The sequence below is a fragment of the Streptomyces sp. HSS9-12 genome, from assembly GCF_054963655.1.
The window spans coordinates 57672-112830 of the sequence record NZ_JBUEGC010000014.1 but is presented as its reverse complement, the minus strand read 5'-3'; the positions used below and the strand labels follow the sequence as shown (position 1 = coordinate 112830).

56 protein-coding genes, 2 tRNA genes and 2 pseudogenes (1 of these 60 running past the window's edge) are annotated in these 55159 nt (G+C 68.6%); 20 read left to right on the top strand and 40 right to left on the bottom strand.

All coding sequences use genetic code 11. The features are described from left to right. The 6 genes from sepX to galU form a co-directional block, all read right to left on the bottom strand. Positions 1-408, bottom strand: partial view of a divisome protein SepX/GlpR gene (gene sepX, locus ACY34J_RS10345; RefSeq protein ID WP_462726086.1) — the 5' portion only. The gene continues 819 nt to the left of window position 1, outside the view; 408 of the gene's 1227 nt are visible here — the first part of the coding sequence; the start codon lies at positions 406-408; the stop codon falls past the left edge of the window. Positions 409-559: 151 nt separating this feature from the next. Further along, complete coding sequence (locus ACY34J_RS10340; protein ID WP_462726181.1) at positions 560-1183, bottom strand: GNAT family N-acetyltransferase; 624 nt, start codon at positions 1181-1183, stop codon at positions 560-562. Beyond that, on the bottom strand, positions 1180-1683 hold the full coding sequence (locus tag ACY34J_RS10335; RefSeq protein WP_462726087.1) for a MogA/MoaB family molybdenum cofactor biosynthesis protein: 504 nt from the start codon (positions 1681-1683) through the stop codon (positions 1180-1182). Before ACY34J_RS10335 ends, ACY34J_RS10340 begins: the two co-directional genes overlap by 4 nt. Next, positions 1680-2162 carry a cyclic pyranopterin monophosphate synthase MoaC gene (moaC, locus tag ACY34J_RS10330; RefSeq protein WP_462726088.1) on the bottom strand — a complete coding sequence of 161 codons (483 nt, stop codon included), beginning with the start codon at positions 2160-2162 and terminating at the stop codon, positions 1680-1682. The genes ACY34J_RS10335 and moaC overlap by 4 nt, the downstream gene beginning before the upstream one ends. A 127-nt stretch (positions 2163-2289) precedes the next feature. After that, positions 2290-3585, bottom strand: a complete 1296-nt coding sequence (gene glp / locus ACY34J_RS10325; RefSeq protein ID WP_462726182.1) for a molybdotransferase-like divisome protein Glp — start codon at positions 3583-3585, stop codon at positions 2290-2292. Between the two features lie 118 nt (positions 3586-3703). Then, the gene (gene galU, locus ACY34J_RS10320; protein WP_462726089.1) at positions 3704-4606 is read right to left on the bottom strand and encodes a UTP--glucose-1-phosphate uridylyltransferase GalU; all 903 of its coding nucleotides are present in this window, start codon (positions 4604-4606) and stop codon (positions 3704-3706) included. Positions 4607-4687: 81 nt separating this feature from the next. Here galU and ACY34J_RS10315 point away from each other — a divergent pair, with 81 nt between their 5' ends. Beyond that, positions 4688-5290, top strand: coding sequence for a 5-formyltetrahydrofolate cyclo-ligase (locus ACY34J_RS10315; RefSeq protein WP_462726090.1), 603 nt, complete (start codon positions 4688-4690; stop codon positions 5288-5290). A gap of 319 nt (positions 5291-5609) precedes the next feature. Here ACY34J_RS10315 and ACY34J_RS10310 read toward each other — a convergent pair whose 3' ends face one another. Then, positions 5610-8336, bottom strand: coding sequence for a penicillin acylase family protein (locus tag ACY34J_RS10310; RefSeq protein WP_462726091.1), 2727 nt, complete (start codon positions 8334-8336; stop codon positions 5610-5612). 172 nt (positions 8337-8508) lie between these two features. Between ACY34J_RS10310 and ACY34J_RS10305 the strand changes: the two genes are divergently transcribed. The 6 genes from ACY34J_RS10305 to mscL all read left to right on the top strand — a co-directional run bounded on the left by ACY34J_RS10305 (position 8509) and on the right by mscL (position 14008). Further along, on the top strand, positions 8509-10041 hold the full coding sequence (locus tag ACY34J_RS10305) for a potassium/proton antiporter (protein ID WP_462726183.1): 1533 nt from the start codon (positions 8509-8511) through the stop codon (positions 10039-10041). A gap of 349 nt (positions 10042-10390) precedes the next feature. Then, positions 10391-11617, top strand: coding sequence for an MFS transporter (locus tag ACY34J_RS10300; protein ID WP_462726184.1), 1227 nt, complete (start codon positions 10391-10393; stop codon positions 11615-11617). 66 nt (positions 11618-11683) lie between these two features. Further along, on the top strand, positions 11684-12040 hold the full coding sequence (locus tag ACY34J_RS10295) for an FmdB family zinc ribbon protein (RefSeq protein WP_462726092.1): 357 nt from the start codon (positions 11684-11686) through the stop codon (positions 12038-12040). Between the two features lie 95 nt (positions 12041-12135). Further along, entirely contained in the window at positions 12136-12999 is an 864-nt protein-coding gene (locus ACY34J_RS10290) for an S-methyl-5'-thioadenosine phosphorylase (RefSeq protein ID WP_462726093.1), read from the top strand. Between the two features lie 256 nt (positions 13000-13255). Next, entirely contained in the window at positions 13256-13414 is a 159-nt protein-coding gene (locus ACY34J_RS10285) for a hypothetical protein (RefSeq protein WP_462726094.1), read from the top strand. A 105-nt stretch (positions 13415-13519) separates the two neighbouring features. Next, positions 13520-14008, top strand: a complete 489-nt coding sequence (mscL, locus tag ACY34J_RS10280; RefSeq protein ID WP_462726095.1) for a large conductance mechanosensitive channel protein MscL — start codon at positions 13520-13522, stop codon at positions 14006-14008. Positions 14009-14024: 16 nt separating this feature from the next. On the opposite strand, the gene ACY34J_RS10275 is transcribed toward mscL, so the two are convergent. Continuing rightward, on the bottom strand, positions 14025-14204 hold the full coding sequence (locus tag ACY34J_RS10275) for a hypothetical protein (protein WP_462726096.1): 180 nt from the start codon (positions 14202-14204) through the stop codon (positions 14025-14027). Positions 14205-14379: 175 nt separating this feature from the next. Between ACY34J_RS10275 and ACY34J_RS10270 the strand changes: the two genes are divergently transcribed. Both ACY34J_RS10270 and ACY34J_RS10265 read left to right on the top strand, forming a co-directional pair. Next, positions 14380-15603: a CaiB/BaiF CoA transferase family protein gene (locus tag ACY34J_RS10270; protein ID WP_462726097.1), complete on the top strand. Its 1224-nt coding sequence runs from the start codon at positions 14380-14382 to the stop codon at positions 15601-15603. After that, complete coding sequence (locus ACY34J_RS10265; protein WP_462726098.1) at positions 15600-16775, top strand: acyl-CoA dehydrogenase family protein; 1176 nt, start codon at positions 15600-15602, stop codon at positions 16773-16775. Before ACY34J_RS10270 ends, ACY34J_RS10265 begins: the two co-directional genes overlap by 4 nt. Before the next feature lie 230 nt (positions 16776-17005). Here ACY34J_RS10265 and ptsP read toward each other — a convergent pair whose 3' ends face one another. The 6 genes from ptsP to ACY34J_RS10235 form a co-directional block, all read right to left on the bottom strand. Continuing rightward, on the bottom strand, positions 17006-18652 hold the full coding sequence (gene ptsP, locus ACY34J_RS10260) for a phosphoenolpyruvate--protein phosphotransferase (protein WP_462726185.1): 1647 nt from the start codon (positions 18650-18652) through the stop codon (positions 17006-17008). 8 nt (positions 18653-18660) lie between these two features. Further along, on the bottom strand, positions 18661-18939 hold the full coding sequence (locus tag ACY34J_RS10255; RefSeq protein WP_462726099.1) for an HPr family phosphocarrier protein: 279 nt from the start codon (positions 18937-18939) through the stop codon (positions 18661-18663). A gap of 358 nt (positions 18940-19297) precedes the next feature. After that, positions 19298-21418, bottom strand: coding sequence for a PTS fructose transporter subunit IIABC (locus tag ACY34J_RS10250; RefSeq protein WP_462726100.1), 2121 nt, complete (start codon positions 21416-21418; stop codon positions 19298-19300). A gap of 80 nt (positions 21419-21498) precedes the next feature. Continuing rightward, on the bottom strand, positions 21499-22446 hold the full coding sequence (gene pfkB / locus ACY34J_RS10245; RefSeq protein WP_462726101.1) for a 1-phosphofructokinase: 948 nt from the start codon (positions 22444-22446) through the stop codon (positions 21499-21501). Then, positions 22443-23204: a DeoR/GlpR family DNA-binding transcription regulator gene (locus ACY34J_RS10240; protein ID WP_462726186.1), complete on the bottom strand. Its 762-nt coding sequence runs from the start codon at positions 23202-23204 to the stop codon at positions 22443-22445. Before ACY34J_RS10240 ends, pfkB begins: the two co-directional genes overlap by 4 nt. Before the next feature lie 221 nt (positions 23205-23425). Next, positions 23426-24424 (bottom strand): sigma-70 family RNA polymerase sigma factor, encoded by a 999-nt coding sequence (locus tag ACY34J_RS10235; protein WP_462726102.1) that lies wholly within the window; start codon positions 24422-24424, stop codon positions 23426-23428. A 167-nt stretch (positions 24425-24591) separates the two neighbouring features. Here ACY34J_RS10235 and ACY34J_RS10230 point away from each other — a divergent pair, with 167 nt between their 5' ends. Then, positions 24592-25110, top strand: coding sequence for an N-acetyltransferase family protein (locus tag ACY34J_RS10230; RefSeq protein ID WP_462726103.1), 519 nt, complete (start codon positions 24592-24594; stop codon positions 25108-25110). A 21-nt stretch (positions 25111-25131) separates the two neighbouring features. Here the strand turns inward: ACY34J_RS10230 and ACY34J_RS10225 are convergent, their stop codons facing one another. Then, entirely contained in the window at positions 25132-25926 is a 795-nt protein-coding gene (locus ACY34J_RS10225; protein ID WP_462726104.1) for a dioxygenase family protein, read from the bottom strand. A gap of 95 nt (positions 25927-26021) precedes the next feature. Here ACY34J_RS10225 and ACY34J_RS10220 point away from each other — a divergent pair, with 95 nt between their 5' ends. Beyond that, entirely contained in the window at positions 26022-26516 is a 495-nt protein-coding gene (locus tag ACY34J_RS10220) for a MarR family winged helix-turn-helix transcriptional regulator (RefSeq protein WP_462726105.1), read from the top strand. Between the two features lie 87 nt (positions 26517-26603). Here the strand turns inward: ACY34J_RS10220 and ACY34J_RS10215 are convergent, their stop codons facing one another. Together ACY34J_RS10215 and ACY34J_RS10210 are read right to left on the bottom strand one after the other, a co-directional pair. Next, on the bottom strand, positions 26604-28118 hold the full coding sequence (locus ACY34J_RS10215; RefSeq protein WP_462726106.1) for an MFS transporter: 1515 nt from the start codon (positions 28116-28118) through the stop codon (positions 26604-26606). Between the two features lie 95 nt (positions 28119-28213). After that, positions 28214-28876 carry a TetR/AcrR family transcriptional regulator gene (locus tag ACY34J_RS10210; protein ID WP_462726107.1) on the bottom strand — a complete coding sequence of 221 codons (663 nt, stop codon included), beginning with the start codon at positions 28874-28876 and terminating at the stop codon, positions 28214-28216. 358 nt (positions 28877-29234) lie between these two features. On the opposite strand from ACY34J_RS10210, the gene ACY34J_RS10205 reads away from it, so the two are divergent. Both ACY34J_RS10205 and ACY34J_RS10200 read left to right on the top strand, forming a co-directional pair. After that, the gene (locus ACY34J_RS10205; protein ID WP_462726108.1) at positions 29235-30575 is read left to right on the top strand and encodes a M6 family metalloprotease domain-containing protein; all 1341 of its coding nucleotides are present in this window, start codon (positions 29235-29237) and stop codon (positions 30573-30575) included. A 280-nt stretch (positions 30576-30855) separates the two neighbouring features. Next, positions 30856-30928 (top strand) — tRNA-Arg (locus ACY34J_RS10200). 81 nt (positions 30929-31009) lie between these two features. Here ACY34J_RS10200 and ACY34J_RS10195 read toward each other — a convergent pair. The 11 genes from ACY34J_RS10195 to ACY34J_RS10145 all read right to left on the bottom strand — a co-directional run bounded on the left by ACY34J_RS10195 (position 31010) and on the right by ACY34J_RS10145 (position 38215). Next, a complete protein-coding gene (locus ACY34J_RS10195) occupies positions 31010-32167 on the bottom strand; it encodes a tyrosine-type recombinase/integrase (RefSeq protein WP_462726109.1) in 1158 nt (385 codons plus the stop codon). Continuing rightward, a complete protein-coding gene (locus ACY34J_RS10190; protein ID WP_462726110.1) occupies positions 32167-32379 on the bottom strand; it encodes an excisionase family DNA-binding protein in 213 nt (70 codons plus the stop codon). The genes ACY34J_RS10195 and ACY34J_RS10190 overlap by 1 nt, the downstream gene beginning before the upstream one ends. After that, the gene (locus tag ACY34J_RS10185) at positions 32372-33709 is read right to left on the bottom strand and encodes a replication initiator (protein ID WP_462726111.1); all 1338 of its coding nucleotides are present in this window, start codon (positions 33707-33709) and stop codon (positions 32372-32374) included. The genes ACY34J_RS10190 and ACY34J_RS10185 overlap by 8 nt, the downstream gene beginning before the upstream one ends. 116 nt (positions 33710-33825) lie before the next feature. Next, positions 33826-34125: a hypothetical protein gene (locus ACY34J_RS10180; protein WP_462726112.1), complete on the bottom strand. Its 300-nt coding sequence runs from the start codon at positions 34123-34125 to the stop codon at positions 33826-33828. Between the two features lie 25 nt (positions 34126-34150). Then, the gene (locus ACY34J_RS10175) at positions 34151-34345 is read right to left on the bottom strand and encodes a hypothetical protein (protein ID WP_462726113.1); all 195 of its coding nucleotides are present in this window, start codon (positions 34343-34345) and stop codon (positions 34151-34153) included. A gap of 14 nt (positions 34346-34359) precedes the next feature. Beyond that, positions 34360-34551 carry a mobile element transfer protein gene (locus ACY34J_RS10170; protein ID WP_462726114.1) on the bottom strand — a complete coding sequence of 64 codons (192 nt, stop codon included), beginning with the start codon at positions 34549-34551 and terminating at the stop codon, positions 34360-34362. Further along, entirely contained in the window at positions 34551-34736 is a 186-nt protein-coding gene (locus tag ACY34J_RS10165; protein ID WP_462726115.1) for a hypothetical protein, read from the bottom strand. The genes ACY34J_RS10170 and ACY34J_RS10165 overlap by 1 nt, the downstream gene beginning before the upstream one ends. Before the next feature lie 18 nt (positions 34737-34754). After that, positions 34755-35420 (bottom strand): DUF2637 domain-containing protein, encoded by a 666-nt coding sequence (locus tag ACY34J_RS10160; protein WP_462726116.1) that lies wholly within the window; start codon positions 35418-35420, stop codon positions 34755-34757. 85 nt (positions 35421-35505) lie between these two features. After that, positions 35506-36882, bottom strand: a complete 1377-nt coding sequence (locus ACY34J_RS10155; protein ID WP_462726117.1) for an FtsK/SpoIIIE domain-containing protein — start codon at positions 36880-36882, stop codon at positions 35506-35508. A 5-nt stretch (positions 36883-36887) separates the two neighbouring features. After that, positions 36888-37235: an SCO3933 family regulatory protein gene (locus ACY34J_RS10150; RefSeq protein ID WP_462726118.1), complete on the bottom strand. Its 348-nt coding sequence runs from the start codon at positions 37233-37235 to the stop codon at positions 36888-36890. Positions 37236-37426: 191 nt separating this feature from the next. Beyond that, a complete protein-coding gene (locus tag ACY34J_RS10145; protein WP_462726119.1) occupies positions 37427-38215 on the bottom strand; it encodes a GntR family transcriptional regulator in 789 nt (262 codons plus the stop codon). A 110-nt stretch (positions 38216-38325) separates the two neighbouring features. Here ACY34J_RS10145 and ACY34J_RS10140 point away from each other — a divergent pair, with 110 nt between their 5' ends. Genes ACY34J_RS10140 through ACY34J_RS10130 form a run of 3 tightly spaced genes read left to right on the top strand, consistent with a single transcriptional unit; the run spans position 38326 to position 39519 of the window. Next, positions 38326-38733 carry an NUDIX hydrolase gene (locus ACY34J_RS10140; protein ID WP_462726187.1) on the top strand — a complete coding sequence of 136 codons (408 nt, stop codon included), beginning with the start codon at positions 38326-38328 and terminating at the stop codon, positions 38731-38733. A gap of 46 nt (positions 38734-38779) precedes the next feature. Then, positions 38780-39223, top strand: a complete 444-nt coding sequence (locus tag ACY34J_RS10135; RefSeq protein ID WP_462726120.1) for an ATP-binding protein — start codon at positions 38780-38782, stop codon at positions 39221-39223. After that, complete coding sequence (locus ACY34J_RS10130; protein ID WP_462726121.1) at positions 39214-39519, top strand: hypothetical protein; 306 nt, start codon at positions 39214-39216, stop codon at positions 39517-39519. Before ACY34J_RS10135 ends, ACY34J_RS10130 begins: the two co-directional genes overlap by 10 nt. Positions 39520-39909: 390 nt before the next feature. Here ACY34J_RS10130 and ACY34J_RS10125 read toward each other — a convergent pair whose 3' ends face one another. The 3 genes from ACY34J_RS10125 to ACY34J_RS10115 form a co-directional block, all read right to left on the bottom strand. Beyond that, positions 39910-40968: a phosphotransferase gene (locus ACY34J_RS10125; protein ID WP_462726122.1), complete on the bottom strand. Its 1059-nt coding sequence runs from the start codon at positions 40966-40968 to the stop codon at positions 39910-39912. A 467-nt stretch (positions 40969-41435) separates the two neighbouring features. After that, the gene (locus ACY34J_RS10120) at positions 41436-41984 is read right to left on the bottom strand and encodes a hypothetical protein (protein ID WP_462726123.1); all 549 of its coding nucleotides are present in this window, start codon (positions 41982-41984) and stop codon (positions 41436-41438) included. Positions 41985-42551: 567 nt separating this feature from the next. After that, the gene (locus ACY34J_RS10115; protein ID WP_462726124.1) at positions 42552-44120 is read right to left on the bottom strand and encodes an ApeA N-terminal domain 1-containing protein; all 1569 of its coding nucleotides are present in this window, start codon (positions 44118-44120) and stop codon (positions 42552-42554) included. Between the two features lie 643 nt (positions 44121-44763). Here ACY34J_RS10115 and ACY34J_RS10110 point away from each other — a divergent pair. Then, the gene (locus tag ACY34J_RS10110; protein WP_462726125.1) at positions 44764-45528 is read left to right on the top strand and encodes a restriction endonuclease; all 765 of its coding nucleotides are present in this window, start codon (positions 44764-44766) and stop codon (positions 45526-45528) included. 10 nt (positions 45529-45538) lie between these two features. On the opposite strand, the gene ACY34J_RS10105 is transcribed toward ACY34J_RS10110, so the two are convergent. The 3 genes from ACY34J_RS10105 to ACY34J_RS10095 all read right to left on the bottom strand — a co-directional run bounded on the left by ACY34J_RS10105 (position 45539) and on the right by ACY34J_RS10095 (position 49018). After that, positions 45539-46918, bottom strand: a complete 1380-nt coding sequence (locus tag ACY34J_RS10105) for a hypothetical protein (RefSeq protein ID WP_462726126.1) — start codon at positions 46916-46918, stop codon at positions 45539-45541. Between the two features lie 469 nt (positions 46919-47387). Continuing rightward, positions 47388-48548, bottom strand: coding sequence for a hypothetical protein (locus ACY34J_RS10100; protein ID WP_462726127.1), 1161 nt, complete (start codon positions 48546-48548; stop codon positions 47388-47390). Continuing rightward, a complete protein-coding gene (locus ACY34J_RS10095) occupies positions 48524-49018 on the bottom strand; it encodes a DUF4365 domain-containing protein (protein ID WP_462726128.1) in 495 nt (164 codons plus the stop codon). Before ACY34J_RS10095 ends, ACY34J_RS10100 begins: the two co-directional genes overlap by 25 nt. A gap of 261 nt (positions 49019-49279) precedes the next feature. Between ACY34J_RS10095 and ACY34J_RS10090 the strand changes: the two genes are divergently transcribed. After that, positions 49280-49365 (top strand) — tRNA-OTHER (locus ACY34J_RS10090). Between the two features lie 68 nt (positions 49366-49433). On the opposite strand, the pseudogene ACY34J_RS10085 reads toward ACY34J_RS10090, so the two are convergent. The 4 genes and pseudogenes from ACY34J_RS10085 to ACY34J_RS10070 all read right to left on the bottom strand — a co-directional run. Then, a pseudogene (locus ACY34J_RS10085) lies at positions 49434-49706 on the bottom strand (tyrosine-type recombinase/integrase); the annotation flags it as partial. A gap of 300 nt (positions 49707-50006) precedes the next feature. Continuing rightward, positions 50007-50222 (bottom strand): annotated as a pseudogene (locus tag ACY34J_RS10080) (transposase); the annotation flags it as partial. 83 nt (positions 50223-50305) lie between these two features. Continuing rightward, positions 50306-51556: a hypothetical protein gene (locus tag ACY34J_RS10075; protein ID WP_462726129.1), complete on the bottom strand. Its 1251-nt coding sequence runs from the start codon at positions 51554-51556 to the stop codon at positions 50306-50308. After that, positions 51553-52668, bottom strand: coding sequence for a hypothetical protein (locus ACY34J_RS10070; protein ID WP_462726130.1), 1116 nt, complete (start codon positions 52666-52668; stop codon positions 51553-51555). Before ACY34J_RS10070 ends, ACY34J_RS10075 begins: the two co-directional genes overlap by 4 nt. A 660-nt stretch (positions 52669-53328) precedes the next feature. Here ACY34J_RS10070 and ACY34J_RS10065 point away from each other — a divergent pair. Further along, positions 53329-53694, top strand: coding sequence for a hypothetical protein (locus ACY34J_RS10065; protein WP_462726131.1), 366 nt, complete (start codon positions 53329-53331; stop codon positions 53692-53694). Between the two features lie 124 nt (positions 53695-53818). On the opposite strand, the gene ACY34J_RS10060 is transcribed toward ACY34J_RS10065, so the two are convergent. Together ACY34J_RS10060 and tmk are read right to left on the bottom strand one after the other, a co-directional pair. Next, on the bottom strand, positions 53819-54136 hold the full coding sequence (locus tag ACY34J_RS10060; protein WP_462726132.1) for a MazG-like family protein: 318 nt from the start codon (positions 54134-54136) through the stop codon (positions 53819-53821). A 5-nt stretch (positions 54137-54141) separates the two neighbouring features. Beyond that, a complete protein-coding gene (tmk, locus tag ACY34J_RS10055; RefSeq protein ID WP_462726133.1) occupies positions 54142-54783 on the bottom strand; it encodes a dTMP kinase in 642 nt (213 codons plus the stop codon). Here tmk and ACY34J_RS10050 point away from each other — a divergent pair. Then, complete coding sequence (locus ACY34J_RS10050) at positions 54782-54916, top strand: hypothetical protein (protein ID WP_462726134.1); 135 nt, start codon at positions 54782-54784, stop codon at positions 54914-54916. The genes tmk and ACY34J_RS10050 overlap by 2 nt on opposite strands. Positions 54917-55159: the final 243 nt, after the last annotated feature.

Here is a 55159-nt window from a genome sequence, read left to right as displayed (position 1 = left end):
GCGCTCCGGCTGCTCGGGCGGCTGGGGCTGCTCGGGCGGCTCGGGCGGCTCGGGCTGCGAGTGACCGTTGCCCGTCTCGTCGACGCGGACGGTCGCGGCATGGGACGCGGATACGGCAAAGGCCCGGACGTCGACCGTGTCGGTCACAGCGTCCGGGTCGGCCACGCCCAGCTCCGGTTCGGCGGTGGCGGATACGTCGCCGCCCACGTCGTCGGAGTTGCGCTCCTCCAGGTCCTTGGCGTAACGGCGCTCCATTCCCGCCCGTCCGGACAGAAGCCGGATGGCGGTGCTGAAGCGTTCCGTCGGACGGGCTTCATTGAGCTCGTCCTGCCTACGGAGCCACATCGGCACCAAGTAGGCGGCCCAGGCCCCGACGATGACTGCATAGATGAGGCCGCTGCTGCTCACGCCTCACACGGTAGAGGGGTTTGCGTGAGGCCATCTGCCAATTGGCGCGGTGTGTCGCACGATCTGGCTGATATCTCGATCCTTTTCTGTGATTGATGAGATCGCCAGCCTGCAAATACGGTCAATTCCCCGGCATTTTCGAACACTTATTTTATTTACGTGCAGTGCCAGGCCTAACCTGATGCCAACGGTTCACCAGGCCTTCGGGGACCTCCTCGGCCGTCAGCGCGTAGACCAGGTGGTCACGCCAGGCGCCGTCGATGTGGAGATAGCGCAGCCGCAGTCCTTCTTCGCGGAATCCGAGTTTCTCCACGACCCGGCGGCTGGGCGCGTTCTCCGGCCGGATGCACACCTCGATGCGGTGCAGTCCGATCGTCCGGAAGCAATGGTCGACCGCCAGTGCGACGGCGGTCGGCATGACGCCGCGGCCCGCGACGGCCTCGTCGATCCAGTAGCCGATATGGGCCGAGCACATCGAGCCCCAGGTGATTCCGGCGACGGTCAACTGCCCGGCCAGTTCGCCCTGGTACTCGATGAGGAACGGCAGCATCCGGCCGGCACTCGCCTCCGCCCGCAGGTGACGCACCATTTGCCGGTAGGTGGGCCGCTGGGTGAGGGGTCCGCCGGGCGTCGGCGGCGGGATGGTCGCTTCCCAGGGCCGCAGCCAGTCGCGGTTGCGCCGGTTGACCTCTCGCCAGGCCCGCTGGTCGCGCAGCTTGATGGGGCGGAGAACGGTGTCGCCATCCGCAAGCTCGACCGGCCAGGGTGCGTTCAGTGGGTACTCCCCGCGGGTCTGGGGTGATCGCCGCCGCGGATCTGATCGACGGCGTGGACGAGCAGGCGCTGCAGGACGGCGAGGCCGTCGCGGACACCGCCGGTGGAGCCGGGGAGGTTGACGATCAACGTCGTTCCGGCGACTCCGGCCACGCCCCGGGAGAGCGCCGCGGTGGGGACCTTGGCCAGGCCCTCGGCCCGGATGGCCTCCGGGATGCCGGGGACCTCGTAGTCGAGGACGCGGCGGGTCATGTCGGGGGTGCGGTCGGTCGGCGAGATTCCGGTGCCGCCGGTGGTGACCACCACGTCGTATGCGTCGGCGACGGCCTCCCGCAGCGCCTTCTCGACCGGCTCGCCGTCGGGGACCACGTGCGGCCCGTCGACCTCGAAGCCCATGCCGGTCAGGCCCTCGACCAGCAGCGGGCCACCCTTGTCGGCGTACACACCGGCCGCCGCCCGGTTGGAGGCGGTGACGACACAGGCGCGGTAGGCGGCGGTCACGACGTACGGCTCCAGTCCCCGGACTTGCCTCCGGTCTTCTCCTCCACCCGGACGTCCGTGATGACCGCGGCCTTGTCGACGGCCTTCACCATGTCGATCACGGTGAGGGCGGCGACGGTGACGGCCGTCAGCGCCTCCATCTCGACGCCCGTACGGTCGGTGGTCTTGACGGTGGCCAGGATCTCCACGGCGTCGTCGGCCACCGACAGATCGACCTTCACGCCGGATACGGCGAGCGGGTGGCACAGCGGGATCAGGTCCGGGGTGCGCTTGGCTCCCATGATGCCCGCGATCCGGGCGGTGGCGAGGGCGTCGCCCTTGGGAACGCCCTCGCCGCGCAGCAGCTCGACGACGCGCGGGGAGACCAGGACCCGCCCGCTCGCCCGGGCCGTGCGCGTCGTGACGTTCTTCTCCGATACGTCGACCATGCGGGCGGCACCCGCCTCGTCGAGGTGCGTGAAGTCGCGCTCCGTGTTCATGGCCGAAAAGTACTCCCGGTGGATCTGCGTGGGCAGACACGGTACCGGCATCGCGGCAGGTCGGCAGCCCGGGGCCGGTCAGCGGGAGCTCAGCGGCCCTCGGCAGGCGCTCGGCGGAGGCGGATGCTCAGCCGAGCAGCACGACGTCCAGCTCGGTGCCGGGCTCGACCGCCGTGGTGTCCTCGGGGATCACGATCAGCGCGTTGGCGCGGGCGAGGGCGGCGACCAGGTGGGACCCGGCTCCGCCGACCGGGATGATACGGCCGGCCTTCTCGTCCGGCCCGGACGGCTGGTAGCTGCCGCGCAGGAACTGCCGCTTGCCGGACGGCGAGGCGAGCGCCTCGTCGGCGTCGAGCCGGGCCCGTACCACCCTGCGCTCCTGCGGCTCGAGCCCCATGAGCGCCCGGATCGCGGGACGGACGAACAGCTCGAAGGAGACATAGGAGCTGACCGGGTTGCCGGGCAGGGCCAGCAGCGGGGTACGGTCGCCGCCGATGAGTCCGAAGCCCTGCGGTTTGCCGGGCTGCATGGCGAGCTTGCGGAACTCCACGCGGCCCGCGCCCTCGTCGAACTGGGACAGCGTTTCCTTCACCACGTCGTACGCACCGACGCTCACGCCGCCGCTGGTGACGACGAGGTCGGCGCGGACCAGCTGGTCCTCGAGGGCGGCGCGCAGCGTCTCGGCGTCGTCGGAGACGGCTCCGACGCGGTAGGCGATGGCTCCGGCGTCGCGGGCCGCCGCGGTGATCGCGAAGCTGTTGGAGTCGTAGATGCGGCCGGGGGTCAGTTCCTCGCCGGGCTGTACGAGCTCGCTGCCGGTGGACATGACGACCACGCGCGGGCGCGGGCGGACCTTGACGGTGCTGCGTCCGATGGCCGCGAGCAGGCCGATCTGCGGCGGGCCGAGGACCGTACCGGCCGGCAGGGCGAGGTCTCCGGCCCGCACATCGCTGCCGCGGGCGCGCACATGCTGCCCGGCCTGGGCCCCGCGGTAGATCCGGACCTCCCCGCCGGCGCCCTCGGGAGCGGCAGCGTGGGCGCGCATGGTGGCGGCGGGGCCCTCGCCCGTGCCGCCGTCGGTCCACTCCACGGGGACCACGGCCTGCGCGCCGGGCGGCATGGCAGCGCCGGTCATGATGCGGGCGGCCTCGCCGGGGCCGACGGTCGGCAGCTCGCCGCTGCCCGCCGCGATGTCCCCGATGACGGTGAGGACGACCGGGTTCTCCTCGGACGCGCCCTGGACATCGGCGGTACGGACCGCGTAGCCGTCCATGGAGCTGTTGTCGAAGGGCGGCAGCGCGCCGGGGACGGTGACGTCCTCGGCGAGGACGCAGCCCTGGGCATCGAGGAGTTGCAGCTCTATGGGCTCCAGCGGGCAGATGTGCCGCAGGATGTCCTCGAGGTGCTCGTCCACCGACCAGATCCGCCCCTCGGCCCCGGCCGCTGACGTACCGGCGTGGTCGGCCGCGCCTACCGCCGCGCCGTGGCTCGCATAGCCGAGCCCGGCGGACGCGGCGGCCTGTTCGGTACTGCTCAAAGTGCTACATCTCCTCGGTGACATAACTGCGAAGCCAGGTCCGGAACTCCGGTCCCAGATCTTCACGCTCGCACGCGAGTCTGACAATGGCACGCAGGTAATCACTGCGGTCCCCGGTGTCGTAGCGGCGGCCCTTGAAGACCACGCCATGCACGGGGCCGCCGAGGCTCGGGGTCTCGGCGAGGGTACGGAGGGCGTCGGTCAGCTGGATCTCGCCGCCGCGGCCGGGCCGGGTTTTGCGGAGCACATCGAAGATGGCGGGGTCGAGGACGTAGCGGCCGATGATGGCGTAGTTGCTGGGCGCCTCGGCGGGGTCGGGCTTCTCGACGAGGTTGGTGACCTGCACCACGTCCGCGTCGTTGGTGGCCTCGACGGCGGCGCAGCCGTAGAGGTGGATCTGCTCGGGGTCGACCTCCAGCAGCGCGATGACGGTGCCACCGCGCTCCTCCTGGACCTCGATCATGCGGGAGAGCAGCGGGTCGCGGGGGTCGATCAGGTCGTCGCCGAGCAGGACCGCGAAGGGCTGATCGCCGACGTGCGGAGCGGCGCACAGGACGGCGTGCCCGAGGCCCTTGGGGTCGCCCTGGCGGACGTAGTGGATGGTCGCGAGGTCGCTGGACTCCTGGACACGGGCGAGGCGCGAATCGTCGCCCTTGCGGCGCAGAGCCTCTTCGAGCTCGTAGTTGCGGTCGAAGTGGTCCTCCAGGGGGCGCTTGTTGCGGCCCGTGACCATGAGGACGTCGGGGAGACCGGCGGTGACGGCTTCCTCCACCACGTACTGAATCGCTGGTTTGTCCACCACCGGCAGCATTTCCTTCGGTGTGGCCTTGGTGGCCGGGAGGAATCGGGTGCCGAGTCCGGCGGCTGGGATGACAGCCTTGCTAATCCTGGAGCGCGATTCAGTCATGCGGAGAACCATAACCGCTACCTATGAGTGGAACGTGAAGGTCCAGTTAATAAGGTCGCATAGGAGAGGTTTGTACGCACCATGAGCGGCATTGAGACTACGAAACGCGAGTTGCGGCGAGATCTCCTCGCAGTGAGGGCCGGGTTGACAGCGGATGACATCCGCGAGACGGAGCCTGTTCTCGTTCGGCGCGCCCTGGAGCTGCCGGAGCTCGCGGAGGCGCGCACGGTGGCGGCGTATGTGTCGGTGGGGCGCGAGCCGGGAACGCGCGCGCTGCTCGACGCATTGCGCGCGCGGGGGGTGCGGGTGCTGCTGCCGGTGCTGCTGGAGGACAACGACCTCGACTGGGCCGTATACGAGGGCGCCGACCGGCTCATACGGGCCGCCAAGGGGCTGCGGGAGCCGGATGGGCAGCGGCTGGGGCCGGACGCGATCACCAGGGCGGACGCGGTCCTGCTGCCCGGTCTTGCGGTCGACGAGCGGGGCATGCGGCTGGGGCGCGGCGGCGGCAGCTACGACCGGGTCCTGGCGCGGCTGGCCGCCTCCAGCGCGGATCCGGCGCTGGTGGTGCTGCTCCACGACAACGAGCTGCTCGCGGAGGTGCCGGCCGAGGAGCACGACCGCCCCGTACACGCGGCGGTAACCCCCTCGGCGGTCCGCCGGTTCGCCCCGACCCTGGGATAACCGCTTTCCTCGCCCGGACATGCCACCGCCCGCTCCAGTCCCCGACCCTGGGATAACCGCTTTCCGCGCCCGGACATGCCACCGCCCGCCCCGGTCCTGGGGCGGGCGGGCGGAAAACCCTCCGGCACGCAGTGCCGTGCACCTCTGCGAAGGCCACGGGCTGTGAAGCTTGCGCCGCGCAGGCACATCCCGGCACTCGGCAACGCAGGCTTGCCGCTCAGAAAGGGGCCCGCCCGCCCGCCCCTGAACCTGGGGCGGGCGGGCGGGCGGGGAAACGCCTCGGCGCGCAGCGCTGGGTGTGGACCCCCAGCGGGAGGCGCTACGGCGTCAGGGCCAGCGTGTCCTCCGTCCCCGCCTGGACCTTCCCGTCACTGAACGCCCACGGCAACAGCTCGCCCTTCGTCCACTTCTCCGTCTGGTCGCTGTAGTGCGCGTTGTAGGCGTGTCCCGACGCACCGGTGAGGTTTATCCAGCGCGACTTGTCGAGGTTCCCGAGGTTGACGATCATCCTCATCGACGGCACCCAGATCACCTCGTAGCCGCCCGCCGCGTTCCAGCCGGTGGCGTTCACGGCCGCCTCGCCGCCGCCCAGGTTCCACGGCCCGCGGTTGAACACCCCCTGCAGAAACCCGGGGCCGTCGGTGCCCAGGGTCTGGTTCTTCAGGGTCAGCCGGTGCAGCCGGCCCCAGCTCCAGGTGTCGATGTCCTTGCCGAGCTTGGCGGTCAGCTCCCAGCGGGCGTCCTTCATGGCGTGTGCGAGCAGCTCGTCACGGTTGCGGTCACCGGGGGTGCGGGAGGTCCCGGAGGTCTTCCACCACTCGTTGTTCTCGTCGTCCAGGATGCTGCGGACGACCTCGTACCAGCGGTCGCCGCCGTCCGGCTGAGCCTGGTCGGGCGCGCGCTCGCCGCACTCCCGTGCCAGCCGGGCGTTGCCGTTCAGGTCTTCCAGTGGGGCGGAGTCGTCGGCCGGCCGCACCCACAGGCACTGGCCCTCCACCCGCAGCTCCTTGGGCAGCTTGTTGCCGAAGGAGAGCTTGAGGATGTTGCGCCAGACCGCGTTGAAGTAGGCGGCCGGGGCCGAGTCGGCGTCCTGGGTGTAGTCCCAGCCCTCGAGCGCCTTCTGCGCCTCGCGGACGTACGGGTCCTTGATGTCGATCTTGAGCAGCAGCGGGGTCAGCAGCTCGGCGATCTCACTGCTGTTGTCCATCTGCATAGCCGTCATGTCGTCCGTCGAGATCTTGCCGCCGTCCTTGATCTTCGACTGGATGAGATCGTTGATCCGCTGGCTGCGCGCGCCGTAGCCCCAGTCGTCGGTGAGCAGGTAGGGGTACTTCCGCTGGTCGATCACGGCCTGGTTGGCGGTGACGATGTAGCCGCGCTTGGGGTTGTACTCATACGGCAGCGCGGACTGCGGGATGTAGCCCTTCCACCGGTAATGCGAGTCCCAGCCGGGCGCCGGGTAGCGGCCGTCGCCCTTGCCGCGGATCGGAATCTGGCCGGGCGCCTGGTAGCCGATGTTGCCCTTGGTGTCGGCGTAGATGAGGTTCTGCGAGGGGACGGCGAAGTCGCGCGCCCCGGCCCGGAACTCGGCGAAGTTCTTCGCGGTGTTCAGCGTGAAGAGGCCGTCCATGGTCTTGCCGGGAGTGAGGGCCGTCCAGCGCAGGGAGACGGCGTAGCCGCTGCCGCGGTCCGGGGCCACGGCGCCGACCGGCGCCTGCTTGCCGACCTTGCCCAGTTCCTCGCTGCGGTCGGAGACGATCGGCCCGTTGTCGGTGGAGCGGACGGTGATGTCGCGGTCGGAGCCGCCCGCGACCTTGATGGTCTCCTTGCGGGTCCTGAAGGGGACCTGCCTGCCGTCCTGGAGGTAGCCGGCGCTGGTGATCTTCTCGAGGTAGAGGTCGGAGACGTCGGCTCCGAGGTTGGTCATGCCCCAGGCGATGTCCTGGTTGTGGCCGATTATCACGCCCGGCATGCCGGAGAAGGTGAAGCCTGCCACGTCAAAGCGGCAGGCGGCGCTGACGTTACGGCAGTGCAGGCCCATCTGGTACCAGAGCGAGGGCATCTGGGGCGCCAGGTGCGGGTCGTTGGCCAGCAGCGGCTTACCGGTCGCGGTGTGCTGCCCGGAGACGACCCAGGAGTTGGAGCCGATGCCGTTGCCGTGCGGGCCGAGCAGCGCCGGGATCTTGTCGAGCGTGGCGGAGAGCGAGGACAGCTGGGTCTGCACGCCCCGGGCCGCGCCGGCGAGGCCCGCCTGGGTGCCCGTTCCGCTGCCGGTGGCGCCGCCCTCGGGGTCAAAGACCTTGCCGTGCACCGTACCGCCGTCCACGATCGGCTCGTTCCGGTCGTACGGGTAGCGGGGGTAGAGCTCCTCGATCTGCTCGGGCGTGAGGCGGCTGGACATCAGCGAACGGTCGATCTCCTCCTGCATGTTGCCGCGCAGGTCCCACGCCATGGCCTTGAGCCAGGCGACCGAGTCGACCGGGGTCCACTTCTGCGGCATGTAGTCGTTCGTGAAGCCCAGGGCCGCGTACTCGGCCGACAGTGCCCCGTCTTCGTGGTCCTTCAAGTAGGCGTTGACACCGTCGGCGTAAGCCCGGAGGTACTTCTTCGTCCGCGGTGACAGCAGGTGGTCGTACTCCTGCTGCGCGACCCTGCGCCAGCCGAGCGTGCGCAGAAACGCATCGGTCTCGACCTGTCCCGGGCCGAACATCTCGGAGAGCCGGCCCGCGGTCAGGTGCCGGCGGACATCCATCTCCCAGAAGCGGTCCTGGGCCTGGACGAAGCCTTGGGCGCGGAAGAGGTCCTCGTCGGTGTCCGCGTACACCTGCGGGATGCCGTAGCCATCGCGCTTGACCTGAACCGGTCCGGACAGCCCTTTGAGCTTGATCGAGCCGGTGGTCTCCGGGAAAGAAGCGCGCACGGTGCTGGCGCTCCAGTACGAGCCGTAGCCGAACCCCGCCACGAGCAGCAGCACGACTGCGAGGACGAGGAGGCGGGCGCGTCGACCCTTCTTCTTGCCGGAAGAGCCGGTTTTGTTGGCGGGCATCGCTGTCCTTAAAGGGGCAGGGTGATCCTGGGAGTGCTGGAGCAACGATAGGACGCAGCACCTGACGGGCCCCTACGGGGAGTCGTGCTCGCGCAGCGCAGCGCGCGAACCGGCGTCAAGAACCCGTAAAATATTAGGTAGGGCAACGAAGTTCCGGTCGGCCAGAAGGGATATTTCCGGTCGATCCGCAAGAAAGGGCCAGCCGCTGACTGTTCACCACCTCAATCAACTCCTGCTGATCTGCTCGCTGGTCCTCCTCTTCGCAGTGGCCGCGGTCCGGCTCTCCTCGCGCAGCGGGCTGCCCAGCCTGCTCATTTATCTGGGCATTGGTGTCGCCATAGGGCAGGACGGCATCGGAGTGGCGTTCAACAACGCCGAGTTGACTCAATTGATCGGTTATGCGGCACTGGTGGTGATTCTTGCCGAGGGTGGTCTCGGCACGAAGTGGCGGGAGATAAAGCCGGCGCTGCCGGAGGCGGCGGTGCTCTCGACGGTCGGCGTGGCCATCAGCGTGGGGATCACCGCGGCGGCGGCGCACCACCTGGTGGGCCTGCCCTGGCGGCAGGCACTGATCATCGGTGCGGTGGTGTCCTCCACGGACGCGGCGGCGGTCTTCTCCGTACTGCGGCGGGTGCCACTTCCCCCGCGTCTCACGGGTGTTCTGGAAGCCGAGTCCGGCTTCAACGACGCCCCGGTGGTGATCCTGGTCGTCGCCTTCTCCGCACCCGGGCCCATCCAGCCCTGGTACGTGCTTCTCGGCACGATCGTGCTGGAGCTGGCCATCGGCGCGGCGATCGGCCTGGCGGTGGGCTGGGCGGGCGCGTACACGCTGCGACGCGTGGCACTGCCGGCGTCCGGCCTGTATCCGATCGCGGTGATGGCCATCGCGGTGGTGGCATACGCCGGGGGCGCACTGGCGCACGGCAGCGGCTTCCTCGCCGTCTACCTCGCCGCGCTGGTCCTGGGCAACGCGAAGCTCCCGCACTGGCCGGCGACCCGCGGGTTCGCCGAGGGCCTGGGCTGGATCGCCCAGATCGGAATGTTCGTCCTGCTCGGCCTGCTGGTGACCCCGCATGAGCTGGGCAACGACGTCGTGCCGGCGATCATCGTCGGACTGGTGCTGACGCTGCTGGCGCGGCCGGTTTCGGTGCTGGTGAGCACGGCGCCGTTCCGTACGCCCTGGCCGGAGCGGATCCTGCTGTCCTGGGCCGGGCTGCGCGGCGCGGTCCCGATTGTGCTGGCGACGATCCCGGTGGTCGCCCAGGTTCCCGGCAGCCGGCGGATCTTCAACATGGTCTTCGTGCTCGTGATCGTCTACACCCTGGTGCAGGGGCCGACGCTGCCCTGGCTCGCGCGGCGGCTGCACCTGGGGGACCGCGAGACGGCGGCGGACCTGGGCATCGAGGCCGCACCGCTGGAGCGGCTGCGCGGGCATCTGCTGTCGGTCACGATCCCGCGCTCCTCCCGGATGCACGGGGTGGAGGTCGGCGAGCTGCGGCTGCCGCCCGGGGCCGCGGTCACCCTGGTGGTGCGGGACGGAAAGAGCTTTGTGCCATCGCCGTCGACCGCGCTGCGGCGCGGGGACGAGCTGCTGGTCGTCGCGACGGACCAAGTGCGAGATACCACGGAGAAGCGGCTGCGAGCGGTCGCCAGGGGCGGCAAGCTCGCCGGGTGGCTCGGAACGGACAGCCCAGCCCCCCGTTGATCACAGGCGAACCCTCAGGATGGCGGCCTACATCACAGGCATTCGCAAACAAAGGCCTGTACAATCAAGCCCGCAACAACCAACACCACTCTGCCTGATGCAGAGCTGGCGCGACCGCACGGCGGCCGCGGTCCCCTGCCACCTGGGTGCCCCCATGGTGCGGACCCGGTATCTACCCCGGTTCTGCGCGAGAGGACAGCTCTCGGCGCGCCCCGAGCCCCGGGGCGTTGCTACCAGGCGGCAGAAAGGCACGGCCGTGGCATCCACGGTCACCGACGTCAGCAAGGTCACCAATCCTGCCAAGGCCGCTGAGCCCACCGGCGCCACCACGCGCCCCGGTTACGGACAGCTGCTGCGCACCCCCGGCGCATGGACGTTCCTGCTGCCCGGCTTCGCCGCCCGGCAGCCCTTCGCGATGCTCACCATCAGCATCGTGCTGCTGGTCCAGCACACCTCCGACTCGTACGGTTCGGCGGGCGCCGTCGCCGCCGTCACCGGCATCTCGATGGCCCTCTTCGCACCGCAGAGCGGCAAGCTCGCGGACCGCTTCGGGCAGCGCGCGGTCCTGGTGCCCGGCGTGGTCCTGCACGCGGCGGCCATCGGGCTGCTGACGGCGCTCGCACTGGCGCACGCGCCCCTGTGGGCGCTGTTCGCTTCGGCCGTCCCGGCCGGCGCCTCGGTGCCACAGATCGGGCCGATGGTGCGAGCCCGCTGGGCGGCGCAGCTGGACGGCACCCCGCTGATGTCCACCGCGGCGGCCTTCGAGTCCGTCACGGACGAGCTCACCTTCGTCATCGGGCCGGTACTGGCGACCGCGCTGTGCACGGGGGTGCATCCGGCGGCGGGCCTGATCGCGGAGGGCGCGCTGACCCTGGCCGGCGGGCTGATGTTCGCGGCCCAGCGCCGTACCGCGCCGCCCACGAGCCGGGTCGCGGGCGCCGGGCGTCACAAGCCCGCCTCGGCACTCACCGTGCCGGGCGTACGGGTGCTGGCCGTGGCCTTCCTCGGCATCGGCTCCGTCTTCGGCGGGATGCAGGTCTCGCTGACCGCCTTCGCCGAGGAGCTGGGGCAGCCGGGCATGAACGGCCTGCTGTACGGGATCTTCGCGGCCGGCAACATGCTCGCCGGGGTGGCCTGCGGTGCTATCGCCTGGCGCAGTTCGCCGCAGCGCCGGCTGCTGGCCGGATACGCGGCGCTGGCGCTGGCGTCCTCGGTGCTGTGGGCGGCGCACTCGCCGCTGCTGCTGGGCGCGCTGGGGCTGCTGGTCGGTCTGTGCATCGCGCCGTCGCTGATCACCGGCTACACGCTGGTGGAGGCGCTGGTTCCGGCCACGGCCCGCACCGAGGCGTTCACCTGGCTGACGGGCTCGGTGGCGCTGGGCCAGGCCGCGGCCGTGACGGTCGCCGGGCGGCTCGCGGACGGCTTCGGCTCGAGCGCCGGATTCACCGTGCCACTGGCCGGAACAGGGCTGGCGCTGCTGACGGTGGCGGCGCTGCGCAGCCGGCTTGTGCCACGGCGCGCGGCGCGGGGCGCCGCGCGTGGGGTCGGTCACCGTGCGCCCGCTGCAGTGGACTGATCCAGCGGAATACTGCACTATGGATCGTCGTTAGCACTCACCAGGTAAGAGTGCCAGGAGGAGCAAGTGCCGACCTATCAGTACCAGTGCACCGAGTGCGGCGAGGGCCTCGAGGCGGTGCAGAAGTTCACCGACGAGGCGCTCACTGAGTGCCCCAGCTGCGAGGGCCGCCTGCGCAAGGTGTTCTCGGCGGTCGGTGTCGTCTTCAAGGGCTCCGGTTTCTACCGGACCGACAGCCGGAGCACGTCGTCCAGCAGCAGCCAGGCGAAGGCGGCCGCCTCGACGAAGAGCGACAGCTCGTCCTCGGGCAGTGGCTCGGACTCCTCGTCCGGCTCGTCCTCGGGCAGTGGCTCGGACTCCTCGTCCGGCTCGTCCGCCGCCGGCTCGTCGTCGACGGCTTCCTCGTCCTCGTCGGCTGCCTGACGACCACACATGACCTGCGGACCCCGCCGCCTCGCCTCGAGGCGGCGGGGTCCGGTCGTGCTCCGGCTCGCCACGTCGGGCTCTAAGGTGTCCGCATGGTCGAGACGAGCGCGCACGCGGACAGCGTCCCTCAGGCGGAAATAGGGGTCATCGGCGGATCGGGGTTCTACTCCTTCCTCGACGACGTGACCGAAATCACAGTGGAGACTCCCTACGGGTCGCCGAGCGACTCACTGTTCCTCGGCGAGGTGGCGGGCCGCCGGGTGGCGTTCCTGCCGCGGCACGGCCGCAAGCACCACCTTCCGCCGCACCGCATCAACTACCGCGCCAACCTGTGGGCGCTGCGCTCGCTTGGCGTGCGGCAGGTGCTGGGACCGTGCGCGGTGGGCGGGCTGCAGCCGGAGTACGGCCCGGGGACGCTGCTGGTGCCTGACCAGCTGGTGGACCGCACGAAGGCACGTACGCAGACGTACTACGACGGAGAGCCCCTGCCTGACGGCAGCATGCCGAACGTGGTGCATATGGCCTTCGCCGACCCGTACTGCCCGGCGGGGCGCACGGCTGCGGTCGCAGCGGCGCGCGGGCGCGGCTGGGAGCCTGTGGACGGCGGGACGCTGGTGGTGATCGAGGGGCCGCGTTTCTCGACCCGGGCGGAGTCGTGGTGGCACGCGGCGCAGGGCTGGGCGGTGGTCGGGATGACCGGGCATCCGGAGGCGGTGCTGGCTCGGGAGCTGGAGCTCTGCTACACGTCGCTGACGCTGGTCACGGACCTGGACGCGGGGGCCGAGACGGGCGAGGGCGTCTCGCAGGAGGAGGTGTTCCGGGTGTTCGCCGAGAACGTGGGGCGGCTGCGCGAGGTGCTTTTCGACGCGGTGGCAGCGCTGCCGGCGACGGACGAGCGGGACTGCCTGTGCACGCGGGCGCTGGAGGGCATGGACACCGGCCTCCAGCTGCCGTAGTCATTCCTCGGAGTGACCAGGTTGTCCACAACCTGGGGGTAGTCCACAGGCCCAAGCGGGGGCCGGGAAAGCCGTGCATCGTGGGGAGCGTTCCGAGCTAGCCTCATCCCGGCAGGCGGTGGTTGCCATGTCCCCTACGTCCTTGGATCCCTCTCACCGAGCATCCGGCGGTTCCCCTCACCGGATGTTCCCCGGCCGTTCGCACCGGTCGCTTCCGGAGCTTCCGGCGGCCCGGCCCGTTCCTCCGCTGTGCGGGGTGCCGGAGTTCGCTCCGCTGCGGCCCGGGGGCGGCCGGTACCGGCTCCTGCGAGCCGTACGCCGCCGGCGGCGGTCGATGGCGGCCGCGGGCCTGGTACTGGCGGCCGCATTTGTGTCGGCGGCCGCGCCCGGTGTCGAATCCGTTCTGGGGCACTGATGACTTACCGGTTGGCGGAGGGGGAGTGGACAGGGCCGTCCCGGCCTCAACTACATTGCGGAGCTGGCTGTTCCATCCGTCGAGCTCGCAGAGAAAGGCTCCCTGGTGAGCGAGGAGAACAAGGGCGTCCTGGCCGGCTTCAAGCAGTTTCTGATGCGCGGGAACGTGGTCGAACTGGCAGTTGCCGTGGTCATCGGCGCTGCGTTCACCAACATCGTGAACGCCGTGGTGAAGGGCGTCATCAACCCGGTCGTCGGGGCCTTCGGCACCCAGAACCTCGACCACTACACCCTCTGCCTGGGCACCTGCACCAAGAACAAGGCCGGCCAGGTCACCGACGGCGTGCACATCCTGTGGGGCTCGGTCCTCAGCGCGTCGCTGACCTTCCTGATCACCGCGGCGGTGGTCTACTTCCTCATGATCCTGCCGATGAACCGCTACAAGGAGCGTCAGGCTGCGAAGGCCGTACCGGTCGATGCCGGGCCCGCCGAGCTGACCGAGATCGAGCTGCTGACCGAGATCCGCGACGCGCTGGTCGCCGAGCGCGGCGGCTACGAGGGGGGCCGCGTCCCCGCGCAGAAAGAGCAGCGGTAGCGCCGGGGCCGTCGCCCTACAGGTGGTGCGGCGGCTTCTCGTCGAGGAATCGGGCCAGGTCGGCGGTGGTGTCGTCGCCGGTCGGCCGCTCGCCCCAGCCCCGGTCGGTGTCGTCGGTGGACTGCTGGCCAAGAGGGTCGTCAAAGATGATCGCGGCGGCCGGATCGCGAGGTTCGGGCGTAGGGGCAGAGCTCATGGTTCCAGGGTACGGGGGCAGTGCCTTTCTCACGTGCGCTCGCCGTCGCAGCCCATTGGCCAGGGCGGCACATTCGGCCCTGGGGCCTTGGACGCGCAGGCCGATTCCCGAAGGCCAAGATCGTCGAGGAGCATGGCCCGCAGAGCATCCGCTTCCGCGACGAAGGAGAGCGCCTGTGCCGACCGAGCCCGTACCGCACGGGGCCTCGCGCCCGCTTGACGGCGTTCTGGTCGCCGACTTCAGCCGCGTCCTGGCCGGTCCGCTGGCCGCCGCGACCCTGGCCGACCTCGGCGCCGATGTGATCAAGGTGGAACGGCCGGGAACCGGGGACGACACCAGGGCCTGGGGCCCGCCGTTCGCGGCCGACGGCACCGCGGCGTACTTCGACAGCGCCAACCGCGGCAAGCGCGGCCTCGCTCTGGACCTGTCCGATCCGGACGACGCGGCGGCTGCCCGCGAGCTCGCCCGACGGGCGGACGTCCTGATCGAGAACTTCCGTCCCGGAGCGCTGGCCAAGTACGGCCTCGACCATGAGTCGGCGCTCGCCGCCAACCCCGGGCTCGTCTACTGCTCCATCAGCGGTTTCGGCTCAGGCGAGGGAGCTCATCTGCCCGGCTATGACTTCGTCGTCCAAGCAGTCGGCGGCCTGATGAGCATCACGGGTGAGCCAGACGGCCCGCCGCTGAAGGCCGGAGTCGCGCTCGTCGACGTACTCACCGCCAAGGACGCGACCACCGCCGTGCTCGCCGCGCTGCGCCACCGCGACCGTACGGGCGAGGGACAGCTCGTCGAGGTCAATCTGCTCTCCTCGCTGCTGGCCTCGCTCGTCAACCAGGCGTCCGGACACCTCGCCACGGGGCGCAGCCCGGTCCCGCTCGGCAACCGGCACCCCAGCATCGCCCCGTACGAGACCCTGGCCTGCCGTGGCGGGCTGCTCGCTGTCGCCGTCGGCAACGACCGCCAATTCCGGGCGCTGGCCGAAGTGCTGGGCATACCGGAGCTGGCCGACGATCCGCGCTTCGCTCGCAATCCCGACCGGGTACGGCACCGCGACGAGCTGACCGCCGCCCTGGAGGCGCGGCTGGCCGCCGACACCCCCTCCGGCTGGACCGAGCGGCTGACCGCCGCCTCTGTGCCCTGCGGCCCGGTCAACGACCTGGCCGAGGCGCTGGCACTGGCCGAACGGCTCGGCCTCGATCCCGTGGTCGCGGTCGGCCCCGGCCGGGTCCCGCAGGTGCGCAGCCCCCTGCGGCTGTCGGCCACCCCGGTCGTCGAACCGATCGCTCCGCCCCGGCTCGACGAGCACGGGGCTGACCTGCGAGCGTGGCTGTCCGGCCCACCCGACTGCCCCCTGCCCTCCCCCTCCCTGTCCCCGTCCTCATCAGGAGCTGAAGCATGAACGCCTTCGACCCCAACGACCCGCTCGGCATCGACGACCTGCTGGACGAGGACGAACGGGCCGTCCGCGACACCGTGCGCCGCTGGTGTACGGACCGGATCGCGCCGTACATCGCGGACTGGTACGAGCGCGGTGAACTGCCTCAGGTGCGTGAACTCGCCCGGGAACTCGGCTCGTTGGGTGCGCTCGGCATGCATCTGGAGGGGTACGGGTGCGCGGGGGCGAGCGCGGTGCAGTACGGCCTGGCCTGCCTGGAGCTGGAGGCCGCGGACTCGGGCATCCGCTCGCTGGTGTCCGTCCAGGGCTCCCTCGCCATGTACGCCATCCACCGCTGGGGTTCGGAGGAGCAGAAGCAGCAGTGGCTGCCGCCGATGGCCTCCGGCGAGGTCATCGGCTGCTTCGGGCTGACCGAGCCGGACCACGGCTCGGACCCGGCCTCGATGCGTACGCGGGCCAAGCGGGACGCGGGCGGCGACTGGGTGCTGGACGGCCGCAAGATGTGGATCACAAACGGAACGGTGGCCGGCGTCGCGGTGGTATGGGCGCAGACCGACGAGGGCATCCGCGGCTTCGTCGTCCCCACCGACACCCCCGGCTTCTCGGCCCCTGAGATCAAGCACAAGGCGTCGCTGCGGGCGTCGGTGACCAGTGAGCTGGTGCTCGACGGCGTACGGCTGCCCGCTTCGGCCGCACTGCCGGAGGTCACCGGGCTGCGCGGCCCGCTCAGCTGCCTCAACCAGGCCCGGTACGGGATCGTGTGGGGATCGGTCGGCGCGGGGCGCAGCTGCCTGGAGGCGGCGCTGGACTACGCCCGTACCCGCGAGCAGTTCGGCCGCCCGATCGGCGGTTTCCAGCTCACGCAGGCGAAGCTCGCGGACATGTCGCTGGAGCTGAACAAGGCACTGCTGCTGGCCCTGCACCTGGGCCGGCGGATGGACGCGGGCCGTCTGCGGCCGGAGCAGGTCAGTTACGGCAAGCTCAACAATGTGCGGGAGGCGATCGAGGTGGCGCGCACGGCCCGCACGATCCTGGGCGCGAACGGGATCTCGCTGGAGTACCCGGTGATGCGGCACGCCGCCAACCTGGAGTCGGTGCTGACGTACGAAGGCACCGTGGAGATGCACCAGTTGGTCATCGGCAAGGCGCTGACCGGCCAGGACGCCTTCCGCTGACCGGACCGACCCGGTTCCGCGGATCTCCCGCACCGGCCCCGTGCACGGGGCCGGTGCGGGAGAACTCGGGGCGCGAAGCGCCGGGCAAGCGCAGTGCCAACGCGCCTCGCCAGGCGGCCATGCCGTGGCCGAGCATCGGCCACGGCGCCCATCGCGCGACGTCGTCTTCCACACCTCCGGTGCATGGTGAAGGCACCAGCAGCGCACCTGCACTGGCGTCTGACGTAACGTCAGACGAGCGCCTCGCGCACCGCGGCGCGAGCGCCGGCCGCATCGGGGGCCGCGAGGGCGAGTTCGGCGAGGCGGCGGCAGCCGTCGAGGGTGCGGGCTGCCAGGGCGGCTCGGACGTCGCCCAGGCAACCCGGCGCGGCCGACAGGCTGGTCACGCCGAGGCCGACCAGGACCAGAGCCAGCGCGGGGTCGGCCGCGGCCTCGCCGCACACCCCGACCGGGCGGCCGTGCCGCGCGCCCGCCTCGGCCGCCATACGCACCAGGTCGAGCAGGGCCGGCTGCCAGGGATCCAGCAGCTCGGCCAGGCTGCCCAGCATCCTGTCGGCGGCGAAGGTGTACTGGGCCAGGTCGTTGGTTCCGATACTCAGAAAGTCGCAGGTCTGCGCCATCGCCCCGGCGCGCAGCGCAGCAGCCGGCACCTCCACCATGGCGCCCGCAACCGGCAGTCCGTGGGCGCGTACCCGCTCGGCGAAACCGGCGGCTTCCTGCGGCACCGAGACCATGGGAGCCATCACCCACACCTCGGCCCCACTGCCCTCGGCTGCCTTGGCGACGGCGGCCAGCTGAGTCTCCAGCAGCTCCGGGTCGCGGCCGGCGGTGCGCAGACCGCGTACGCCGAGGGCCGGGTTCTCCTCGTCGGCCGGGGTGACGAACGGCAGCGGCTTGTCAGCGCCGGCGTCCAGGGTGCGTACGACAACACGCCGCCCGGCGAAGGCTGTGAAGACCTCCCGATAGGCGGCGGTCTGCTCATCCAGGGAGGGCGCCTCGGCGCGGTCGAGGTAGAGGAACTCCGTGCGGAACAGGCCCACCCCCTCGCTGTCGGCTGCTGCCGCCGCCGACAGCTCGTGCAGCGCGCCAAGGTTGACCAGCAGCTTCACCGGGTGACCGTCCGCCGTACGGCCGGGACCACTGGTCTGGGCGGCCTGCTCACGCCGCCGCTGCTCACGCGCGGCCGCCGCGGCGACCGTTTCCGGCAGCGGGTCGAGCTCCACCGTCCCTGCGGCACCGTCCACAAGCACCGGCTTGCCGTCGGTCAGCGTGCCCGCGTCGGCGCAGCCGACCACGGCGGGCAGCCCGAGGATCTTGGCCAGGATGGCGGTGTGGCTGGTGGGGCCGCCTCGCTCGGTGACCAGGGCGAGGACCTGCGCCGGGTCGAGCAGGGCGGTGTCGGCGGGCGCAAGGTCGTCGGCGACCAGGACGTAAGGGCGCCCCGGGTCCGGCAGCCCCGGCATGGGCAGGCCCAGGAGCCGGGCCACGGAGCGGTCCCGTAGGTCGTCGAGGTCGGCGACCCGCTCGGCGAAGTATCCGCCTGCCGCTTCGAGGGCGGCGCGGAACTCGCCGAAGGCGGCGGCAAGCGCGTGTGCTCCGTCGGTGCCGTCCCGTACCAGAGCCTCGGCCCGGTCGCCCAGCGCCGGGTCGGCGACCATCAGGGCTTGCGCGGACAGCACCTCGGCCGCGGTGCCCGCGGCAGCGGCCGCGCGCTGTTCCAGATCGGCGGCCACCTGCCGCAGCGCTTCCCACACCGCGGCAGCTTCGGCCGGCGCGTCCGCCTCCGCCACAGTGCGCGGCGTCGGCAGGGCGGGTGGGGGCGCCATGCGGGCGACGGGGCCGACCGCGCTGCCGCCGCCGACCCCGATGCCGGTCATCACAGCCGTCACCGCTGCTCCTTGGCGTCGAGGTCGAGGGCGACCAGCGTGGCCAGCTCCTCGATCGCCGCCTCCGCGCCGTCGCCCTCGGCGGCCAGCACCAGCGGTTCGCCGTGCTGGACTCCCAGGGCCAGTACGGAGAGCAGGCTGCGGGCGTCCACCGGGTCCTGGCCGTCCCGGGCGACGGTCACCTTGACCGGCTGGCGGGCGGCAGCTTGGACGAACAGCGAGGCGGGACGGGCGTGCAGCCCGGTGCGGGAACCTACGACGACAGTGCGCTGGGGCATGGGATCACACTCCTGTGGGGCGGATGGGGCCGGTGGCTCGGAAGTCCGGCCGCGTGGAAGGCCCAGCGCTGGGCCTCCCGGGGGAACGGGTGATGGAGATGCGCCCGGCCGCGGCCGCCGTCCAGGGCCACACCGGCATCAACGCGGCGGGAGGCCCACGGCCAACGAGCCGTTCGGCGTGGCGGGTTGGTGGGGTGCCCGGCCCCGCGGTCGGGGCCACGGGGCCGGGCAGCTCGGGCCGGGCAGCTCGGGCCGGGCGGCCAAGGCTGGACGGCTCGGGCCGGGCGGCCAAGGCTGGACGGCTCGAGCCGGGCGGCCAAGGCTGGACGGCCAAGGCTGGACGGCTCGGGTCGATGGCTCAGGCCGCCACCGGCACCTTGGAGTCGGCCTTCGTCGCAGCGGCGGGGGTCGCGACCTCGGCCTGGGCCGCCCGGCGGCTGCCCTTGAGGAGGACGACCAGCCCGGTGGTCACCGCCGTACCGGCCGCGATGGCCAGCAGATACAGCAGCGGCTGCCCGATCAGCGGCACCACGAAGATGCCGCCGTGCGGCGCCCGGAGAGTGCAGCCGAAGGCCATCGACAGGGCGCCGGTGACCGCACCGCCCGCCATCGCCGACGGGATCACCCGCAGCGGGTCGGCCGCCGCGAACGGAATGGCGCCCTCGCTGATGAAGGAAGCACCCAGCACCCAGGCGGCCTTGCCGTTCTCCCGTTCGGCCTTGGTGAACAGCTTTCCGCGTACGGTCGTCGCGAGGGCCATCCCCAGCGGCGGGACCATGCCGGCCGCCATCACCGCGGCCATCACCTTGAGGCTGCCGTCGGTCGGGTTGGCCAGGCCGCCGACCGCGAAGGCATACGCCACCTTGTTGACCGGGCCGCCCAGGTCGAAGCACATCATCAGGCCGAGAAGAACACCGAGCATGATCGCGTTGCTGCCCGAGAGCCCACTCAGCCAGTCGGTCATGGCCTTCTGCAGCGAGGCGATCGGCTTGCCGACGACGACGAACATCAGGAAGCCCACGACCGCGGACGAGATCAGCGGGATGACGACCACCGGCATGATGCCGCGCAGCATGGCCGGTACGCGCACCCGCTGGACCGCCATCACCACCGCGCCCGCGATCAGACCGGCGACAAGGCCGCCGAGGAAGCCCGCGTTGATGGTGACCGCGATGGCACCGCCGACGATTCCGGGTACCAGGCCGGGCCGGTCGACCATGCCGTAGGCGATGTATCCGGCGAGGACCGGGATAAGGAACCCGAAGGCGGCGCCGCCGATCTGGAACATCAGCGCGGCCCAGCTCACGGCCTCGGTCCACACGAAGTGCTCGGCGACCGAGGGCGCCTTGTTGATCTCGTAGCCGCCGATGGCGAAGGCGAGCGCGATCAGCAGACCGCCCGCGGCGACGAACGGCACCATGTAACTGACGCCGGTCATCAGCCACTTGCGCAGCCGCGTGCCGAAGTGCTCGCCGCGTTCGCCGTCAGCGTCCATGGGAGCGGTCGCCGCCGGGGCGCTGACCTCTCCTCGCTCGGCCTTGGCCCGTACCTCGCCGATGAGTTCGGCGGGGCGGTTGATGGCGGCCTTGACCCCGACGTCCACCGTGGGCTTCCCGGCGAACCGGGCCTTGTCCCGCACCTCCACGTCATGCGCGAGGATCACGCCGTCGGCGGCCGCGATCAGAGCGGGGTCCAGCTTGGTGAATCCGGCGGATCCCTGCGTCTCCACGACCAGTTCGACGCCCGCGGCCTCGGCTGCCTTCTCGAGGGACTCGGCGGCCATATAGGTGTGGGCGATCCCGGTGGGGCACGAAGTGACGGCGACGATCCGGAACGGTACGGGTCTGCTCGCCGCAGTGGCACCGCTACCGCCTTCAGAGGCACTGGCAGTGGCATCCGCGGTGTCAGAGGCTGTCACGGGTGCGGCGGACCCGGCTCCGTCAGCCGAAGCCGCCCGCCCGCCGGCCACGGCGGCCGGCTCCTCCCCCGCCGCTGGAGTCGCGGTCGGCTCCTCCCCCGCCGCCGGAGTCGCGGTCGGCTCCTCACCGCGTATCAGGGCGGCGGCCACGGCCGGGTCCTGTTCCGCGCGGAGCGCCGAGGTGAAGTCCCCGTCCATGAGGCGACGGGCCAGGCTCGACAGGATCGTCAGATGGCCGTCGTCGGCTCCGGCCGGCGCGGCGATCAGAAAGATCAGGTCGGCTGGGCCGTCCGCAGCGCCGAAGTCGATGCCGCGCTCGCTGCGCCCGAAGGCCAGCGCCGGCGCGGTGACGTGTTCGCTGCGGCAGTGAGGTATGCCGATGCCGCCGTCCAGTCCGGTCGGCATCTGCGCCTCGCGGGCCGCGACATCGGCGAGGAAGCCGTCCAGGTCGGTTACGCGGCCGGCAGCGACCATCCGTTCGGCGAGCGAGCGGGCAGCGGCTTCCTTCGTCTCGGCGGACAGGTCGAGGTCGACCAGTTCCGCGGTGATCAACTCACTCATCACGCGGCTCCTTGCTCGCGGCCCGCTCTGCGGGCGGGTTGGGGGACGTGTGGGTGCGAGGCCTCATGACGTCGGCTCCGTCATGACGTGGGCTCCGTCAGCGCGCGGTCCAGCGGGACGTCCGCCGTCGTCGTAACCGCCGACAGGTCGAGATCGGCCGGGGTCGGCATGGCACTGCCGGGCAGTTGCACGGCAGCCGCGCCGTGGGCGACCGCCGCGGCGAGCGCGGCCGGGCCCGTGCCGCCCTCGGCGAGGAAGCCCGCCAGCGACGCGTCACCCGCACCGACGTTGCTGCGGACCGTGCCCACCTGTGCGCTGCCCAAGTACGTTCCGCTGCCGTCGACCAGCAGCTGTCCGTCGGCTCCCAGGCTGGCCAGGACCGTCTGGGCACCGCGGTCGCGCAGCTCCTCCGCCGCCTTCACCGCGTCGCCGACCGTTGCGAGCGGGCGACCGACGGCCTCGGCGAGCTCCTGCGCGTTGGGCTTGACCACATCGGGCCGCTCCCGAAGCGCGGCGGTCAGCGCGGCACCTGAGGTGTCGAGGGCGATCCGTGCACCGGCCCGGTGGGTACGGGCGACCAGCTCCGCATACCACTCGGGCGGCAGCCCGCGGGGCAGGCTGCCGCAGCAGGCGATCCAGTCGGCGTCCGCCGACCGCGCCCGTACGGTCTCCAGCAGCGCTTCCGCCTCCACCGCCGTGATCTCGGGCCCGGCCGCGTTGACCTTGGTGAGGGTGCCGTCGGGTTCGACGAGCGTGATGTTGATGCGGCTGCTGCCGGCGACCGGCACCCCGGCCGCCTCGATGCCCAACTCACCGAGCAGCCGCGCGAGCAGTGCGCCCTCCGGTCCGCCCAGCGGCAGCACGGCGACCGTACGGTGCCCGGCCGCGGCGACCGCGCGGGAGACGTTGACGCCCTTGCCGCCGGGGTCGACCCGGTCCGCCGTGGCCCGCAGCACGGCGCCGCGGTCCAGCACCGGGAGTTCATACGTCCGGTCCAGGCTCGGGTTGGGAGTGACGGTGAGGATCATGCGCGCACTACTTCCGTGCCCTGCCGTTCGATGGCGAGGGCGTCGTCAGGGCTGAGCCCGGTGTCGGTGATGATCAGGTCGACCTGGGGGAGGTCGCCGAACCGGGCGAAGTGCTCCTTGCCGAACTTCCCGGAGTCGGCGAGCAGGACGACCCGGCGGGCAGCCGAGATGATGGCGCGCTTGACGGCGGCCTCGGCGAGGTCGGGGGTGGTCAGGCCGCCCCGCAGCGAAAAGCCGTTGGTGGCGACGAAGACCACATCGGCGTTGATCTCGCTGTAGGCGCGCAACGCCCAGGCGTCCACGGCGGCTCGGGTGCGATGCCGTACCCGGCCGCCGACGAGGTGCAGGTCGATTCCGGGATGGTCGGCGAGCCGGGCGGCGACGGGCAGCGCGTGGGTGACGACGGTGAGAGCGGACTCCACCGGGAGGGCCGCGGCGAGCCGGGCGGAGGTCGTGCCGGCATCGAGGATCACACTGCCGTCGGCGGGGAGTTCGGCGAGCGCGGCCTGTGCGATGCGGTCCTTCTCGGCGGCGGCGACGGTGTCGCGCTCGGCGAGGTCGGGCTCGAAGTCCAGACGGCCGGCGGGGATGGCGCCGCCGTGCACGCGGCGGACCAGCCCGGCGCGGTCGAGGGCCTTCAGATCACGCCGTACGGTCTCGGCGGTGACCTGGAACTCCTCGGCCAGGGACAGCACATCGACCCTGCCGCTCTCGCGGGCGATGCGGAGGATCTCCTGCTGTCGCTCCGGTGCGTACATGTGGTTTCGCATCCGTTCCATGCCCGAACCTGTGGTTTCGCCAGCACATTACGTCCTCGCTGCAGCGATGTAAACAGAGTCAGACAGAGAAACAGACACAATCGGGCCTCGACGAGCAACGGGCCGCTGAGCTGGGCAGCAAAGAGCCCCGGCCGCCCTGGGGGGGTGGGCAACCGGGGCTCGTCAGGCCGGCGGCGGTCAGGTCTTCTCATGACCGGACATCACGCCGCCTCGTCGAAGCCCGTGTCACGGGCCATCCGCTTCAGCTCCAGGAGTGCGTGCTTCTCGATCTGCCGGATCCGCTCGCGCGTCAGGCCGTGCTGCTTGCCGACCTCGGTCAGCGTCCGCTCCCGGCCGTCCTCGATGCCGTACCGCATCTTGATGATCGACGCGGTGCGGTGGTCGAGCCGGCCGATCAGCTCGTCCAGGCTCTCGCGGCGCAGCATCACCATCACCGACTGCTCGGGCGTGGCCGCCGAGGTGTCCTCGAGCAGGTCGCCGAACTGGGTCTCACCCTCGTCGTCCACCGACATGTTCAGGCTCACCGGGTCGCGCGCCCAGTCCAGCACGTCACCGATGCGCTCCGCGCTCGTGCCGAGCTCCTCGGCGATCTCCTCGTGCTCGGGCTCCCGCCCGTGCTCCCGGTTGAACTCGCGCTGCACCCGCCGGATCCGGCCAAGCTCTTCGACCAGATGGACGGGCAGCCGGATCGTACGGGACTGGTCCGCGATGGAGCGGGTGATGGCCTGCCGGATCCACCACGTCGCGTACGTGGAGAACTTGAAGCCCTTGGTGTAGTCGAACTTCTCGACCGCACGCACCAGACCGGCGTTCCCCTCCTGAATCAGGTCAAGCAGAGGCAGCCCACTGCGCGGGTAGCGGCGCGCCACGGCGACGACGAGACGCAGGTTGGACTTGATGAAGATGTCCTTGGCGCGCTGACCTTCGGCGGCGATCGCCTCCAGCTCCTCGCGGGTCGCCCCGCCGGCGTCGGAGTCGACCTCCTTGTCGAGGATCTTCTGGGCGTAGACCCCGGCCTCGATGGTCTTGGCCAGCTCGACTTCCTTGGCAGCGTCGAGCAGGGGTGTGCGCGCTATCTCGTCGAGGTACATGCCGACCAGGTCGCGGTCGGCGACCTCGCCGCCTCCAGCGCGAACACTGTGGGCCCGGTCGGTCTCGACGGCGTCGGACTGACGACGGGCGACGGCACGGGTTGCCATGCGTGCTCCCTTGCAATGAGTTAGGTCGCTGTGTGGGGCGTACACCCGATCGGGTGCCCGTTCCCGCTGGGAACAACGACTGGAATCGGGACAGAATTCCCAAGCCGCCCGACGTTTTTTGTGATCATGCAGTATCCTGTGCCGCCACAACGAGGGAGGGCCGACCCATGCGGGGCCATGCGAACGTGCAGGTCAGACCAGGGCATGAGGGCGACCTGCAGGCGCTGACGGCGATCTACAACCACTACGTCCGCGAGACGGCGATCACATTCGACACCGAGCCTTTCACTCCACAGCAACGGCGCCCATGGCTGCATTCCCATCCTGAAGACGGCCCGCACCGGCTGCTGGTTGCCCAGGAGAGCCGTGGGGGCCGGATTCTCGGCTATACGACCAGCAGCCCGTTCCGGCCCAAGCCCGCATACCGGACATCGGTGGAGATGACGGTCTACTGCGCGCCGGACGCGGTCGGCCGCGGCATCGGCTCGCTGCTCTACACGGCGCTTCTCCAGGCCCTTGCGGACGAGGATGTGCACCGCGCGTACGCGGGCATCGCCCAGCCGAACGAGGTCTCGCACCGGCTGCATGTCCGGCTGGGCTTCCAGCCCGTCGGGGTGTACCGGGAGGTGGGCCGGAAGTTCGGCCGGTACTGGGACGTGACCTGGTACGAGAAGGCCCTGGGCTGACCCCAGGGTCACCCCCGCATCTCAGCCGAACTGCACCGAGCGCTTCGCCAGCCCCATCCAGAAGCCGTCGATCACGCTGCGCCCACTGCTCAGTTCACCTGCGGCGTCGGCGGCGCCCAGCGTGACGAACAGCGGCGCGAAGTGCTCCGTGCGCGGGTGCGCCAGCTGCCCGGCCGGGGACTTGCGCTCGAAGTCCAGCAGCGCGTCGATGTCCTGGGCCTCCAGGGCCCGCCGCCCCCAGTCGTCGAACTCCGCCGACCAGCTGGGCACCCCGGCATGCCGCAGGGCGCTGAGGTTGTGGGTGAAGAAGCCGCTGCCGACGATCAGCACGCCCTCGTCGCGCAGCGGTGCGAGCCGGCGTCCGATCTCCAGCAGCCGCCGCGGGTCGAGGGTGGGCATCGACACCTGCAGTACGGGGACGTCGGCGGCCGGGAACATCTCGACGAGCGGGACGTACGCGCCATGGTCGAGCCCGCGGCCGGGGATGTCCTGGACGGGGGTGCCGGCCGTACGCAGCAGCTTGCGGACCTGCTCGGCCAGCTGCGGGGCGCCGGGCGCGGCGTAGCGCACGCGGTAGTAGTGCTCGGGGAAACCCCAGAAGTCGTACACAAGCGGGACGGTCTCGGTCGCACCGATGGCCAGCGGTGCCTCTTCCCAGTGGGCGGAGATCACCAGAATCGCCGTGGGGCGGGGCAGGCCGGCGGACCAGGCGGCGAGCTCACCCGGCCATACGGGGTCGTCGGCGAGCGGCGGGGCGCCGTGGCTGAGGTAGAGGGCGGGCATGCGCCCGCCGGTCGGGGTGGCGGTGGCGGACATGAGCGGCCCCAGCTTCCTTTAAGTTTCAACCTCCACAGAAGCCACCCTACGCCAATCAAGTTTAAATTTCAAGCAATGCGCCGTACAGTGCATGCATGACGCAGGGACCCGAGCCGCGCTGGCTCAGCGACGATGAACAGCGCACCTGGCAGGCCTATCTGCACGCCACGGCGCTCCTGGAGGACCATCTCGACCGCCAGCTGCAGCGCGACGCCGGTATGCCCCACGTCTACTACGGTCTGCTGGTCTGCCTCTCGTGCGCGCCCCGCCGCCGGATGCGGATGACCGAGCTGGCCCAGCACGCCAAGATCACGCGGTCCCGGCTCTCCCATGCCGTGGCGCGGCTGGAGAAGAACGGCTGGGTGCGCCGCGAGGACTGCCCCTCCGACAAGCGCGGCCAGCTGGCCGTCCTCACGGATGAGGGCTACCGGATGCTGGAGAGGTCCGCGCCGGGCCATGTCTCTGCCGTGCGCGGCGCGGTGTTCGACCGGCTCACTCCCGAGCAGGTCGCCCAGCTGGGCGAGATCTGCGACGTGATCGCCGAGGGGCTGCAGCCGGACAGCGGCGCCGACCTGCCCTGGCTGCGCTGACCGCCCTTCCCGTACGGAAGCACTGAGCCGCGCCCGGCGCCGGGGAGTGGTACCGGGCGCGGCTCGCCCCGCTCGCGCGGACCGCCCTCAGCGGGCGAGGACAGGCGTCACCGTCTCGCTCTTGTCCGCGCCTTCCCCGGAGCCCGCGACCGGCATACCGGCGCTCGGGCCACCGGTGGTGACGAAGGTGAAGGCGATCGTCGCCGACAGGACCAGAATGCCGACCGCCCACCAGATGGCGGTGCTGTAGCCGTGCACCATCGCCTGCAGCTTCAGCGCCTCCGCCGACCGGGCGCCGGCCGCGTGCGCGGTGACGTACGCCGTGGTGGCACTCGCCGCGATGGTGTTCAGCAGCGCCGTTCCGATGGCACCGCCGACCTGCTGCGAGGTGTTGACCATCGCGGAGGCGACACCGGCGTCCCGCGGCTCGACTCCGTGGGTGGCCAGGCTCATGGCCGGCATGAAGGCCGTACCCATGCCGAGACCCAGCATCAGCTGTGCGGGCAGGACCAGGGTGGCGTACGAGCTGTCGACCTCCAGCTGCGTCAGCGTCAGCATGCCGGTGGCGGCGAGCAGAAAGCCCGGGGCCATCAGCAGGCGCGGCTGGACGCGGGTCATCAGACGGGCGCCGATCTGCGTCGATCCGGTGATCATGCCCGCGATCATCGGGAGGAAGGCGAAGCCGGTGTTCACCGGCGAGTAGCCCTTGACGACCTGCAGGTAGTACGTGAGGAAGAGGAACAGCCCGAACATCGCGATGACCGCGAGGCCCAGCGACAGGTAGACCCCGCCCCGGTTGCGCTGGGCCACGACGCGCAGCGGCAGCAGCGGGGCCTTGACCCGGGACTCCACCGCCACGAAGGACAGGAGCAGCACCGCCGACGCGATGAACAGACCGATGGTGAGGCTGTCGTCCCAGCCGTCGGACTCGGCGCGCGTGAACCCGTAGACCAGCGAGACCAGGCCGAGGGTGGACAGCACGACGCCCGGAATGTCGAGCGGGGAGCGGTTGCGGGTGCCCTCCGGCTCCCGGACGACGAACAGCGCACCCAGGGCGGCGATCACGGCGAACGGGATGTTCACATAGAACGTCCAGCGCCAGTCCAGGTACTGCGTCAGGAAGCCGCCGAGGATCAGACCGAGGGCACCGCCGCCGCCCGCGATCGCGCCGTAGATACCGAACGCCTTGGCGCGCTCCTTGGCCTCGGTGAACATCACCGCGAGCAGGGACAGCGCCGACGGGGCGAGCAGCGCGCCGAAGGCACCCTGCAGCGCACGCGAGCCGAGCAGCATGCCGGTGCCGACCGCCGCGCCGCCGAGCGCGGAGGCCGCGGCGAAGCCGAACAGGCCGACCACGAAGGCACGCTTACGGCCCCACAGATCGGCGATCCGGCCGCCGAAGAGCAGGAGCCCGCCGAAGGCCAGGGAGTAGGCCGTGATGACCCACTGCCGGTTGCCGTCGGATATCCCGAGGTCCGCCTGGGCGGAGGGCAGGGCGATGTTCACGACGGTCGCGTCCAGGACGACCATCAACTGGGCGAGGGCGATGAAGACGAGGGCTTTCCAGCGTCTCGGGTCGAGCTGACGGGCTGCATCAGGCATGGGTGGGCCTACCTAGCGTGCGGAGAAGTCGGTCAGAGGCGGTGCGTACGAGGGGGGTTGACGGCTTGGCGGGTACGGGTCGCAGAAGAGTGCTGTCACGACCGCTGCCGTAGGTCTTCCAATGTGGCTGCGGAGCCCGGCAGTTCAGAGCGCGCCGGGGTGTGCAGGCCGTCCAGGAAGAGCTGCAGATGGCGGTGCACGAACTGGTCGAACCGAGGGCAACCGGTGCCGGGCACCGGAAGCGGGCGGGTGAGTTGGGTCAGGGCGACCATCAGGTCACCGACGGCGATGTCGGTACGCAGCTGTCCCGAACGGCGCGCACGGTCCATGAGGGTCTCGATGGCGCTGTCGAGACAATCGCGGGCCGCGACATGCTCGGGGTGGTTCTTGTCGATGTCCTGGGAGAGCAGCGGGCACAGGGCACCGATCCGCTCGTCGGCCGCGGCGTGTACGAAGCGGCGCAGCGCCTGGAAGGCGTCCGCCTCCTCGGCGAGCGCGGCCTCCGCCTGGTCGGCGATCCGGGCCATGACGTGCAGGGTGACGCGGTGGATCAGGGCACTGCGATCCGGGAAGTGCCGGTAGAGCGTGGCGTTGCCGACGCCGGCGCGGCGTGCGACCTCGTCCAGCGGGACCTCGGGTCCCTGCTCGACGAGCATCTCCCGGGCGGCGGCGACGATCCGTTCACGGTTGCGCAGGGCGTCCGCCCGCAGCCGGGGTTCCTGGTGCTGCCGGCGCGGCGAGCTGCTGGTGGTGACCATGGCGGCACTCCCCTCTGCTTGGATCCGGGGAGCGACTTTCAGCGGCGGTCTGGCCGCGGCCCGCCCGCGCTGCTTGGGCTGCGCGTAGATCGCCAGCGCCTCGTCCAGTTCCCCGTTTCATGCGGACACCGTTCCAAACGGGGAGTGTGTCCCCGGATATTTCCCGGCCCGGAAGTGACCTGTGCCACTCCTGCCTAACACTACGATTCGTAACCGTATGACTCCGCACAGCGCCCGAACGGCCCATACGATCCGCCCGTCCGGCCGCACCCGGCGCGCGTCAGAACCGGCAGCCGCCGCACGGTGATCCCACAGCGCAGCCGAGAAGGGACGGCTGCCCGGGACCGGAGGCGGCCGTATGCAACCACCCCGCCAGCGAGATCCCCGATATGCACGCAACTGCCGCTACGCGGAGGGCCGGCGAGGGCCGCGGGGGCGGCAGGGCGAGCGCATACGCAGGCCTCGCCGTACCACCGCTCTCCTCGCCTCCGCTGCCCTCGCCATAACGGCCCCCAGTACGGCCACGGCCACCACCGACCACGGCTTCGCCGGTTCGCTCAGCGCGACCACGGCCCAGCCGGGCGCCCCCTGCGCCCCCGTCACCGTCCCCGGGGTGCAGATGTCCGAGGGCCTCCCGACGCCGCCGGGCCACACCCCGAGCACCGGCACCCTCAAGGCCCTCACTCTGATGATCGACTTTCCCGACGTGAGGGGCGCGGGCACGGCCCCGGACCGGTTCGCCGAGTTCTTCCCGACGACCTCCCGGTGGTACGCCACCAGCTCCTACGGCGCCCTCGACTACCAGGTGCGGGCGCCGATCATGAAATGGCTGCGGATGCCCCGCAGCTTCGCCTCGTACGGCATCGTGCGCGGCGCCGGGTACGAGCCCGGCTACCGGCAGCTGGTCAAGGACGTCGCGGCCGCCGCTGACAGCCGGGTCGACTTCAGCGACTACGACCTGGTCAACGTCCTGGTCACTCCCAACGCCGGGCCCTCCGCCCTCGACACCGTCCTGTCCGTCACCTTCACGGGCCTGCAAGACGCACCCCAGGCCGACGGGGTCTCGCTCGACCATGTGTCGTTCGTCTACAGCCGCCAGAACGACGGCTCGGAGACGGCGGCGGCGAACGCGTACCGGGTGCTGCCGCACGAGAACGCACACGCACTCGGGTTGCCCGACCTCTACACCACGCAGGGCGGCGGGAAGGTCGGGCACTGGGATGTGATGTCCGAGGACTGGGGGGCCAACAACGACTTCCTGGGCTGGCACAAGCGCAAGCTCGGCTGGCTGGATGCCGCACAGGTCGACTGCCCGCAGGGCAGCGGCAGCAGCGATCACTTCCTCAGCCCGCTGGCCCGGCGCGGCGGGACGAAGCTGATGTACATACCGGTCACCAACCACACGGGGTACGCCGTGGAGGTCCGCACACAGGGCGGCAACGACGCCGCGATATGCAAGCCCGGGGTGCTGGTCTACTGGGTGGACACCGCGGTCGACAGCGGCAAGGGGCCGGTGACGGTATCCGACAGCGCACCGCACAGCGGCGGCTGTGCCCGCTGGCCGAACGTGAGCGCGGAGCTGACGGACGCGCCCTATGGGGTGGGCGGGGTGATGACGGATCCCCGGACGGGGGTCACGATCGCGGTGACGGGCAAGGACGCCTCGGACACGTACCGGGTGCGGGTCGTCCGTCCGTAGACCGCGGCCGCCGTCGCCAAGGGTTCGTAGGCCGCGGCCCCCGTCGCCAAGGGTTCGTAGGCCGCGGCCCCCGTCGCCAAGGGTTCGTAGGCCGCGGCCGCGGGGGCGCGGCGGGGCGCCGCGTACGGAGGGGTGCCGGGCCGCCGCGTACGGAGGGGTGCCGTGGCCGCCGCGTGCGGGACGGCATCCCCCCGACTCCCCCGGACACCACCTCCGGAAGTCCCGACCGGGCCGCTGAGCGGGTCCGCTACGCTATCCCCCGGGACCCGTGGGTCCCCACGCCTCCGTAGCTCAGGGGATAGAGCACCGCTCTCCTAAAGCGGGTGTCGCAGGTTCGAATCCTGCCGGGGGCACAACCAGAAGGGCCAGCTCAGGAAGGGTTTCCTCCCAGGCTGGCCCTTCGGCATTTCAGGGGTCGTGCCACAGGCGTGCCACTACGGGCCCGCAGGGTCCTTCTCGGAGCGGTCGGAAGCGTCTCCCCCACCACCCCGGATCATGGCACCGAGCCGGTCGGCGATGGCCCGGTCACGGTCACTGGTCATGTGCTGGTAGATCAGCGCGGCGCGCGAGCTGCTGTGGCCCATGCGGGTCATCAGCTCGCGTGTACTGGCCCCGGCCGTGGAGGCCAGCGTATTGCCCGTGTGCCGCAGATCGTGGAAGTGCAGCTCGGCCGTAACGCCCGCAGCCTTCCGGGCCTTGACCCAGTCGTCCCGGAAGTTGCTCCGCCGCAGCTGCCCGCCCTGTGGCCCGACGAAGACGTGACCGTCACGGCCTGGAGCGGCGAACTGTTCCAGGTGGCGTGTGACCTCGTCGAGCAGCTCAGCCGGGAAGGAGACGGAGCGCACCCCGGCCGCGGACTTCGGCGCCTTGTCGAAGAGCCGGCCGTTCTGCAACTCGGCCTGTGCCCGACGGACGGTGACACTCAGCGCCTCAAGGTCGATGTCCCTACGCCGCAAGGCCGCCAACTCACCGAAGCGCAGGGTGGTGAAGGCCGCGAGGAGAACGAGCAGCCGGTACCGCGGCCCGATCGCGTCGGCAATAGCGAAGACCTCCGGCACCGTGAGAACCGGCCGCTCGGGCACGTCGTAGCGGTCCGCGCCTTTGATCCGGCAGGGGTTGCGGCGAATCAGCTCGTCGTCCACGGCGGTGTTCATCAAGGCCCGCAGCAGTTGGTATGCCTTCACCACCGTCGGCTCCCCGATTCCTGCAGTCAGGAGCTTGCCCCGCCAGCTGCGAACCCGGGCCGTCGTCACGTCAGCCACGCTCCCTGCCCCGAAGGTGGGCAGGATATGGAGCCGCATCACCGACTCATTCCGCTCGCGGGTGCGATCGGCCAGCTTCCGGTCCCGCAGCCATGAGGTGGCGTACTCCTCGAAGTTCACCGCCCCGGCGTCCGGGTCCGACCACTGCCCACGCGTGACGTCGGACTCGATGTGCGTGAGAGCCGCTTGGGCGTCGCTCTTGGTCGGGTACGTCTTCTCGGCCGGGCGCAGTTGGCCCGTTTCGGGATCGCGGTAGCGGACCTGCCAACGGCCGGATGGAAGCTGCCGGACCGACCCGAAACTCCTGCGCCTCCCCCTCTTGTTGGCCATCAGGCAGCCCTCCGAAGCGAGCTACGCCGGTGGCCGATCGGCTGCACCGTGTTGGCGTCGATGAAGGCGGTCAGCGAGCTCTCCGGGATAGGGACGTGTCGGCCGACCTTGACGAACGTGATGCGTCGCTCGGCGATCAGGCGCCGCGGGAAGCGTTGCGTGGTGCCGAGGAGTTCGGCCACCTGCGCAACAGTGAGGTAGCGGTCAGCCACTGGTGGGTTCTCCTTCCGTTCCGGGGGCGGGTGCGATGGATTGGGCTAGCCAGGCTTCGCCGGGGGTGAGGCCGGTTCCGGCGAAGACCCAGTGCGAGAGGACGAGGGTGGTTTCCTCCTGGTTCGGTGCACCGGGGGCCGCCATGGCTTGGGCTCGGCGCCACTCGGCGCGTGCATCGCGGAGGGCACCGAGGGTGGTTGAGTAGCGGCGGGACTTGGTGGAGAAGTGGCCGCGGAAGCCGAGCATGTGGGCCCATGCGCGGAGCCGGAGGTGTTCCAGGTCCTTGCGGGCACCGAGCGTCCAGGCCGTGCGGATCAGGCGCCGGGCGTGCTCGGAGATGTCAAGCTGGGCCAGCTCGGCGAGGAACTTCAGGCGGCGGTCCAGGGTGCCGGTGGCTGTCTCGGCGCCTTTGGTGGCGTACTTGGCGATGTAGGCGGCAACGGCTCGCTCGGTCAGCTCCGAGCCACCAGCGAACTCGGGGCCGCGGATTGGCCGCACGTCGAGCTCACGGCCGAATGCGAAGGTGTGGCACCGGCCATCCACAACAGGACCCGCGACCTGTGCTTTCTCGGCAGCGGCACGAATGGCATCAGTCAGCAGCTCGACCGTGGCCCAGGCCGGCGGCAGGGTGTCACCACCGTCCGGGCCATCGAGGCGGATCACGGCATGGAAGTGGACGGCGCCACGCTTCTGGTACTCGGCGACCTTTGCAAAGGACACCCGCGCGTGCTGCCGGAAGGCCCGTTGTGTGAGTCCGGCGCGCTTGGCGACCTCTCGGCGCAGGTAGATCGAGAAGCGCCGCCACAGCGGCCCTGCGTGAGCGTTCCACAGGACGGCGGCCTCGTAGTCGTATGTATCCGGGTCGAGCGGGCTGCCGAGGGCGCCGTCACCCTGGTCGTGCACGATTCCGCACCGGCATGGGCGGACCTTGCCGCCGGGACTCGTCAGCCGGTTGTGGACCGGGCCGAAACTGGGAGCGGTGAAGGTGGCGAAGACGCGCGGGTGGTTGGTGACTTCTTCGGGGGTGCCCTTGCCGCCGCGCAGTCCGGCAGTGATCAGGTGGAAGGTGTCGCGGCGGTAGGTCTCGGCACAGGCCGGGCAGCGGGTGGCGCGGCGGTTGTTGCAGCGCACCAGGAGGTGACCGGCTGGGAGGTTCGTCGAGTCCAGGTGATGCAGGATGCGGCCGATCTCGCCGGTCCGGCGGTCGACTTCCTGTTCAGTGCGGTGGCCGTCGAGCCGGACAGGGTTGGTGCAGCCGCCGAGGCCCGCGAGCTGGCCGATGAGCGCGGGCAGGGTGCCGAGCGACGCGAGCTTGCCCAGTTCGAGCACCGGGGGCGGGGTGGCGCGGGTAATGATGGGTTCCTCCTCTTCGACTCGTTCGCAAGTGACGGGCTGCCCGGGGCGGCGGATGCTTGGCGGTATCGGACCGCCCCGGCGGCGGTTGTTCAGCGGTGGCGCTGGGAGCCCAGCAGGGAGCGCAGGACGACGGCAGCGACGGCGACGGACACCGCCGAGACAGCGACCGCGCTCAGCAGAGCGGTGAGGACCACGCCGACCGTGACCACGGCGGCGATTGCTCCAGCACTGATGCCGATCGAGGGCGCGACCCGGCGAGCCGGAGCGGGGGCGGCGGATGTCTCTCGGCACGAGCAGGCTGGGGAAGGCCCGTGCTGAGCGGGCGCGGCCGAGGTGATCAGGTGGGCTGTCGGCAGGGCGGGGGCTTCCGGGTACTTCGGGCGGAGCATGGGAGTTCTCCTCTCAGCTACTCGTCTAGTCATGTATGCCGTTGACAACGTTCACGCCGGAACGCGTGCCGGACTCGATGGTGGGCGCGAGGAAGGTGTGGGAGAGCCAGAACCCGAACAGGGCGATCACGACGACGACCCACATGCGGACGCCGAGGAACTTGATCGCGGCCCAGGCGATGACGCCCAGGACGAGGACGAGCGGCAGGCTGACGGTCACGGGGCAAGGTCCTTTCAACGGACGGGGCAGCGGTGGGTACGAGCGGCCAGCTCGGCTGCCGCGCGGCTGTCGTAGTCGGCCGAGAAGCCGCAACGGGGCGCGGTGCAGGCGGCGGTGTGCTTCTCGCGGCCTCGGCTGTCGTAGGCGGTGCCGACCTGGACGGGGCCGATGCGGGTGACATTGCGGAAGCGGCGGTGCGCGGGCATCAGCCGATCTCCTCTCGGCCGGTGAAGTCGTCGGCGTGCTCGGCGAGCCAGCGCTTGATCTCGGCGCCCTCGATGTCGTCGGCGGAGAGGATGACGGGCTCGGCGATGCGTACGGCCTCAACCAGACGGTTTTGTCTAGTCAGTTCGGCGGCGCGCTGGAGGGCGCGGAGGGTGGACGGGCGCATGGTCGTGTTCTCCTTCCATCAAGTGAGGTGGGCGGCGATGGCCTCGGCCAGCGGGGCCGTGACGCCGAGACGGGCGCGCAGGGCCGGGGTGTCGATTGGCTTACCGGTGCGTGCGCGGTGGTCGTCGGCGATCTTGCGGGCGTGTTCGACCAGCACGGGCGGGATCTGCGGTGCGTCCCGCTCAGGTTCTGGTTCCGGTTCGGAGGGCGGTTCCGGAGCCGCGGTCAGGGACAGCTCCGTCGACTCCTGGTCGATGCGGGCGAGCTCGACCGGTTCAGGCTCCGGCTCCTTCCGCTTGGGTTCCGCCTCGGCCTCGGAGGCCGAGGCGGTGTGAGCGAGCAGCGTCCCGCCGAGGAAGGCCACGGCTGGCCAGCCAGCCACGAGGATGCGCAGCCAGGCTGGTACGTCGGTCAGGTCGAGCAGTCCGGCGGTGGCGACGTTCGCCCCGAGCGAGGCCGTCAGGGCGATGAGGAACCAGCACCAGCCGGAGGCCCTGGACGATCCCGACCGCAGGCGCTGCCAGGCAGCGACCAGCAGCAGGTCAACCGAGACCGGGTAGGCCCAGGCTTTCCACCCGTCCTGTCCGGCCGCCGAGGCGATGTCGTGCAGGTGGGCGAAGGACAGCGCGGCGGCGATGACCGCCTGGACCAGCACCGCGTCGATACGTGCCAGGTAGGCGCGCATGGTGCGGCTCCTTCCGGGATCAGGCATGGCAGGGGTAGGGGCATGGCGCGAGGCGGTCACGCCGGCCGTGGAGGTGGGAAGCGGATTACTCGGTCACGGGCCGCGGCTTGACCAGCGGAGCCGGGGCGTCCACTGGCGGAGTGGGCACGGCGGGCCGGAAGGGAGCGAGAGCGGGCAGGTCCGGGACGAGATGGGCATGGGTCCGGCAGACGGCTGCGGCTTCGCCGAGGGACAGGTACGGCGTACGGATGCGAGACCAGCCGCCGGAGGTATCACCGGCGACCGCCAGACCGGGCCGTTCGGGAGCGATGGCACAGGCGGCACCGACCGCTTCCGGGGCGATATCGCCGAGCGCCATCTTCGCGGAGGCTTCGTCGTTGACGCGGTGGCAGACACGGCCCGTGAGCTGCGCGCGGAGCATGGTGGCGCCCTTGCCCAGCTCAGCACCGAACCGCTGCCCACACACCTCCAGGTAGATCCCGGCCGCGCGGCCGAGTTGGGCGAGCCGGATGAGCTGAGTGACCATCTCGTCTCGCCGTTCCTCGTCCTTGCGGGTCGCGGTCAGGAACAGTTCGGCGACTTCATCGACGAACAGCACCACCGGCACCGGCCGTTCCGATCCTGGCAGGCCCCAGATGTCCGATGTGATCTCCTCCTCCGGGGTGTCTGGGTCGATGCCCTGTCGGGCCTTGATCAGGTCGTATCGGTCCTCCATGAGCTGTACGAGCATCGGCAGCAACTCCGCTGCCTGCTCGGGGTCGGTGGCCAGGGCCGACAGGCGCGCGGCGAACGGGGCGAGCTCCACCCCGCGCTTGCAGTCGATCCCGACCAGCGCGACCGGTTGCCGGGCCAGGCTGGTGAGCAGGTGGCGCAGGAACATCGACTTGCCCGACAGCGTGGCGCCTAGCGTCAGTTGGTGCGGGATAGCGCGGTAGTCCCGTACGAACGGGGTCGCGTCCTCCCGCAGAGCCACCGGCACCTTGAGGAAGCCGCCGTTGGCCTTGCGGGGCATCCGCACCTTGCGCAGCACATCGAAGCCGACGAGCCGCAGCTCGACCACGCCGGGCTTGACCTCCGACACGTACACGGCGTGGACGCCCCAGGCATGCCGCAGCCGTTCGGCCGAGGCCGCCACGTCCGCCGGTTCCTGGCCCGGCGCCAGCCGCAGCCGGAGCCTCAGGCCCGTCGTTGTCGGGCGGATGATCCCGCGACGGGGCGGCACCGGCCGCACTTCTCGGCGGGTGGCTGCGTGTATCGCCAGGGCCCGTAGCCGGGCGGGCGCCACGGTCAGCCCGCAGGACTCCATGACCGACTGGTACGAGCCGACCAGCCGGGCCGTGGAGACCGGCAGCCCGACCGCCGACCAGTAGACCGCCGGGTGCTTGGCTCGGAGGTACGCGGCCCCGCCTGCCGTAGCAGCAAGGGGGCCGCCCACCTCTATCAGCGTCATCAGGTCGGACACGGCGGTCAGGCCTCCGCCGGGACCGGGAGCGCGGCCGGGGCGATCGCGTCGGCACGGTAGGCGATGCCGTGCCGCTGCTGGCCATTGAACACACTCTCCCAAGGGCGAGCGATCAGGCCCAGCAGCGTGACAGGCGCCCCCATGGCCAGCCCCTCGGTGACACCGCGCTCCGGCACGGTGACCCGGATCAGAGAGGACTCTCCCCCATCGATGTAGACCACGCCGACGTTCATGAGCGTCTGACCGCTCTCGGCGTCCTTGGCAATCTCGCCGGTCTGCCGGTTGACCTTGGGCTGCGGCTCCTCGGTCAGCAGCATCGTGGCGGATGAGGTCTCAACTCGGATGAAACGCAACGACTTCTCCTTGTCTCCACGGGCATCTAGTCATCTAGACAAGATGCATTGAGCGCTCCCGTTGACGCCGGGAACGGAGACCACTGTGCCACGCATGTCAGCTACTCGTCTAGACGAGTATCCCTGGTGGTGTGTGCGAGTTCGCGGAAGCGCCCAGACGCCGCAGCTTCTCAACACCCCATCACCACAGGTCAGGTGGCGGGCAGTTGGTAGGCGAGGACGTATGCGTCAGCCGCCATGACCGTGTCGCAGACCTCCACCGCGCGCCCCTCGGTGTCGAACGCCGTACGGATCAGGTGGATTACCGGGACGCCGGCGGCGAGTTGGAGCGTCTTGACTTCTTGCGGCGAGGGCATCCGGGCGCGGATCTCCTCCTCGAAGCGGTCGAGGCGGTGGCCGATCTCTTCCAGCCGGGCGTAGATACCGCCGGGGCCGGGGTTGGGTTCGGCGATGGGGGTGTTCCGCGCGAGGTCGAGCGGGATGTACGAGGTGGCGAACTCCACGGGCCGCTTGTCCAGCAGATAGCGGCGGCGGCGAGCCAGTACACGGCGGGGAGAGCCGAGCCGGGCGGAGATGTCCTGCGATGGCCGCTCTTCGCGTACCTCCAGGCTGTCCACTTCGGGGCGGCTGCCCGCGGCTTCCGCCTCGACGGTGAACGCCGCCTTTCCCTGCTCGCGGTGCCTGCGTGCGAAGCGGTCGGAGGCCAGTCGCCGGACGGGCGGGCGGGGCCGGACGAACACGCCCTTGCCGTGCTCGGAGACCACTAGGCCCTCGCCCTGGAGGACGGAGAGGGCGTTGCGGACGGTCATCCGCGATACGCCGTAATGCTCGACCAGGGCCGTTTCGGACGGCAGCTTGTCCCCCTCCTTGAAGCGGCCCTTGTCGATCGCTTCGCGCAGCTGGTCGGCGATCTGCCGGAAGACCGCCCGGTCGCTGGTCGGGTCCAGCGCGCCGATGATGCCGGAAAGGTTGGAAGCCATGAGCACTCCTTTAGGTGTCTAGACGAGCAGCCGACCTTTATTGCTACGGTGGAGAGCCTAGCCAGCCGCCGAAGGGGCAGAGGAACGTGAGCACTGAGCGCCCGCACTCCGTGAGCGTCGCCGGAGTCATCGTCGACGACCAGGACCGGGCGCTGCTGATCAAGCGGCGGGATAACGGCAAGTGGGAGCCGCCGGGCGGAGTCCTGGAGCCGGGCGAGACCATCCCGGATGCACTCCAGCGCGAGGTCTACGAAGAGACCGGAATCAAGATCGCGCTTCCCGCGACCCTGACCGGCGTCTACAAGAACATGAACGCCCTGATCGTCGCCCTCGTCTTCCGCTGTGAAGCGATGGACGGTCATCCCACCACGGGCGAGGAGACCCGGGCACTGCGCTGGGTCACCCGCGATGAGGTCACCGAGCTTGCCGACGAGGCATACGCGATCCGCGTTCTGGACGCGCTGGACGCCGCATCCCCGCCGGCCATACGCGCCCACGACGGCGTGAAACTCGTCTAGCACGAATCCACCAGCCATGGCCGCCTACCAGCACGAAGGAACTTGTATGGACGAGTATACGAGTACAGTGCGGGTCTGGGGACTCACTTGCCCAGGATTCCCGGAAGAGGTGAGCCGGGCCCGCCGCTGGACCCGCGACATCCTCAGCGACACTCCATCCGCCGATGACGCGGCACTGATCGTCAGCGAACTGGGCACGAACGCCTTGATCCACACGGCAAGCGGCGACGGCAAGGGCACCTTCCACATCTCCCTCGCGCGATCCGCTCACGTGATAGCGATCTCCGTGACCGACGGAGGAGGCGCCCACACCGCCCCACGGGTCGAGCACCCCGACGCGGAAGCCGTCCACGGCCGAGGACTGGGCATGGTCGCCATGCTCGCCACTCACGTCCAGGTCCACGGCGACCACCAGGGCTGGACCGTCACCGCGGAACTCCGCGTACCGGCGCCGATCCGGACAGGTGAGGGAACGACGACATGGCCGTAACCCCGGGGCGGGCCAGTGGCGCCGAGGCGGAGACCGACCAGCGCCACCGCTACGAGATCAACACGGCCATGAACGCGGTCGTCCGAGCCTGCGCTGACGTCGTACGCGACCACAGCCACCGCAGCACCTGGATCCCCGCCGGAACGCCCGACCGGGAGCTACCACCCAGCGACCTTGCCGCAGCTGCACGCCACGACGTCCTGGACAAGCTCCGACTCGCCATCGACTGCGCCGAAACAGTCGTCTACGAGGTAGAGCGCGAACGCGCCCGAAACCAGCGCCGCCTGACTGAGTAACAACCTTCTTTACGGGTTCAAGGCGGCTCGCTCACGCTCGCCGCGCGCTCCCCGGCTCACCGCCGGGGCCCGCCGCTCCTGTCTCCGCCCCGCTCCGGGCCCCGGCTCCGCCGGTCGCGCGGCTGAAGCGAGCACCCTGGCCGAGAGAAAAGGCCGGCGGGGGTGCCGGTCGGCTCCGCGGCTCTACCCACCTACCCGGTCCGGGACCCGCGTCGAGCAAGACCAGGGGGCCACTCGGACACATTGCGGGCAGGGGACAAGCCTGCCCGAGTTGCCAACCAGCGTACGGCCCCCTGCCCATGCTCGACCCCAGCCCAGGCAGGCCACCGGCCAAACCCGCTACACCGCCCTCGCGGTGTCGAGTGGCGTCAGCCAGCAGCCACTGGCTTGTCAGTGCCAGGGTCGTGTGCTCTGCGTGGGCAGTGGGCGCAGTGTGGGCCAGCGTTCCAGCAGGCGGGCGGCCAGCGCTGCGCTGAGGTGACCGAGTGCGTGCAGGAGGTCATGGTCGCAGGTCATGTCGGCGACCACACCAAGTCGGTGGACGAGGCGTTCTCGGGCGGAGATGTAGCCCCACTCGAAGTCGTCCACCGACACCCGTGCGAGATGGTCGACGGACTCGCGGTGGGCACGTTGGACGAGTGCGTCACCACGGATCAGCCAGCCGGCGCAGGCGTCGGCAAGGTCGCCGGGAACGTCCCTGCCGGTGAGGCCCCGCCAGCTGGCACGGTAGACCTCCTCAGCTTCCGCGAGCGGCGCACCGGTGACGGACATAGCACACCAGCAGGTCGGAAACCCGATGCGGAAGTAGGCGAGTTCGACGAGGCCGTTGCCCAGCGACGCCTGCTCGAAGTCGACGAAGTGGACCCCGGCGGCTGTGCGCAGGTCGTTGCCGGGACAGGGGTCTCCGTGCAGCAGCGCATGATGGGGCGCGGGGTCGAGCCGGTCGATCAGGCCAGCGAGTTCGTTCGACACTCCGGGCGGTACGGGTACCTCAAGCGCCTTCGCGAGGGCGAGGAAGGATTCGGCGTCGGCGGCCGTCGGTCCGGACCAGGTGGGGAGCGTGCCCGCGTCGGCCGGGCCGGTGACAGCGTGCAGCCTGGCGAGGGACTCCGCGTAGCCCGGCATCCAGTCGTCCACTGCTCCGAGGTCGGCCAGGTACTCTAGGACCATCACGCGTGACGGCGGATCCGTTCCGAGCAATGCGGGCGCGATGGGCGGCCGGGTCGCCCGCGCAGCGAGCCGCAATGCAGCGACCTCCCGCGCATAGCGCGCATCCCCGTCGGGCCCGCTTCCGCCTTCATCGGTGATCTGTTTGACGATTACCCGGCGACCACCGCGCAGCTCCACCCGCCATACACGGGAGCGTGGGCTGCTGTCCAGGAGCTGGGTCTTCCTGGGAGAGCCCAACGCGGAACGTAATTCGTCGCTGATCGGCACCCGGTTCGGCATGACGATCAGCGTAGGGCCGTCTGCAACACGGTGCACGGATATAAGGGTCGGGCCGTCTCTGGGCCGTCCGGCGGCGGCCAGCGGTGACAGATGATGACAACTGGCCGAGGGATCAGCCCAGGTCAGCAAAGTGCACTGAGCAAGCGCCCCCGATAGCGGACTCGGCTCACCACTTCCAGAAGATCTAGCCTGCCCCGATCGACATGCCGCACTGCGAGATACATCACATTTGACGACGCCGCGTGCCCCTGCCGTGCCCGATGGGGCGGTAATCCGCGGGGAACAACGGGGAATGACGGCCAGCCGCTCACGTTCGCGCAGGTCAGCACCAGCCCAGGCCAGGACAGATCCGCATACGCAATCTTCCAAACTGGTGCTCCGGGACCCGAGTAGCGGCACTTGACTGGGTCATTGAAACTCCCGGCCAAAGTCGCTACGCCAACCGCGGCGTCAAGCTGACGGGCAGACTACTTGAGATCACCAGCTTCCCCACCGATGGCTGCCCGAGCAGCACGGATGAAGGCAGCAAGCGTGTCATGGCGCTTCTCGTCGAGCTCCTCTACGCGCCTGGTGGTTAGGTCAACCAGACGAGGCTCATCACCTTGCTCGGTGGCTATTCGATCGAGGTCATACAGGCCGAAGAGGACATCCCAGTTGACCTTGACGAGTTCTTGAGCCGCCTCACCGACCGACGGCGGGCCTTCCAGCTTAACCACGGTGACGAGCTCCCAGAGATCAGCGATGACAGCGTCAGAGTCACTGATCAACTGACCATTACTGCTCGGCCTGCTCACCCAGAGTGCCTCGACAAGCTTGTCGAAGGCGTAGTGCTTGGACAACAGCTTGAGGTAAGCCTCCCGCCTCGCCTCTCGATGAACGAGCCACCGCTGTTCAAGCCGATCTTGTTGTTTCTCGCGGCTGCTCTGCCGCCCCTGCAACAAGGTGAAGCCACCAGTTAGCGACGCGCCGAGGAGCGTACCGACAACGCCGATGACGACGCCCAATTCATCACCCATGGGCCGATCCAACCAGGTCGAGTATCTGGCAGCAGACCTTCTTGGGAGTCGTGACTTGACTCGCCCACTGAAACTTCAGCCCAAAGTTGCTCCGCCGGCCTTCATCGCTCAGGCCGAGGAGTCGCCCCGATCGTGCTCTACCTGCCAAGCGTCCCGAGCGACGCGGAGGACGAACGAACCGGCGCAATACTCCCCGTGAAGATAGATCCTCGCACCGACGCCGACCCACGTCACCGCTGTACCTGTACCGTCGAACGGCTTGGCGCAGAGGAAGCAGCCGTCGGTGGACGGATACAGCTCATGCCCTGGCTTGACCAACATCCCGAACCCTCCCCTTCCTATCTCTCCCATACAGCGGGAAGCCCCCGAGCCCCACCGCCCGCGTGATCACGGCCACAACATCGTGCCACAGGTGTGCCAGAACGGCCGGGGAACAGCGGGGAATCACGGCGACGGCCAGCAGACACAACGAAACCGGCCCTCGACCAAACTTGCTGGTCAAGGGCCGGTTTCCACTAGCGTGGCGGCGCCAGGATTCGAACCTGGGAAGGCGAAGCCGGCAGATTTTCAATCTGCGGGAAAGACGCGGCTGATCACAGCCTCGGGGCATCCCAGCATGCGTAGGGCATGTCCACGCACTATGAACTCCAGGAGATGCACCACTCCTTGCAGGCGGTTTGGCTCGTAGCCGCGATTTCCGTGAGCTAGGTCGTTGCGGACCACCCGCAAGGCCCCTGCTGTGGTCAAGTCAGTGGCCGTGCTCACGGCCTTTACTTCCTTGATGAGCTCTGTTGCGCCCAGGCGATCCATGATGTTGACGGGCAGACCCGTGATCAGGGCGTCGAGGGCTGTGTCGAGACTCATGGACGGTTTCTTCGACAGGTGCTTCTTGACGAACTTGAAGGTCTTAGCATCTAGCTCGCTCTTCGCATGCGCCAAGGCCTCTTCGTAGCTGGCAGTGTGCTTGGCCTGTCGTTCCTCGGAGGTCGCATTGTTCTCGTATCCGTACAGGCCTTCCAAGGCTTGGATCAGCAAAAGGTAGCGGGAACGCGGGTGCTGGTCAGGCGTGTGCAGCATCGCCCCGTACGTCTCAACTAGGGGGTGGTGCGCGACGGCGTATTGGGACCATTGCGTGACGAGGTCTAGGAGGGAGAGCTCGTCGGGGAGCGCTCGTATGACGGATTTATGCGCTTGAAAGGCCGCGGTCGAGCTGGCGAAAGGGGCTTGCGTGATGCCGGTGCCGACCACCTGATACTTGCCTTCCCGACCTTCGAGTTCCACGTGAAGGTAGGACAGGTCCTGGGGCTTACCGGTAGCGATCGAGAGGATCTTGCGCAGCGGTTGGATGTACTGATCGAGGGCGATTGTGAGCGGCTTAGCCTCGGTCAGGGCCACGGTTGCCACGGGACTGAAGGCTAGGTTGAACTCGCATGGGTCCATCGCGCGCATGCGGTGGTAGTAGCTCACTGTTAGTTGAGCGCCCTCAGCCAACCATGTCCTTGCGGCACTGCCGTTGACTGTTGCTGCCCACCGACCTTCTTCGCCACCCGGCAGATGAGGATTGGAGACGTCCTTGATAGGTGGAACACCAAGTGCTGCGTCCAGGGCGGTGATTTGGAATGTTGCCGAGGTGACTCGGGGTGGGACCACTGAGGTAGGTGCTGCTGGTACGCCGGCGAGACCAAAGAAGGCAGACTTACCCAGAAGGGCAGCGGTACCTGTGATGTAACCGCCTGCCATCCAGAGTTGGACATGCGCATCCAGCAGAGTGACCGATCCGCCATTGGCCAACCTCCCGTACAGGACGGGAACGCTGATGGATTGAGGAAAGGACGTCTCAACAACGCCTGGGAGGTGCTCTGTGTGTTGCAACGGCACGGTGCCGTAGACCTGTCCGGTCGGAGGGCGCAGGGGGCGTAGTTGAAGGTCGCCTGGTATGTCGATGTAGCCACCAAGGTTGTCAGGGAGGAACCACGAGCAGAGGTACGTGTCAGGCTCGTACATCAGGCTCAGTGGCAGCTTTTGCTCGTCGGACACGGCGCAGTCCCATCTCGATTTCGTCACCAGGTTGAGTGCGAACGGCCCATTGCACACCGTGCTTGCGGCGTTGTACGAGCTGTAGACCAGGGCAAGCATGCACAAGCAAATACCCGGCAAGGGTGGCCATAGCCGGTGAACCTTTGTATCCCCCTCTGTCGAACGGTAGCGGCACTCGACAGCCCGGCACGGCGATCTCAAGGGAAGAGTCGATCGCCCCACCAAGGCTTGCCCGCATCTTCTAAGCGCTTGGCCTAGCGCCAACCCCGCCGAGTGCAGCACCAGCAGCACTACGCATGGAAGCACCCCACACCGCAGGCGCCCCGCTCAGTCGGAGGCTCCGACACACTCCGTGTCGCGGCCGCCCTCCGACAGACACCGCCGCAGGTCAGAGGGATGTGAGGGGCGATCAGCGCAATCACTCCGGAGCCGTGTGCGCAGGTTCGAATCCTGCCGGGCAGCAGAGTAGGCACTCACTCCGGCCAGTCGAGCTCCCGTTCAATCTTGTTGTTCATGACCTCTTCCTGGCCGTAAATGCAGCCCTCATGGACACGATGACTCACCTCGGGTGAGTTGCCGACCCTTCGCGCCACCTCAGCCACGGGCACTCCGGCGTTCAGCCACATGGTGATGCAGGTGTGACGTAGGTCGTACGGACGTCCTCCGAGGATGGATGCTTGGAGCTCCGGCGGCAGCGCGTACTCACGAGCGTCCCGCCAGACCCTCTCGATACGCTCACCGAGTGGTGGATGACGCAGGCATGCCGTACGACGACATGACGGACGCCGAGTTCGAGGAATTCTGCTTCGAGCTGATGCGCGAGCTCGGGTTCGTGAACGTTGACTGGCGCAAGGGCACTGGTCTGAACGCGAGCCCGGCCGACGGCGGACGAGACATCGTCGCTGAGCGCCAGGTTGAGGAGTTTGACGGCACAGTTCACCTCGAACGCTGGTTCGTGGACTGCAAGAAATACAAGAAGGGTGTGCCACCGGACAAGATCACCGGGCTTCTCGCCTGGGCCACCGCGGAGCGGGCGAACGTCGCCCTGGTCATCGCCAGTAGCTTCCTGTCCAATCCCTGTAAGGACTTCATCAAGACCTATGAGCTGAACAACCGGCCGCCCTTCCGTGTCAAGCACTGGGAGCGACCGCAACTCAGCAAGCTGCTGGAAGGCCGCGACGACTTCGTGGCTCGCTACGTCGCCTCCCGACCGCGAACAGAGGCGGAGATCGTCGCCGCCGAGGAGTACCGCACCGACAAACTCTGGTTTTACCGCAAAGAAGTGCTCATCAATCGGATCGAGACCGGCCGACGGGAGCCGCTGGAACCTGAGATCGACCGGATGATGAGAGACGCGATGGCTCAGGTGGAGAAGCAGTACGCCGACGACCCGCGGTTCAGCATCCCCGCTGACGAACATGAGACGTGGAACGTCGCCTACCTCCTCGGTGAGCTGTCGGCGCTGCGGTGGGTGCTCGGCGACGACTGGAACAACGGGGACAGTTGACGCGGGCTGACTAAACCCAGATCTCGTGCTCGTTGCGGTAGTGCGGCCAAGGTCGCCCGGCCTGCCTTGCGGCGAGCACGTGCTTGATTCCTGCGACCCATGAGCCCGGTTGGAGAAGCTCGATCAGGTAGCGGTCCAGTTCGGAGCGGCGCATCTGCACCGTCCAGCCCGGTGTCATAGTCAGGCCCCCTGGCAGCGCCACGGCGCGCAGCTCCTCCTGGCGGTGGATCTCCACGACGACCTCTCCCTGCTGCAGGTCCGCCTTCCCTGGCGGGCGAATCCAGCGCGCGTCCAAGCCAGCCACCTGCAGCAGGCGAGCCAGAGCAGGCCCGGAGGTCTCCACGGTCACCGCGGCGTAGTCACCGATCAGCCGGGCGCAGGCCACCGGATGCAGCGGGTAGTTCGCCCACGGCACACGCAGCGGGTCGCGGGCCGTGCTGTCCATGCTGGTGGCGTGGACGTTGTGGTCCTCCCGGCCGGCCGCGATCCCTGCCCGCTGCAGCGCGGCACCGACGGTCTGCTGAAGGCGCTCATTGAACTGCACGGAGGAAAGACCCTGCTGGACACATCCGTATTGGTCGACGACGAACAGGACCCGGCTGCCGGGCACTGCGGTGGCATGGATGCCCTCGGTCGCGGCTCGCTCCGAAGCCTCGCGCAGTACGTCCAGATGCGTGCGCAGCGGCAGGTCCAGGTCGTGGAGGCGCTCTGAGGCGTTGTCCCCCGGGAGCGGGCCGCCGTTCAGCACCGCTGCGCCGGCCTGGTTGATCCGCCGGATCTGGGCGCCCCTGCGGTTCTTCGGGTTGGTCTTGATCTCCTCGGTGCGGGGCGGGTGGACGCCATTCCAGACCGTGACGTCGCCGATGCGTAGGCAGTTGGTCAAGTCATGCAGGAGTGCGAAGGAGCCGTCTTCCTTGAAGGCCCTCTCGACGCGATCGAGTTCCGCCTGCAGCCCTGCTTTGCCGTGCATCGGACCGGGCGAGTTGTTGCGGCACAGGGCGAGGATGAACGGTCGGTGGAAGCCGAAGACGCGCCACGCCAAGGCGTCGCCGACCGAGCGAAGCTGGCGAGCCAGCCGCTCGCACACGTCGTGCTCGAACAGCCAGGTTGCCACGTCGGTGAGGTCGCGGCCCGATTGTGGCTCGGGAGCCTCCCCATGGGGCGACTTGCACCTGCGGATTCGGGCGGCGGCACGCTTGAACTCCCGGCGGTCCTTCTCAACTTCTAGCAGGCGGTTGAGCAGGTCCCGCTGGAAGGCGACGCCGGCCTCCACGGTCTCGCAGTCCCGCAACTGCTGGATGAGCTCGGCCAGGACCGGCTGCATCGCCTGATGCCGCGGGTGCACCAGCATGTCGTCGGGGTCGTAGTGGTCGGCGTCGAACAGGCTCATCCCGTAATTGTGACGGTGAACTTACCTTCTGCCGCGGGTTTTCCGGGCCTCAGCCGAAGTGGCCTGCGGGCGTGAACTTCAGAACCGGATCAGCTGCTTCCGGTGAATACGTGGTGACGTTGGCCGCACCGCGCGGCCCTCGCGTCACGCCGCCGCAGGTCACAGTCTTGATCATCCGAAAGAAGATCACTCTCTTCTAAGCGCTTGGCCCGCACAGGCCCAACGGGCACGCACGGCAATGCGGGATCTGCTGTCAGCAGAGAAGTACAGCAACCGACCCGACCGAAGCCGACCGCCACCGGCTTGAGCTACCGCGCGGCCAGGAGCACCGCCCCGAGGGCTGGGCCGTCTCTGGGCCGTCCGGCAGTGACCAACGTCGACAAGCGACGACAGGTAGCGCGCACATCAGCGCAGGTCAACCCAACCCTCAACGCCAACAGTCGACTTGAGCGCCATTGGAACCAGTTCGTCAGGAAATGGGAAGCAGAATCTCATCGATGGGCCGGAAGCCGACTGGATTCTCGACTACCAATCTCCTTCCAGTGCTGTGTTTCACCTCACCATCCACGATGACCACTCGGCGAGCACGGTGCCAAATGACGGCCTCTTGGTAAGCCTCATAGGGAAGGCGAACCCGGATTTCTGACCGCCTCCCCCTGCGGACTGTTGAAATTGTAGCAAAGCCGAACGGGTCATCTCCCACATGCCTCAACTCCACAATATTCCCCGAGAATGTCGATGTGGAATCGATGCGATGCTTTTTCAGTTTTTCTGCCGCCTCCTCAATCTTTTCGGAAGCATCTGATTCAATGGACACTGCATTAGGCATTGTCTCTGGGGTAGGAACAGAAGAGGCCCATTCAAAACTCGTCTCGAACTCGCTAACCGAGGGTTCCGTTAGGATCTTAGCTAGCGCAGAGCAAAACTCCCTGCTGACACCGCGTGCAACCACGGCATGCAGATCTCCCACACTGGGCGAGGACTCAGGCTCGACAATAATCTCTTTCACCGCCATAAGTGATTGCGCCAAAGTGCGCGTCACTCGACGCTCAAAAGGTTCCGGAGCAGCTTGAAATAGCTCGAGGTCGGCCGTTTGCGCAGCTTCTCCAGGGGCCTCTTGTGTATGCGGAAGAGGAACTAGGATGGGAATGATGAAAGAGCCTTCTTGGGTGTGATCCATCCGTGCACGTCGCAAGACTGCGTCCCCCTGGCGTGCATAGTTGCCCCCGATTTCGCCACGTTCATTCCACGCAGTGGTGCCGACTGCCCTGAGCAACTTGCGCGCGGAGGCGATCACCGTAGATGCTGCCTCGAATGGGATCGTGTCGGTGATCGCATAATCATTCGCGGCCCGCAGGTACGTCACGTCCATTAGGTGGTATCGAATACTCAGAGCCACGTCTTTTGGACTTCTGCGCTCTTGCCTAGCGATTCTCTCAACGATTCCGACAGCAATCCCCGTGTCGTCTATAGCTGGAACGCCGATCATGACGCCATCGCGAACCCAGATCGTACCCGCCGACCCAGGAGGCTGACTTTCCCATCCCTCCGCTTGCAAGTAAGTGCGAATCTGAGAGACAGTCGGAATCCTGACGCCACGCGAGCCTAGGGCATCGTTGGAATGAAGCATGATTTCACCTCCTTCTCCCACAATTCCAACGTTGCCGCTGTAAGTCGCTGCGTCTTTGGGACCACGATCTTGTCAGTGGGAGCCCCTGCGCCGTTTACGCGCACCCAAAAGGCAGCCGCCCTGTGATTGGTTCCTGCATCGTGATGCTGAACCCAGTCCACGGGATCCTTATAATCCAAAATCACTAGCACGAAATATACCGGCACAGCCGAGGTTGACCAGCTATCCCGCCAGTGCAGCTCTGAGTCCCAAGTGGCGCTCTTGCCTGAGATTTTGAATTGCGAGCTACACTTGATCTGAACTCGAGCTGCTGCTATCGCGAATTCCAAGCTGCCGTCTACTGCGATGGCATCCTCATCCGGCGCCGTCTCGTTGAAGCCGACCGCAGCTTGGCTAAATATCGATTTCACATAGGCGACACCGAATCTGCCTTTAGCCGTGTTCGGATCCAGCGTGGCGATCGAATGCAAGTACGTTGCCCCCTCCCCATCGTGCGGCTCCCCGTTCCGGCCCACGGCGCACACTTGCATGACTATCCGCCCGGCCTTGGGTTCAACCTGCAACGAGATGGAAACCCTAGCCACGAAGTGACGACCTGTCACTACTCGTGACCTTCAGTCGCTATCGTGGTCAGCTCACGCAACGAGCCGCGTGCCACAGCCGTGCCAGAAGCAACGGTCAACAGCGGTCAACAAGGGTGGTTAGCGGGTGCATCCGTGCCCCTTAGCTCGGCCAGCGAAGCCGCAGGTCACCTGTCCTACGCCCAGCCTCTCTCCTAAAGCGGGTGTCGCAGGTTCGAATCCTGCCGGGGGCACCAGCCAAAAGGCCCCGGACCGATCATGGTCCGGGGCGTTTGACATCAGGATCTGACATCAACGGCGGCGGTCAGCCAGAGCCACGACGCCTCTTGAGCAGCCGGTCCATGTGACTGATGGCCTCCCGCTGGGTGTCCTGGACGACGTGCGTGTAGACGTCCATGGTGATGCTGATCTGGCTGTGTCCCAGGATCTCCATCACGACGCGAGGGGCGACCCCGGCGGCGGTGAGCAGGGTCGCGCAGCCGTGCCGGGCGTCGTGGAGCCGGATCACCCGGAGGTCGGCGGCCTGGGCGACTCGGATGAAGGACCGGTAGACGTTCCGCGGCTCGACCGGGCGCCCGTGCTGCCGATGATGCCGGGTATGCCCGAGCGGCGCACCCACGATCCCTCGCCCGCTTCTGCCGACGAATCTCCGGCGCAGGACACTATGACTAACAAGCAACGGCGCCGCCCCCTTTTGCCGGGCCTGTTCCTGCTCGGCGGCGGCCTCCTCCAGAGCCTCCATGACGTCCTTGCCGACGAGCATCCCGGCGGCGTCGTGGTGAGCGCGGGCGGTCGTAGAGTCCACGCTGACCAGGGACAAGTCCGTCCTGCCCTGACGGGCGGCTTCGGCGATCAGGCCCTCCAGCAGGGCGGTGAAGACACCGGCGTTCCTCCAGACCCGGAAGCGCCCGTAGACAGTCGGCCAGGGCCCGAACTCGCCCGGCATCTCACGCCACTGCGCGCCCGTCCTGAACCGCCAGATCACCCCCTCGAACTGATCCCGCAGCCGCTCGGGGTACGGGCCGTACTCGCCTATCGGCAGGAGCGGTCCAATCAACTTCCACTGCTCGTCGGTGAGTTGCCTGCGCGTCACGATCGTCTTCCTACCGGATCCGCCTTTCAGGCGGATCCGGATCGACAAGATTGATCACGACATCACACAGGCCCTAAAGCCCATCAGTCAAAAGTGAGTTCCTTCCATGGAATATGCAGTCCAACCGGCCCCTTGTGCTTGCCCGTAATGATCTGCCCCTTTTCGTCCAAGTCGGCGACCCAATCTAGGCCTGTAGCAGTGCTCTCGAAGCATTTAAACGCCACCGTCCCACTTCTGGAATGATCCGCAAGATCACGGGAGTACCACTTTTTCGCTTCTAGGCATTCTACGATGACCTTGAATCTTGGGTGTCGAGCTTTTCGCCCTGCCTGCAGGACGGGTAGAGCTGTTTGCGTAACGTACGTATACCCGTCGTCCTCCTCGGTAAAGTTTTGGCCGAAGAGAAAGAGCCCGGAAGAAACTCCCGAGCACTCGTGCAACCTAGCCCTCAATGCTGTCAAAACGCCATCCGGGCTGGCCGCCTGGAGCAAGATCGGCTTCCGTGGGGAGGCCCTGGAGAATATCTCGATTACCTGATGTGCCTGGTTCAGCACGGAGGACTGTACGAGCAAAAGAGACGGCGTACGCGACCGCATCGCGGATATCGCAGAGTCATGAAGATCAAGCGGCGCAAAGGTCGTAAGGTCGTACCCGCAGATCGCCGCCGCAGCCGTCAACCTGTCCCCCGTTTCGGTTACGACAACCTCATCTACGAGTGCTGCCGCAGAGCTCCGATTTCCCGACTTCTGCGCCGAGGTCGCTGAGTCAAGAAAGCACGTCTCAAGCAGGCTGATGAGTTCAACTGTCGACGCTGTCCAGCTTGCGGAACACCAGGCGTTGGTGGATATGCCAGGCTTGTGTTCCGAGGTTTCCACCATGAGGCGAGCGATTCCCGCTAGCGGCACAGAACTAAGCGTGCCGCTTGAATGGGTCAAATCGCCGGGCCTCACCACTACGCCGAGCACTAGTTCGCGAAGTCGACCGGGTTCAATGGACTGCGGTACAACAATTCCTTCAGCCAACAGGCGCTCTGGTGATGGGGTCGCAATTTCCGCAATGAGACTTGGCCGGCCGAGCAACTCACCCCACGCCGGCTCTCTCAAGGCCGAGCTGAGGAACTGGATCTCCTCTGCTGTCGTCTTACGAAGGTTCGTGAGTCCGGATTCGACCTTAGGGAGCCGCGCTACACCGCGCGCCAACTTGTACTCTTGTTTTTGCCGGATCCCTAGTCCCAGCGGATGCTGTTTCGCGGCAGGCCCCGTCGATCCGGGAATCTCGCGCGCTTCTCTACAAAGGCGCCGCAGACTGTACTCGTCGGATGCTGGGCCGCTCATGGACGCAGAGCATAGACGATCGGCACCCTGATCTGCATGAGCTCGTCCGTGCTCAATTCGGAGAGGACGGCCAGCAGTTGGGCGCGAAGATCAGTCCCCTGCGCTCGGGATGGCCAGCTCAGTCGATCTTGTGCGGCCATCTCGCGTGTCCCGAAACGCCTGGAGCCCTTCAGTGACCTTGGTGTCTCCACCTGGTCAGACCCGAAGGGAGCCTCCCTTGGATCGATGTCAAGATCATTCTGGGCGACCCAAGCCTCAATGACGCTGTGCACCAGGTTAGATAGGCGGGAACGCCAGGCTTCGCCAAGTACAGGGTCGCCACGCAGGGTCCGTGCGAACGAAGCTGCTGGACGCGGCTCTTCCAGGCAGCGTGAGAGGTCTGGGGCTTCCGATGAGACAGACTCTGCGAAGTCTCTCATCCACTCGAGCTGCTGTTCCTGGCTGATCGGCTGAATGGGTACGAAGCTTTCGGGGTCGTTCGCAAACCTGTCCCTCAGTCGCCTAATGGTCGCCGGCTCATCGCCACTTGGCAGGACTGGAAAGATCACTGCCCTTTCCGCTGATCGATCCCAGATGCGAACAAACTTCTGATTCCAGTCGACGAAGGCAGTCCACAGGTCCGGTCGGATGCGGCGCCGCGAAGCCCTAGCAGGTCTCTGAACGGCGGTATCGATGGCCAGGCTCCCGTCCAGCGAGACGGTTACGTCGGGGCCGGACCCTGGTTCGGGAAGCGCAAGGACGACGACGCCAGCTTCTTCAGCGGCCTCAAGAAAGGACCGAAAGGACGTGAAGCCTAGATCGCTTTCACGAAACTGTGCGTCAGTCAGGCGTAGCACCTCAGACTTGACGCCTGCAGCTGTTGTTCGTGCACCTCGCTCGTTCAGTTGGACCACGGCCTGGCGTAGCCACGCAAATGCACGGCCAAGATCCGCTGTGTCGACCGTGTACCTCTCCGGTGCAGGACGTGGCTCCGCCTCTGTGCCAGCGGAGGCACGCCCTTCCGGCTCGGAGCTGCCCGCCAGAGGTGACTCTGCAGACGAGGTAGAAAGAATGTTGTGCGGCGCGGTTCGCAGAGCTTCCTCGCTGAAACCGCCCTCTTGTTCCTTTGACACCTAGTGCTCCTCTTGGGTATGGGTCAGCCCCAGTGGGGGTTGACCTTGCAGAGGAGTACACCGGTAACATCGCGAACGCCGACTAGAGCCTTGTGGCTCGGGCCCTACCCCTCACCCCTGTTACAGAGACGAGCGGACTCTCCCGACTCGGCCGTTGCTTTTCTCCATGCCCACCTTACTCCCCGATATGAGGAAGCATGCAGCATGGCCATCAGTGCCTCAGTGGTAGGGTATGTGATCATCCGGCCTAGGTCAACTGGGAGCTTGATGACGTCGGTCTCCGGGAGCACCGCCGGCCAGCCTCTCCCGATCTTGATGGTCTGCACCTGACAGCCCCTTTCGAGGTTGCGGTCAGAGGGACGCCCTAAGCTGCCTCACCCAGTCAGCAGGTCCTGGAGCTACTGCGGCAAGCCGGCAACGCTGACACCACTACCTCAATCGTCCCAGCTCAGGGAGCTAACTCACGCGGAGCACCACGGTTCCTGAACCTAGTTACACCAGTGGATTCGCTATGGACTGTTTGTGGACAACAGAGCCGCGAGGTGTAGTCCGCAGCTGCGTGACCTGCACAAACGTTGAGTCGACACAGGCTCTCCGGAGCCGTATGCCTGCGGTAATGCGGATGCCAGAGCGAACGGACAGAAGGCACACTTCTGCCTCGTGGAGACCTCAGCAAGCGAACTTCGACGCATCTGGAGCGGGCCGGACGGCAACGAGCAGGCGTTCGTAGTGCGGACCCATTTCTCTGCCGACGATCCGCCCTCGGTCATCGAGCGCGCCCGTGACGTGCTCAGCAGGGTGATCGAGCATGTGATGCCATGGCCGGGCGAGGAAGCTTGGGCGGATCTTCTGCCTCCTTGGTTCGTGCAGCGCTGCGCTCCCGAACCGCGGGCCGATCCCTCGTGGGATGCAACCGCCTGGCTGGCGCAGTGGCAGGCGAACGCGGTGATGGACCCGAAGCTCGGGCATCTGCTGCTGATCGCGCATGCGCTCGACGTGCCCATGGCTCTCCTCGTTCGGGAGTGAGCGGGTGTAGGCGCCACTCACATTCAGCGTCGCCGGGCTGTGAGGCGTCACAGGGGGATGCCCCGGCCATCCGCCACGGGGGAAGCAGACGACCGGGGCCGGTCTCTCTTGCGGCAGCGGCCGCTCAGGTGGTCAGGGACCGCTCGGCGATGTACTGGAGGCGGTCCTCGAACACCTTCGATGCATCGGGCGTGATCGTGGCGAGCGCCACCATGCTCGTGAAGATCACGTCACACAGCTCGTTCTGCACGTCTTCCCACGTGTGACTCGCCCCTTTTCGAGGGTTGCCGCCGGTGACGCCGTGCACGGCCTCGGCGACTTCGCCAGCCTCCTCGCTGATCTTCAGCACCCGCAGCAGCCGCGCCACCTCCGGCGAGACAGGGCTCTCGTCATCAAGCCACTGGACGAGGCGGGCAATGGTGGTCCAGGTGTCCTGCTGCATGTGCGCTACTCCGTCAGGTGGGCGGTGCGTGGTCGAGGAGCGAGGCTACTGGCCCGGGCCGGGAGGGCATCAGCGATCCGGGCGGCGGCCTCCGAAGGGCTGGCCGTGCTGGTGTCGACGGTCAGCACCGGCACGCCCAAGTCGCGGAGGGTGGCGGCCGCGTGCTCGTACAAGGTGACCTCGCGCTGCGGGGTGCCCGGGTCTCGCTCGAACCGGTGGTGGGACCCGCGGCTGGTGAGCCGGCCGGTGATGACGGCTGGGTCTGCGGTGAGGATGACGGCGAGGTCAGGCAGGCGCACGCCGGCGTTGAGGGCCAGGAGGAAGTCCTCAGGTACGCCGTCGAGTTCCTGTACGACGAGCGTCGACGCCAGGTAGCGGTCGCAGACAACCATGGCGCCCTCGTCGAGCCGGGGCCCGATCTCCCGTTCCAGGTGGTCGTAGCGGTCGGCTGCCACCAGGCAGGCCAGTGCACGGCCGGTAATCTGGTCCGCATGGGAGCGCGTGAACGCCCCAAGGGCACTCCGGGAGGGTTCGGTCGTGGGGTGGACCGGCATTCCCTGCGCGCGCAGCTGGTCGGCGAGGAGGTCGGCCGTGGTGGACTTCCCCACACCGCCGGGCCCGTCGAGTGTGACGAACACTCTGGTCATGCCATGGTCCCTTCCGGGTGCGCTCGTGCTGCTCGCGCGTGAGGACGGACAGGGTCCGGCGCAGCTCGGGCAGGCCGGTGCCGGCGAACTGGATGCCGACGGAGAAGTTGAACTCGTCCCGGGCGCGCATTGACGCGTTTGCGCCGTGTTCGGTGAGGTCGACGTCCCCGTAGGCGAGCATCGCCTCCGGGTCGTGGCCGGCCGCGATGAGGTGCACTCGTACGGACAGCCACGAGCGCCGACCATGTTGACCTTCCACCGGCCCGCGCTGGTCTTGTAAGGGTCCTGCGGGAGGAACGTGCGGTCAACGAATGGCAGGCCGTCGATGGACCTCGGCGGGAAAGCGTCGCGCTCGTCACTCGCGTACAGGGTGAAG

What these genes read in the sequence shown, in the direction of transcription:
- moaC (WP_462726088.1), bottom strand. Translation starts at nt 2,162, where the DNA reads ATGAACACGGAGCGCGACTTCACGCACCTCGACGAGGCGGGTGCCGCC.
- galU (WP_462726089.1), bottom strand. Translation starts at nt 4,606, where the DNA reads ATGACTGAATCGCGCTCCAGGATTAGCAAGGCTGTCATCCCAGCCGCC.
- ACY34J_RS10315 (WP_462726090.1), top strand. Translation starts at nt 4,688, where the DNA reads ATGAGCGGCATTGAGACTACGAAACGCGAGTTGCGGCGAGATCTCCTC.
- ACY34J_RS10310 (WP_462726091.1), bottom strand. Translation starts at nt 8,336, where the DNA reads ATGCCCGCCAACAAAACCGGCTCTTCCGGCAAGAAGAAGGGTCGACGC.
- ACY34J_RS10290 (WP_462726093.1), top strand. Translation starts at nt 12,136, where the DNA reads ATGGTCGAGACGAGCGCGCACGCGGACAGCGTCCCTCAGGCGGAAATA.
- ACY34J_RS10275 (WP_462726096.1), bottom strand. Translation starts at nt 14,204, where the DNA reads ATGAGCTCTGCCCCTACGCCCGAACCTCGCGATCCGGCCGCCGCGATC.
- ACY34J_RS10265 (WP_462726098.1), top strand. Translation starts at nt 15,600, where the DNA reads ATGAACGCCTTCGACCCCAACGACCCGCTCGGCATCGACGACCTGCTG.
- ptsP (WP_462726185.1), bottom strand. Translation starts at nt 18,652, where the DNA reads ATGACCGGCATCGGGGTCGGCGGCGGCAGCGCGGTCGGCCCCGTCGCC.
- ACY34J_RS10255 (WP_462726099.1), bottom strand. Translation starts at nt 18,939, where the DNA reads ATGCCCCAGCGCACTGTCGTCGTAGGTTCCCGCACCGGGCTGCACGCC.
- ACY34J_RS10250 (WP_462726100.1), bottom strand. Translation starts at nt 21,418, where the DNA reads ATGAGTGAGTTGATCACCGCGGAACTGGTCGACCTCGACCTGTCCGCC.
- pfkB (WP_462726101.1), bottom strand. Translation starts at nt 22,446, where the DNA reads ATGATCCTCACCGTCACTCCCAACCCGAGCCTGGACCGGACGTATGAA.
- ACY34J_RS10240 (WP_462726186.1), bottom strand. Translation starts at nt 23,204, where the DNA reads ATGTACGCACCGGAGCGACAGCAGGAGATCCTCCGCATCGCCCGCGAG.
- ACY34J_RS10235 (WP_462726102.1), bottom strand. Translation starts at nt 24,424, where the DNA reads ATGGCAACCCGTGCCGTCGCCCGTCGTCAGTCCGACGCCGTCGAGACC.
- ACY34J_RS10230 (WP_462726103.1), top strand. Translation starts at nt 24,592, where the DNA reads ATGCGGGGCCATGCGAACGTGCAGGTCAGACCAGGGCATGAGGGCGAC.
- ACY34J_RS10225 (WP_462726104.1), bottom strand. Translation starts at nt 25,926, where the DNA reads ATGTCCGCCACCGCCACCCCGACCGGCGGGCGCATGCCCGCCCTCTAC.
- ACY34J_RS10220 (WP_462726105.1), top strand. Translation starts at nt 26,022, where the DNA reads ATGACGCAGGGACCCGAGCCGCGCTGGCTCAGCGACGATGAACAGCGC.
- ACY34J_RS10215 (WP_462726106.1), bottom strand. Translation starts at nt 28,118, where the DNA reads ATGCCTGATGCAGCCCGTCAGCTCGACCCGAGACGCTGGAAAGCCCTC.
- ACY34J_RS10210 (WP_462726107.1), bottom strand. Translation starts at nt 28,876, where the DNA reads ATGGTCACCACCAGCAGCTCGCCGCGCCGGCAGCACCAGGAACCCCGG.
- ACY34J_RS10205 (WP_462726108.1), top strand. Translation starts at nt 29,235, where the DNA reads ATGCAACCACCCCGCCAGCGAGATCCCCGATATGCACGCAACTGCCGC.
- ACY34J_RS10195 (WP_462726109.1), bottom strand. Translation starts at nt 32,167, where the DNA reads ATGGCCAACAAGAGGGGGAGGCGCAGGAGTTTCGGGTCGGTCCGGCAG.
- ACY34J_RS10180 (WP_462726112.1), bottom strand. Translation starts at nt 34,125, where the DNA reads ATGCTCCGCCCGAAGTACCCGGAAGCCCCCGCCCTGCCGACAGCCCAC.
- ACY34J_RS10170 (WP_462726114.1), bottom strand. Translation starts at nt 34,551, where the DNA reads ATGCCCGCGCACCGCCGCTTCCGCAATGTCACCCGCATCGGCCCCGTC.
- ACY34J_RS10165 (WP_462726115.1), bottom strand. Translation starts at nt 34,736, where the DNA reads ATGCGCCCGTCCACCCTCCGCGCCCTCCAGCGCGCCGCCGAACTGACT.
- ACY34J_RS10160 (WP_462726116.1), bottom strand. Translation starts at nt 35,420, where the DNA reads ATGCGCGCCTACCTGGCACGTATCGACGCGGTGCTGGTCCAGGCGGTC.
- ACY34J_RS10145 (WP_462726119.1), bottom strand. Translation starts at nt 38,215, where the DNA reads ATGGCTTCCAACCTTTCCGGCATCATCGGCGCGCTGGACCCGACCAGC.
- ACY34J_RS10135 (WP_462726120.1), top strand. Translation starts at nt 38,780, where the DNA reads ATGGACGAGTATACGAGTACAGTGCGGGTCTGGGGACTCACTTGCCCA.
- ACY34J_RS10130 (WP_462726121.1), top strand. Translation starts at nt 39,214, where the DNA reads ATGGCCGTAACCCCGGGGCGGGCCAGTGGCGCCGAGGCGGAGACCGAC.
- ACY34J_RS10125 (WP_462726122.1), bottom strand. Translation starts at nt 40,968, where the DNA reads ATGCCGAACCGGGTGCCGATCAGCGACGAATTACGTTCCGCGTTGGGC.
- ACY34J_RS10120 (WP_462726123.1), bottom strand. Translation starts at nt 41,984, where the DNA reads ATGGGTGATGAATTGGGCGTCGTCATCGGCGTTGTCGGTACGCTCCTC.
- ACY34J_RS10115 (WP_462726124.1), bottom strand. Translation starts at nt 44,120, where the DNA reads ATGCTTGCCCTGGTCTACAGCTCGTACAACGCCGCAAGCACGGTGTGC.
- ACY34J_RS10105 (WP_462726126.1), bottom strand. Translation starts at nt 46,918, where the DNA reads ATGAGCCTGTTCGACGCCGACCACTACGACCCCGACGACATGCTGGTG.
- ACY34J_RS10100 (WP_462726127.1), bottom strand. Translation starts at nt 48,548, where the DNA reads ATGCTTCATTCCAACGATGCCCTAGGCTCGCGTGGCGTCAGGATTCCG.
- ACY34J_RS10075 (WP_462726129.1), bottom strand. Translation starts at nt 51,556, where the DNA reads ATGAGCGGCCCAGCATCCGACGAGTACAGTCTGCGGCGCCTTTGTAGA.
- ACY34J_RS10060 (WP_462726132.1), bottom strand. Translation starts at nt 54,136, where the DNA reads ATGCAGCAGGACACCTGGACCACCATTGCCCGCCTCGTCCAGTGGCTT.
- ACY34J_RS10050 (WP_462726134.1), top strand. Translation starts at nt 54,782, where the DNA reads ATGCCATGGTCCCTTCCGGGTGCGCTCGTGCTGCTCGCGCGTGAGGAC.
- tmk (WP_462726133.1), bottom strand. Translation starts at nt 54,783, where the DNA reads ATGACCAGAGTGTTCGTCACACTCGACGGGCCCGGCGGTGTGGGGAAG.